The organism is Mesorhizobium robiniae (assembly GCF_040545535.1).
In the GTDB taxonomy this organism is placed as follows: Bacteria; Pseudomonadota; Alphaproteobacteria; order Rhizobiales; family Rhizobiaceae; genus Mesorhizobium; species Mesorhizobium robiniae.
The window spans coordinates 114,160-168,517 of the sequence record NZ_JBEPMC010000007.1; the positions used below are offsets into that span (position 1 = coordinate 114,160).

At 62.0% G+C, this 54,358-nt stretch carries 61 protein-coding genes, 1 other RNA gene and 1 pseudogene (2 of these 63 running past the window's edge); 35 read left to right on the top strand and 28 right to left on the bottom strand.

Annotated features, from left to right (window positions below; translation table 11 throughout):
• The 13 genes from ABID19_RS20080 to ABID19_RS20140 form a co-directional block, all read left to right on the top strand.
• Positions 1–120 carry the 3' end of a dihydrodipicolinate synthase family protein gene (locus tag ABID19_RS20080; RefSeq protein WP_354492695.1) on the top strand. Its footprint begins 774 nt before the window's first position, so only the last 120 of its 894 coding nucleotides appear in the window; its start codon lies off the left edge, out of view; it ends in the stop codon at positions 118–120.
• 106 nt (positions 121–226) lie between these two features.
• A complete protein-coding gene (locus ABID19_RS20085; protein WP_354492696.1) occupies positions 227–577 on the top strand; it encodes a GNAT family N-acetyltransferase in 351 nt (116 codons plus the stop codon).
• Entirely contained in the window at positions 577–1,830 is a 1,254-nt protein-coding gene (locus tag ABID19_RS20090; RefSeq protein ID WP_354492698.1) for an NAD(P)/FAD-dependent oxidoreductase, read from the top strand. The genes ABID19_RS20085 and ABID19_RS20090 overlap by 1 nt, the downstream gene beginning before the upstream one ends.
• Before the next feature lie 13 nt (positions 1,831–1,843).
• On the top strand, positions 1,844–2,845 hold the full coding sequence (locus ABID19_RS20095; protein ID WP_354492699.1) for a 4-hydroxyproline epimerase: 1,002 nt from the start codon (positions 1,844–1,846) through the stop codon (positions 2,843–2,845).
• A gap of 335 nt (positions 2,846–3,180) precedes the next feature.
• Positions 3,181–4,083 (top strand): branched-chain amino acid ABC transporter permease, encoded by a 903-nt coding sequence (locus ABID19_RS20100; RefSeq protein ID WP_354492700.1) that lies wholly within the window; start codon positions 3,181–3,183, stop codon positions 4,081–4,083.
• Between the two features lie 4 nt (positions 4,084–4,087).
• The gene (gene livM, locus ABID19_RS20105; RefSeq protein WP_354492701.1) at positions 4,088–5,683 is read left to right on the top strand and encodes a high-affinity branched-chain amino acid ABC transporter permease LivM; all 1,596 of its coding nucleotides are present in this window, start codon (positions 4,088–4,090) and stop codon (positions 5,681–5,683) included.
• Positions 5,683–7,203, top strand: coding sequence for an ATP-binding cassette domain-containing protein (locus ABID19_RS20110; RefSeq protein ID WP_354492703.1), 1,521 nt, complete (start codon positions 5,683–5,685; stop codon positions 7,201–7,203). The genes livM and ABID19_RS20110 overlap by 1 nt, the downstream gene beginning before the upstream one ends.
• Positions 7,203–7,931 (top strand): ABC transporter ATP-binding protein, encoded by a 729-nt coding sequence (locus tag ABID19_RS20115; RefSeq protein ID WP_354493007.1) that lies wholly within the window; start codon positions 7,203–7,205, stop codon positions 7,929–7,931. Before ABID19_RS20110 ends, ABID19_RS20115 begins: the two co-directional genes overlap by 1 nt.
• An 18-nt stretch (positions 7,932–7,949) precedes the next feature.
• Positions 7,950–8,297: a DUF6867 family protein gene (locus ABID19_RS20120; protein ID WP_352928285.1), complete on the top strand. Its 348-nt coding sequence runs from the start codon at positions 7,950–7,952 to the stop codon at positions 8,295–8,297.
• Between the two features lie 139 nt (positions 8,298–8,436).
• Positions 8,437–9,555, top strand: coding sequence for a branched-chain amino acid ABC transporter substrate-binding protein (locus ABID19_RS20125; protein ID WP_354492705.1), 1,119 nt, complete (start codon positions 8,437–8,439; stop codon positions 9,553–9,555).
• A 188-nt stretch (positions 9,556–9,743) separates the two neighbouring features.
• Entirely contained in the window at positions 9,744–13,202 is a 3,459-nt protein-coding gene (pyc, locus tag ABID19_RS20130) for a pyruvate carboxylase (protein ID WP_354492706.1), read from the top strand.
• A gap of 171 nt (positions 13,203–13,373) precedes the next feature.
• Positions 13,374–13,634: a DUF2312 domain-containing protein gene (locus ABID19_RS20135; RefSeq protein ID WP_023719653.1), complete on the top strand. Its 261-nt coding sequence runs from the start codon at positions 13,374–13,376 to the stop codon at positions 13,632–13,634.
• A gap of 50 nt (positions 13,635–13,684) precedes the next feature.
• The gene (locus ABID19_RS20140; RefSeq protein WP_354492708.1) at positions 13,685–14,140 is read left to right on the top strand and encodes a hypothetical protein; all 456 of its coding nucleotides are present in this window, start codon (positions 13,685–13,687) and stop codon (positions 14,138–14,140) included.
• Between the two features lie 125 nt (positions 14,141–14,265).
• Here the strand turns inward: ABID19_RS20140 and ABID19_RS20145 are convergent, their stop codons facing one another.
• Positions 14,266–14,775, bottom strand: coding sequence for an arsenate reductase ArsC (locus ABID19_RS20145; protein ID WP_354492709.1), 510 nt, complete (start codon positions 14,773–14,775; stop codon positions 14,266–14,268).
• A gap of 215 nt (positions 14,776–14,990) precedes the next feature.
• On the opposite strand from ABID19_RS20145, the gene ABID19_RS20150 reads away from it, so the two are divergent.
• Positions 14,991–15,335 (top strand): hypothetical protein, encoded by a 345-nt coding sequence (locus ABID19_RS20150; protein ID WP_352928275.1) that lies wholly within the window; start codon positions 14,991–14,993, stop codon positions 15,333–15,335.
• Positions 15,336–15,384: 49 nt separating this feature from the next.
• Here ABID19_RS20150 and msrB read toward each other — a convergent pair whose 3' ends face one another.
• The 7 genes from msrB to ABID19_RS20185 all read right to left on the bottom strand — a co-directional run bounded on the left by msrB (position 15,385) and on the right by ABID19_RS20185 (position 19,972).
• Positions 15,385–15,789 (bottom strand): peptide-methionine (R)-S-oxide reductase MsrB, encoded by a 405-nt coding sequence (msrB, locus tag ABID19_RS20155; protein ID WP_027152870.1) that lies wholly within the window; start codon positions 15,787–15,789, stop codon positions 15,385–15,387.
• 107 nt (positions 15,790–15,896) lie between these two features.
• A complete protein-coding gene (locus ABID19_RS20160) occupies positions 15,897–16,694 on the bottom strand; it encodes an MBL fold metallo-hydrolase (RefSeq protein WP_354492710.1) in 798 nt (265 codons plus the stop codon).
• Positions 16,695–16,726: 32 nt separating this feature from the next.
• Positions 16,727–17,917 (bottom strand): vWA domain-containing protein, encoded by a 1,191-nt coding sequence (locus tag ABID19_RS20165; protein ID WP_354492711.1) that lies wholly within the window; start codon positions 17,915–17,917, stop codon positions 16,727–16,729.
• Between the two features lie 9 nt (positions 17,918–17,926).
• Positions 17,927–18,331 carry a type II toxin-antitoxin system HicB family antitoxin gene (locus ABID19_RS20170; protein ID WP_354492713.1) on the bottom strand — a complete coding sequence of 135 codons (405 nt, stop codon included), beginning with the start codon at positions 18,329–18,331 and terminating at the stop codon, positions 17,927–17,929.
• An 8-nt stretch (positions 18,332–18,339) separates the two neighbouring features.
• Positions 18,340–18,534, bottom strand: coding sequence for a type II toxin-antitoxin system HicA family toxin (locus ABID19_RS20175; protein WP_126104508.1), 195 nt, complete (start codon positions 18,532–18,534; stop codon positions 18,340–18,342).
• Positions 18,535–18,595: 61 nt separating this feature from the next.
• Positions 18,596–19,042 (bottom strand): GNAT family N-acetyltransferase, encoded by a 447-nt coding sequence (locus ABID19_RS20180; RefSeq protein WP_354492714.1) that lies wholly within the window; start codon positions 19,040–19,042, stop codon positions 18,596–18,598.
• Between the two features lie 66 nt (positions 19,043–19,108).
• On the bottom strand, positions 19,109–19,972 hold the full coding sequence (locus tag ABID19_RS20185; RefSeq protein WP_354492716.1) for a LysR family transcriptional regulator: 864 nt from the start codon (positions 19,970–19,972) through the stop codon (positions 19,109–19,111).
• 139 nt (positions 19,973–20,111) lie between these two features.
• Here ABID19_RS20185 and ABID19_RS20190 point away from each other — a divergent pair, with 139 nt between their 5' ends.
• Positions 20,112–21,680: an MFS transporter gene (locus ABID19_RS20190; protein ID WP_354492718.1), complete on the top strand. Its 1,569-nt coding sequence runs from the start codon at positions 20,112–20,114 to the stop codon at positions 21,678–21,680.
• A 58-nt stretch (positions 21,681–21,738) separates the two neighbouring features.
• Here the strand turns inward: ABID19_RS20190 and ABID19_RS20195 are convergent, their stop codons facing one another.
• Positions 21,739–22,578: an AAA family ATPase gene (locus ABID19_RS20195; protein WP_354492720.1), complete on the bottom strand. Its 840-nt coding sequence runs from the start codon at positions 22,576–22,578 to the stop codon at positions 21,739–21,741.
• 182 nt (positions 22,579–22,760) lie between these two features.
• Between ABID19_RS20195 and ssrS the strand changes: the two genes are divergently transcribed.
• The 4 genes from ssrS to ABID19_RS20215 all read left to right on the top strand — a co-directional run bounded on the left by ssrS (position 22,761) and on the right by ABID19_RS20215 (position 25,345).
• Positions 22,761–22,916: non-coding RNA, 6S RNA (gene ssrS / locus ABID19_RS20200), on the top strand.
• A 98-nt stretch (positions 22,917–23,014) separates the two neighbouring features.
• Positions 23,015–23,602 carry a 5-formyltetrahydrofolate cyclo-ligase gene (locus ABID19_RS20205; RefSeq protein WP_354492722.1) on the top strand — a complete coding sequence of 196 codons (588 nt, stop codon included), beginning with the start codon at positions 23,015–23,017 and terminating at the stop codon, positions 23,600–23,602.
• An 82-nt stretch (positions 23,603–23,684) separates the two neighbouring features.
• Positions 23,685–24,509, top strand: a complete 825-nt coding sequence (locus ABID19_RS20210; RefSeq protein WP_095495408.1) for a TIGR00282 family metallophosphoesterase — start codon at positions 23,685–23,687, stop codon at positions 24,507–24,509.
• Between the two features lie 71 nt (positions 24,510–24,580).
• Positions 24,581–25,345, top strand: coding sequence for a TerC family protein (locus ABID19_RS20215; RefSeq protein WP_354492723.1), 765 nt, complete (start codon positions 24,581–24,583; stop codon positions 25,343–25,345).
• Positions 25,346–25,357: 12 nt separating this feature from the next.
• Here the strand turns inward: ABID19_RS20215 and ABID19_RS20220 are convergent, their stop codons facing one another.
• The 3 genes from ABID19_RS20220 to ABID19_RS20230 are packed head-to-tail and all read right to left on the bottom strand — an operon-like array spanning position 25,358 to position 26,715.
• Complete coding sequence (locus ABID19_RS20220) at positions 25,358–25,825, bottom strand: SRPBCC family protein (RefSeq protein WP_354492724.1); 468 nt, start codon at positions 25,823–25,825, stop codon at positions 25,358–25,360.
• 28 nt (positions 25,826–25,853) lie between these two features.
• Positions 25,854–26,216 (bottom strand): hypothetical protein, encoded by a 363-nt coding sequence (locus ABID19_RS20225; RefSeq protein ID WP_354492725.1) that lies wholly within the window; start codon positions 26,214–26,216, stop codon positions 25,854–25,856.
• Between the two features lie 16 nt (positions 26,217–26,232).
• A complete protein-coding gene (locus ABID19_RS20230) occupies positions 26,233–26,715 on the bottom strand; it encodes an SRPBCC domain-containing protein (protein ID WP_354492726.1) in 483 nt (160 codons plus the stop codon).
• Positions 26,716–26,766: 51 nt separating this feature from the next.
• On the opposite strand from ABID19_RS20230, the gene ABID19_RS20235 reads away from it, so the two are divergent.
• The 3 genes from ABID19_RS20235 to ABID19_RS20245 all read left to right on the top strand — a co-directional run bounded on the left by ABID19_RS20235 (position 26,767) and on the right by ABID19_RS20245 (position 28,452).
• Positions 26,767–27,090: an ArsR/SmtB family transcription factor gene (locus tag ABID19_RS20235; protein WP_354492727.1), complete on the top strand. Its 324-nt coding sequence runs from the start codon at positions 26,767–26,769 to the stop codon at positions 27,088–27,090.
• Between the two features lie 224 nt (positions 27,091–27,314).
• Entirely contained in the window at positions 27,315–28,064 is a 750-nt protein-coding gene (locus ABID19_RS20240) for a YebC/PmpR family DNA-binding transcriptional regulator (RefSeq protein ID WP_354492729.1), read from the top strand.
• A 61-nt stretch (positions 28,065–28,125) separates the two neighbouring features.
• Complete coding sequence (locus ABID19_RS20245) at positions 28,126–28,452, top strand: Rdx family protein (protein ID WP_354492730.1); 327 nt, start codon at positions 28,126–28,128, stop codon at positions 28,450–28,452.
• Positions 28,453–28,485: 33 nt separating this feature from the next.
• Here the strand turns inward: ABID19_RS20245 and ABID19_RS20250 are convergent, their stop codons facing one another.
• Together ABID19_RS20250 and ABID19_RS20255 are read right to left on the bottom strand one after the other, a co-directional pair.
• Positions 28,486–28,962: an anthrone oxygenase family protein gene (locus ABID19_RS20250; protein WP_354492732.1), complete on the bottom strand. Its 477-nt coding sequence runs from the start codon at positions 28,960–28,962 to the stop codon at positions 28,486–28,488.
• Between the two features lies 1 nt (position 28,963).
• Positions 28,964–29,797, bottom strand: a pseudogene (locus ABID19_RS20255) (Rossmann-fold NAD(P)-binding domain-containing protein).
• A 124-nt stretch (positions 29,798–29,921) separates the two neighbouring features.
• Between ABID19_RS20255 and ABID19_RS20260 the strand changes: the two are divergent.
• Entirely contained in the window at positions 29,922–30,563 is a 642-nt protein-coding gene (locus ABID19_RS20260; protein WP_354492733.1) for a TetR/AcrR family transcriptional regulator, read from the top strand.
• Between the two features lie 9 nt (positions 30,564–30,572).
• On the opposite strand, the gene ABID19_RS20265 is transcribed toward ABID19_RS20260, so the two are convergent.
• Positions 30,573–31,073 (bottom strand): hypothetical protein, encoded by a 501-nt coding sequence (locus ABID19_RS20265; protein WP_354492735.1) that lies wholly within the window; start codon positions 31,071–31,073, stop codon positions 30,573–30,575.
• A 103-nt stretch (positions 31,074–31,176) separates the two neighbouring features.
• A complete protein-coding gene (gene rpmE, locus ABID19_RS20270) occupies positions 31,177–31,398 on the bottom strand; it encodes a 50S ribosomal protein L31 (protein ID WP_354492736.1) in 222 nt (73 codons plus the stop codon).
• A gap of 234 nt (positions 31,399–31,632) precedes the next feature.
• Between rpmE and ABID19_RS20275 the strand changes: the two genes are divergently transcribed.
• Positions 31,633–33,435, top strand: coding sequence for an ABC transporter transmembrane domain-containing protein (locus ABID19_RS20275; protein ID WP_354492738.1), 1,803 nt, complete (start codon positions 31,633–31,635; stop codon positions 33,433–33,435).
• Between the two features lie 13 nt (positions 33,436–33,448).
• On the opposite strand, the gene ABID19_RS20280 is transcribed toward ABID19_RS20275, so the two are convergent.
• From ABID19_RS20280 to ABID19_RS20320, 9 genes are all read right to left on the bottom strand, one after another.
• Entirely contained in the window at positions 33,449–35,437 is a 1,989-nt protein-coding gene (locus ABID19_RS20280) for a DUF3857 domain-containing protein (protein WP_354492739.1), read from the bottom strand.
• A gap of 156 nt (positions 35,438–35,593) precedes the next feature.
• Positions 35,594–37,078 (bottom strand): carboxypeptidase M32, encoded by a 1,485-nt coding sequence (locus tag ABID19_RS20285; RefSeq protein ID WP_354492740.1) that lies wholly within the window; start codon positions 37,076–37,078, stop codon positions 35,594–35,596.
• A 215-nt stretch (positions 37,079–37,293) separates the two neighbouring features.
• Positions 37,294–37,710: a hypothetical protein gene (locus ABID19_RS20290; protein WP_352928227.1), complete on the bottom strand. Its 417-nt coding sequence runs from the start codon at positions 37,708–37,710 to the stop codon at positions 37,294–37,296.
• Positions 37,711–37,947: 237 nt separating this feature from the next.
• Entirely contained in the window at positions 37,948–38,979 is a 1,032-nt protein-coding gene (locus ABID19_RS20295; RefSeq protein WP_352928224.1) for a peptidoglycan -binding protein, read from the bottom strand.
• 1 nt (position 38,980) lies between these two features.
• Complete coding sequence (locus ABID19_RS20300) at positions 38,981–40,006, bottom strand: MotA/TolQ/ExbB proton channel family protein (RefSeq protein WP_354492742.1); 1,026 nt, start codon at positions 40,004–40,006, stop codon at positions 38,981–38,983.
• A gap of 105 nt (positions 40,007–40,111) precedes the next feature.
• Positions 40,112–40,804 (bottom strand): PAQR family membrane homeostasis protein TrhA, encoded by a 693-nt coding sequence (trhA, locus tag ABID19_RS20305; protein ID WP_352928219.1) that lies wholly within the window; start codon positions 40,802–40,804, stop codon positions 40,112–40,114.
• 137 nt (positions 40,805–40,941) lie between these two features.
• Positions 40,942–41,742, bottom strand: coding sequence for an inositol monophosphatase family protein (locus tag ABID19_RS20310; protein WP_354492743.1), 801 nt, complete (start codon positions 41,740–41,742; stop codon positions 40,942–40,944).
• Between the two features lie 82 nt (positions 41,743–41,824).
• Positions 41,825–42,391, bottom strand: a complete 567-nt coding sequence (efp, locus tag ABID19_RS20315) for an elongation factor P (protein WP_352928213.1) — start codon at positions 42,389–42,391, stop codon at positions 41,825–41,827.
• Between the two features lie 137 nt (positions 42,392–42,528).
• Positions 42,529–43,383, bottom strand: a complete 855-nt coding sequence (locus tag ABID19_RS20320; RefSeq protein ID WP_354492744.1) for a LysR family transcriptional regulator — start codon at positions 43,381–43,383, stop codon at positions 42,529–42,531.
• Positions 43,384–43,485: 102 nt separating this feature from the next.
• Between ABID19_RS20320 and ABID19_RS20325 the strand changes: the two genes are divergently transcribed.
• Positions 43,486–44,502, top strand: coding sequence for a zinc-dependent alcohol dehydrogenase family protein (locus ABID19_RS20325; protein WP_354492746.1), 1,017 nt, complete (start codon positions 43,486–43,488; stop codon positions 44,500–44,502).
• Between the two features lie 13 nt (positions 44,503–44,515).
• On the opposite strand, the gene ABID19_RS20330 is transcribed toward ABID19_RS20325, so the two are convergent.
• The 3 genes from ABID19_RS20330 to ABID19_RS20340 form a co-directional block, all read right to left on the bottom strand.
• Positions 44,516–45,547 carry a tetratricopeptide repeat protein gene (locus ABID19_RS20330; protein WP_354492747.1) on the bottom strand — a complete coding sequence of 344 codons (1,032 nt, stop codon included), beginning with the start codon at positions 45,545–45,547 and terminating at the stop codon, positions 44,516–44,518.
• Position 45,548: 1 nt separating this feature from the next.
• Entirely contained in the window at positions 45,549–46,196 is a 648-nt protein-coding gene (locus ABID19_RS20335; RefSeq protein ID WP_354492748.1) for a thiamine phosphate synthase, read from the bottom strand.
• Between the two features lie 137 nt (positions 46,197–46,333).
• On the bottom strand, positions 46,334–47,251 hold the full coding sequence (locus tag ABID19_RS20340; RefSeq protein ID WP_354492749.1) for a DMT family transporter: 918 nt from the start codon (positions 47,249–47,251) through the stop codon (positions 46,334–46,336).
• 134 nt (positions 47,252–47,385) lie between these two features.
• Between ABID19_RS20340 and ABID19_RS20345 the strand changes: the two genes are divergently transcribed.
• The 10 genes from ABID19_RS20345 to ABID19_RS20390 all read left to right on the top strand — a co-directional run.
• Entirely contained in the window at positions 47,386–47,835 is a 450-nt protein-coding gene (locus ABID19_RS20345) for an Lrp/AsnC family transcriptional regulator (RefSeq protein ID WP_354492751.1), read from the top strand.
• Between the two features lie 240 nt (positions 47,836–48,075).
• The gene (locus tag ABID19_RS20350) at positions 48,076–48,846 is read left to right on the top strand and encodes a sulfite exporter TauE/SafE family protein (RefSeq protein WP_354492753.1); all 771 of its coding nucleotides are present in this window, start codon (positions 48,076–48,078) and stop codon (positions 48,844–48,846) included.
• Between the two features lie 273 nt (positions 48,847–49,119).
• Positions 49,120–49,524: a hypothetical protein gene (locus ABID19_RS20355; RefSeq protein ID WP_354492755.1), complete on the top strand. Its 405-nt coding sequence runs from the start codon at positions 49,120–49,122 to the stop codon at positions 49,522–49,524.
• Between the two features lie 386 nt (positions 49,525–49,910).
• The gene (gene rcdA / locus ABID19_RS20360) at positions 49,911–50,441 is read left to right on the top strand and encodes a protease adaptor protein RcdA (protein WP_354492757.1); all 531 of its coding nucleotides are present in this window, start codon (positions 49,911–49,913) and stop codon (positions 50,439–50,441) included.
• Positions 50,442–50,516: 75 nt separating this feature from the next.
• The gene (gene ruvC, locus ABID19_RS20365) at positions 50,517–51,023 is read left to right on the top strand and encodes a crossover junction endodeoxyribonuclease RuvC (RefSeq protein WP_354492758.1); all 507 of its coding nucleotides are present in this window, start codon (positions 50,517–50,519) and stop codon (positions 51,021–51,023) included.
• Positions 51,024–51,147: 124 nt separating this feature from the next.
• Positions 51,148–51,417: an AbrB/MazE/SpoVT family DNA-binding domain-containing protein gene (locus tag ABID19_RS20370; protein ID WP_354492760.1), complete on the top strand. Its 270-nt coding sequence runs from the start codon at positions 51,148–51,150 to the stop codon at positions 51,415–51,417.
• Positions 51,395–51,814 carry a type II toxin-antitoxin system VapC family toxin gene (locus tag ABID19_RS20375; RefSeq protein ID WP_354492761.1) on the top strand — a complete coding sequence of 140 codons (420 nt, stop codon included), beginning with the start codon at positions 51,395–51,397 and terminating at the stop codon, positions 51,812–51,814. The genes ABID19_RS20370 and ABID19_RS20375 overlap by 23 nt, the downstream gene beginning before the upstream one ends.
• 27 nt (positions 51,815–51,841) lie before the next feature.
• On the top strand, positions 51,842–52,462 hold the full coding sequence (ruvA, locus tag ABID19_RS20380; protein WP_354492762.1) for a Holliday junction branch migration protein RuvA: 621 nt from the start codon (positions 51,842–51,844) through the stop codon (positions 52,460–52,462).
• Between the two features lie 43 nt (positions 52,463–52,505).
• Entirely contained in the window at positions 52,506–53,543 is a 1,038-nt protein-coding gene (gene ruvB / locus ABID19_RS20385; RefSeq protein WP_352928180.1) for a Holliday junction branch migration DNA helicase RuvB, read from the top strand.
• A 133-nt stretch (positions 53,544–53,676) separates the two neighbouring features.
• On the top strand, positions 53,677–54,358 hold the 5' portion of the coding sequence (locus tag ABID19_RS20390; protein ID WP_354493008.1) for a metallophosphoesterase. It continues 227 nt past the right edge of the window; only the first 682 of its 909 coding nucleotides appear in the window; it begins with the start codon at positions 53,677–53,679; the stop codon falls past the right edge of the window.

Consider the following 54,358-nt stretch of genomic DNA (forward strand, 5'->3'; position numbering starts at 1 on the left):
ATCAACACCAACGACCGCGTGCGCATGCCGCGCCAGCCGCTGTCGGGCGAGCGCCGCAAGGCGGTCGAGAAGATCGTCAGGGATGCGCTGGCGGTGCGGCCGACGCTGCCGACGTTTTGAGGCAGGTTGTATGCCGTCTCGGGTCTATCTCAAGCGCCTCGAAAGTAGTGGAGATTGGGCGGCATATCACCGTATTCGCAGACGGGTTCTTTGGGAGGACCGGGGCTTGGATGGCTATGACGAACGGCATCCCGACGACCGTCTTGCGAGCAATCACCCGCTTCTCCTCATGCACGAAGGCACACCAGTAGGCACTGCCAGACTGGACGTTACTGGTCCGCGCCTCGGCGTTGTCAGGCTTGTCGCCATTGAAGCGAATCTGCAGCGGCGTGGCCTGGGCCGGCTTCTCATGCAGGAAGTCGAGAGCTATGCCCGCCGCGTTGGTTTGGAGCAGCTTGAGGTCAATGCCGCCAAGGAGGCAGAGGGATTCTATCAAAGCCTCGGCTGGGTGGCCGTTCGGTCCGACCGGGAAAACCCATTGATGACAAAGTCCCTCAGCCCTGGGGAAATCCAATAGTGACGGCTCCAAACCGGACATTGGACATCGCCATTGTCGGTGGCGGTATCATCGGGATCTGTGTCGCCGCCTATCTGGCGGAGGCAGGGCGAAACGTCACGATCTTCGATCGGACGGGGATCTGCGAGGAGACGAGTTCCGGCAATGCCGCCGCCCTGGCCTTTTCCGATGTGCTGCCGCTGGCCCACAAGGGGATGATCAGGCAATTGCCAAAATGGCTTGCTGATCCGCTCGGCCCGCTCAGCATCCCGCCCGCCTATCTGCCGAAGCTGCTGCCCTGGCTTGTCCGCTTCTGGCGCGCCGGACGAAGCGACCGCTACGAGGCCAGCCTCGCGGCGCAGGCAGGCATGATGCGGCTCGCCGAAGCCGAATGGGTCGGGCTGATGGCGCGCTCGGGCACGACAAACATGCTGCGCGAGGACGGCTCGCTCGAACTTTACGAGAGCGAGGCCGAATTCAAGGCGTCGCTGCCGGGCTGGACGGCGAGGCAGCGGTTCGGCATCGGCTTCAGCCATGTCGAGGGCGATGCTCTCGCCGCCTTGCAGCCGGGCCTTTCGCCGCGTTTCGTCAGGGGCACTTTCGTGCCGGGATGGAAGACCGTCGCCGACCCCAAGCTGCTTGGCAAGGCGATCTGGGCCTATGCCGAGGCCAAGGGTGCGCGTTTCGAAAGAGCTGGGGCCGACCATGTCGGAGCGGGGCAGGACGGCGCGACATTGACACTGGCCGACGGCACGGTGCGGCAAGCAAAGCACCTCGTCATCGCCGCCGGCGCGTGGTCGCATCTCCTGGCAAAACATCTCGGCGACCGCATCCCGCTTGAAACCGAGCGCGGTTACAACACAACGCTGCCGAAGAGCGCCTTCGAGGTGAAGCGGCAGCTGATCTTCTCCGGGCATGGCTTCGTCATCACGCCGCTTGAAACCGGTGTGCGCGTCGGCGGCGCAGTCGAGCTCGGCGGCATTAAGCGGCCGCCCAACTATAACAGATCGAAAGCGCTGCTCGACAAGGCACAACAATTCCTGCCGGGGCTTGATCCGGCCGGTGGCCGCGAATGGATGGGGTTCCGGCCATCGCTGCCGGATTCGTTGCCGGTGATCGGCGGCGCCAGGCAGGCCGGCACGATCGTCTATGCCTTCGGCCACGGCCATCTTGGCCTGACCCAGGCGGCTGCCACCGGACGCTTGATCCGCGATCTCATTCTCGGCCAAAATCCGGTGTTTGATCTGTCTCCGTTTTCTCCGAACCGCTTCTGACGGGATCTCTAGAATGGCGCGCCACTCCTTCTTCTGCATAGACGGTCACACCTGCGGCAATCCGGTGCGGCTTGTCGCCGGCGGCGGACCGCTGCTCCAGGGCGCGACGATGATGGAGCGGCGGGCGCATTTCCTGGCTGAGTATGACTGGATCCGCACCGGGCTGATGTTCGAGCCGCGCGGCCATGACGTGATGTCCGGTTCGATCCTCTATCCGCCGACAAGGCCCGATTGCGACATCGCCATCCTGTTCATCGAAACCTCGGGCTGCCTGCCAATGTGCGGTCACGGCACCATCGGCACGGTGACGATGGCCATCGAGCACGGGCTGATCAAGCCGAAGACACCTGGCATGCTCAGGCTGGACACGCCGGCCGGCGTGGTCACCGCCGAGTACAAACAGGTCGGCGACCACGTTGAAGAGGTGCGCATCACCAACGTGCCGTCCTTTCTCCATGCCGAGGGGCTGACCGTCGAATGCCCAGGGCTCGGCGAGATCAGTGTCGATGTCGCCTATGGCGGCAATTTCTACGCCATCGTCGAGCCGCAGAAGAACTATCGCGACATGGCCGAGCATTCCGCCGGCGACCTCATCGCCTGGAGCCCGGTGGTGCGGCAGCGGCTCAACGAGAAATACTCTTTCGTGCATCCGGAGAATCCCGGCATCGACCGGCTGTCGCATATGCTGTGGACGGGTGCGCCGACCGACAGCCAGGCGGATGCGCGCAACGCCGTCTTCTACGGTGACAAGGCGATCGACCGCTCGCCTTGCGGCACCGGCACCTCGGCGCGGATGGCGCAGCTTCACGCCAAGGGCAAGCTTAGGGCCGGCGAGGATTTCGTCCATGAATCGATCATCGGCTCGCTGTTCAAGGGCAGGGTCGAGAAGGAGGTCACGGTGGCAGGCAAGCGAGCGATCATTCCTTCGATCGGCGGCTGGGCGCGCATGACCGGATTGAACACGATCTTCATCGATGATCGCGATCCGTTCGCGCACGGATTCATCGTCAAATAGAGGCAATCCTGACCCAGGGAAAGCAAAGGAACGCGATGATCGACCGCCTCGGCGGCGCAATGATCCCGCTCTTCAACTTATTTTGACGACGATTCCTTCGAAAAGAGATGCATGTCGACGCCGAATCATCAAAGACATTGCGTTATGCCAATGATAGGTTCCGCGATAGTCCAGAGGCCGGAAGGGAAAAGAACGGGCAATCCGATTGCGTGCTTCAAAATCACCCATGACGATTAAAAAATGACGTTGCAATCCGGGCTCGAAACTTTACGACTAGGGGAAATACGAAAAGGAATGCGTCTGCATGGGCGACATTCCAGGGGAGCAACGACAGCATGCAGTATTTTGTCCAGCAGCTTATCAACGGGCTGACGCTGGGATCGATCTATGGGCTGATAGCGATCGGCTATACGATGGTCTACGGCATCATCGGCATGATCAATTTCGCCCATGGCGATATCTTCATGATCGGCGCCTTCACCGCCCTCATCGTTTTCCTCATCCTCGGCGCGCTGTTCTATTCGGTTCCGGTGGTGATCGCGCTGCTGGTCATGATGATCGTCGCGATGCTGTTGACCAGCCTGTATAACTGGACGATCGAGAAGGTGGCCTACCGCCCCTTGCGCGGTTCGTTCCGGCTGGCGCCGCTGATCACCGCGATCGGCATGTCCATCGCACTGTCGAACTTCGTCCAGGTGACGCAGGGTCCGCGCAACAAGCCGATCCCGCCGATGGTCAGCCAAGTCTACAACATCAATGGCATCAGCGTGTCGCTGAAGCAGATCATCATTGTCATCGTGACAGCGCTGCTGCTGGCGCTGTTCTGGTATCTGGTGAACAAGACGTCGCTTGGACGCGCGCAAAGAGCCTGCGAGCAGGACCGCAAGATGGCGGCGCTGCTCGGCATCGACGTCGACCGCACGATCTCGATCACCTTCGTCATGGGAGCGGCCCTTGCGGCGGTCGCCGGCACGCTGTTCCTGATGTATTACGGCGTCATCGCCTTCTCCGACGGTTTCACACCAGGCGTGAAGGCGTTCACGGCGGCCGTGCTCGGCGGCATTGGCTCGCTGCCCGGCGCCGTGCTCGGCGGGCTGATGATCGGCTTCATCGAGAGCATGTGGTCGGCCTATTTCTCGATCGACTACAAGGACGTCGCCGCCTTCTCCATCCTGGCGATCGTGCTGATCTTCCTGCCTTCCGGCATTCTGGGCCGGCCAGAAGTCGAAAAGGTCTGAAATCATGGCCGTCACTGTATCTCCGGAGCGCGACGTCGTCGCCACCCCTGTGCAGCGCGCCACGCGCGAGGCGCTTTATGCCGGCGCCATCGCGCTTGGGCTGTTCGTGCTGTTCATCGGCCTGAGGACCGATCAGAACATCTCGAACGAACTGATCCTTGTGCAGCGCTGGTGGCTTCTCTTTACCGTGGTTGTGCTGACCATGGTCGGACGCTTTGTCTATGTCGCCTATGGCCAGCCCTTCCTGGCCAAACAGAAGATCGCCGACATCGCTACCGGCCTGTTGCCGGACAGCGTGGCGACGCGATTCTTCCGGTTGCCATATTTCATCGCAGCCATCGCCGTAGTCGCGGTGCTGGCTGTTCTGGCCGGCTCCCTCGATGGTTTGCTGGGGCCTGGTCTTGCCGGTTATGCGCGGTTTGCGCGAGCGCTGGCGATCATCTATGCCCTCGCCTCGGTGCTGTTCTATTTCCGCAGCTTCATTCATGCCCACTTCTCGGTATTGGGCATCGCCGCACTGGCGGTTTATCCCGTCGTCGTCGTGCTGGTGCTGGCGCTGTACAGCGGATCGATGATGGGCGGCTTTCAGGGCTCACTGAAATGGGTCGATAATTTCGGCATCCAGATCCTGATCTATGTGATGTTGGCGTGGGGATTGAATATCGTCGTCGGCCTCGCCGGCCTGCTCGATCTCGGCTATGTCGCCTTCTACGCCGTCGGCGCCTATGCCTATGCGCTGCTGGGCACGCATTTTGGCCTGTCGTTCTGGATCCTGCTGCCGGCCGCCGGCGCCATGGCCGCCTTCTGGGGCGTACTACTCGGCTTCCCGGTGCTGCGCCTGCGCGGCGACTATCTGGCCATCGTGACGCTGGCGTTCGGCGAGATCATTCGTCTCGTGCTGATCAACTGGCGCGAGGTCACCAACGGTTCGGCCGGCATTTCCGGCATCCCGAAGGTCACCTTCTTCGGTCTGATGTCGTTCAACGTCTCGGATCCGAACTATATCGCCAAGGTGTTGGACATCGCCACATCGAGCGCCTACTACAAGATATTCCTCTACTATCTGATCCTCGGGCTCTGCCTGCTCACCGCCTTCGTTACCATAAGGCTCAGGCGCATGCCTGTCGGCCGCGCCTGGGAAGCGCTGCGCGAGGACGAGATCGCCTGCCGCTCGCTCGGCATCAACACCACCACCACCAAGCTCACTGCTTTTGCCACCGGCGCTATGTTCGGCGGCTTCGCCGGCTCGTTCTTCGCCGCGCGGCAAGGTTTCGTCAGCCCGGAATCCTTCATCTTCCTGGAATCGGCGATCATTCTCGCCATCGTCGTGCTCGGCGGCATGGGCTCGCTGGTCGGCATTGCCGTCGCCGCCATGGTGATGATCGGCGGCACCGAGGTGCTACGCGAACTCGATTTCCTGAAGCAGGTGTTCGGTCCGGATTTCACGCCGGAACTCTACCGCATGCTGCTATTCGGCATGGCCATGGTCATCGTCATGGTTTGGAAACCGCGCGGGTTCGTAGGCAGCCGTGAGCCGACCGCCTTCCTCAAGGAGCGCAGGGCCGTATCCGGCTCCTTCACCAAGGAGGGCCACGGCTGATGAGTGATGCGAGCTCGATTCAGAAAGCCAACCCGGGTATGAACGACGCGATCCTGCAGGTCGACCATCTGTCGATGAAGTTCGGCGGTCTGGTCGCCATCGGTGACCTGTCCTTTCAGGCCAGGCGCGGCGAGATCACCGCGCTGATCGGGCCGAACGGCGCCGGCAAGACCACCGTGTTCAACTGCATCACCGGTTTCTACAAACCGTCGGAAGGCATGATCACGCTCAATCGGCGCGACGGCTCGAGCTATCTGCTCGAACGCCTGCCTAATCATGAGATTCCGGCGCGCGCCAAGGTGGCGCGCACCTTCCAGAACATCCGCCTGTTCTCGGGCATGACGCTGCTGGAGAATCTGCTGGTGGCGCAGCACAACAAGCTGATGAAGGCGTCAGGCTATACCATCCTCGGCCTGTTCGGCTTCAGCGGCTACCGAGCCGCGTCGGCCGAGTCGATCGAGCTCGCCAAGCATTGGCTGGAAAAGGCCGATCTCCTCGATCGAGCCGACGATCCGGCCGGCGACCTGCCCTATGGCGCGCAGCGACGCCTGGAGATCGCGCGGGCCATGTGCACGGGCCCGGAACTGCTCTGCCTCGACGAGCCGGCCGCCGGTCTCAACCCGAAAGAATCGATGGCGCTCAACGCGCTGCTGATGGACATCAAGGACAATACGGGCACCTCGATCCTGCTCATCGAGCACGACATGGCGGTGGTCATGCAGATTTCCGACCATGTCGTGGTGCTCGAATACGGGCGCAAGATCTCCGATGGCAGTCCGCAGGCGGTACGCACCGATCCGCGTGTCATCGCCGCCTATCTCGGCGTCGAGGACGAGGAAGTCGAGACGGTGCTGACCGAGGTCGGCGACGAAGACGTCATCGAGCAACTGGATACGGGTCCGGATTCGGCGCACGGCCCGGGCACGTCATCGTCCTATTTCGCCGGACCGGTGACCGATACGGTCGGCCATAGCGAGGGTGAACGCGTCACGGTGTCGAAGGGCGCCTCGAAAGCAGGGCAGTTCGATGCGAGGTCGAGTGCGGCAGCAAGCAAGGCGGCCTCCCCGGCGGCAGCCAAGCCCAGCGCGAAATCTTCTGCCGCAAAACCCTCCGCGGCAATGCCAAGCACCAAAGCTCCGGCCAAGTCTAAGGCCGCCGGCGTTTCGAACCGGCTCGCAGCACCGCGTGGCGGAAAGGCCGACAATCTGACCCGCATCAAGGGCATCGGCACGGTCAACGAGAAGAAGCTCAACCAGCACGGCATCTTCCATTTCGACCAGATCGCGGCATGGAAGAAAGCCGACATTGAGGCCGTTGAGGCCTATCTTGCCTTCGACGGACGCATTGCGCGCGAGGAGTGGATTGGCCAGGCCAAGCTTCTTGCCGCCGGCAAGGAGACGGAATTTTCGCGCCGCGTCGATGCCGGGAAGGTGGAGACGAGCCATCCCTCCGGCCGTGCTTCCGGAAAGACTGGCAAAGCAGCTGCGCCTGCGGCGGGCAAGCGCGGAGGGCGTAAATGATGGCCGGCACAACGCTGCTCGATATCAAGGGCGTCCAGACCTATTACGGCAACATCAGGGCGCTGAACGGCGTCGACGTCACCGTCAACCAGGGTGAGATCGTGGCACTGATCGGCGCCAACGGCGCCGGCAAGTCGACGCTGATGATGACTATTTTTGGTGCGCCGCGGGCGCGGGCCGGCACCATCACCTTCGCCGGCACCGACATAACCCAGATGCCGACCCATGAGATCGCGCGCATGCGCATCGCCCAGTCGCCGGAGGGAAGGCGCATCTTCCCGCGCATGACGGTGATGGAAAACCTGCAGATGGGCGCCAGCCTCGACAACCTCAAGCATTACGACGAGGACGTCGAGAAGGTGTTCACGCTGTTTCCGCGCCTGAAGGAGCGCATTGCCCAGCGCGGCGGCACGCTGTCGGGCGGTGAGCAGCAGATGCTGTCGATCGCACGTGCGCTGATGGCGCGGCCGAAGCTGCTCCTGCTCGACGAGCCTTCGCTGGGCCTGGCGCCGCTGATCGTCAAGCAGATCTTCGACGCCATTCGCGAGCTGAACCGCACGCAAGGACTAACCGTGTTCCTGGTCGAGCAGAACGCCTTTGGCGCGCTGAAGCTCGCCACGCGCGGCTATGTCATGGTCAACGGCAATGTGACGATGAGCGGCACCGGCAAGGAGCTGCTCGCCGATCCGGACGTGCGCGCCGCTTATCTCGAAGGCGGCCATCACTGAGTTCAGGAGATATCAATTATGCAGGGCATTCTCTATGAGGAACCCTCGGTCTGGCAGTTCTTCTTCGTCACCTGCCTGCTCGGCGGTTGGGCGGCATGGATGACGGGCAAGGCCTGCGCCCAGACGTGGCGCAGCCTCATCCAATTGTTTGCCTATCTGCTCGGCCTCGGCATCGTCGTAAGATTCATCCATCACGCGCTGTTCGAGGGCACGATGTTCTCGTTGCAGTACTACATAGTCGACACCATCGTCCTGATGATATTAGGCTTCATCGGCTATCAATACACACGCACCAACCAGATGGTGACACAGTATAATTGGCTCTACGAAAGAGCATCGCTTTTGAGCTGGAAACCAAAAGGTTGATGTTCATCATTAACGTCGTTTCGGGGATGAATCGGCGTGACAAGTGCCTGAAAATCGGCAAAGTACCCTTTCTGCGAGTAAAAGTGGGCATCGCATGAAAGCATCATTCACGCCCACTCTGTAAATGGGAGCGTTTTACATGAGAAAATCACTTTTGTCCGCCGTCGCCCTGACCGCGCTCGTCGCGTTCAGCGGCAGCGCGTGGGCTGACATATTGGTTGGCGTCGCCGGTCCGATCACCGGTCCGAATGCCGCCTTCGGCGCGCAGCTGCAGAAGGGCGCCGAACAGGCGGTCGCCGATATCAATGCGGCGGGCGGCATCAATGGCGAGCAGATCAAGCTCTCCGTTGGCGACGACGTCTCCGATCCGAAGCAGGGCATCTCGGTCGCCAACAAGTTCGTCGGCGACGGCGTCAAGTTCGTGGTCGGCCACTTCAACTCGGGCGTTTCGATCCCGGCATCGGAAGTCTACGCGGAAAACGGTATCCTCGAGATCACGCCGGCCGCGACCAATCCGCAGTTCACCGAGCGTGGCCTGTGGAACACGTTCCGTACCTGCGGACGCGACGACCAGCAGGGCAGCATCGCCGGCGCCTATCTCGCGGCAAACTTCAAGGACGCCAAGGTTGCGGTCATCCATGACAAGACGACCTATGGTCAGGGTCTTGCCGACGAAACCAAGAAGGCGATGAATGCCGCCGGCGTGACGGAAGTCATGTATGAAGGCGTCAATGTCGGCGACAAGGACTTCTCGGCGCTGATCGCCAAGATGAAGGAAGCCGGCGTTTCCATCATCTATTGGGGCGGCCTGCACACCGAAGCCGGCCTGATCATCCGCCAGGCGGCTGACCAGGGCCTCAAGGCGACGCTGGTTTCCGGCGACGGCATCGTGTCGAACGAGCTTGCCTCGATCGCCGGCGATGCGGTCGCGGGCACGCTGAACACGTTCGGCCCGGATCCGCGTCTGATCCCGGCGAACAAGGAACTCGTCGAGAAGTTCCGTGCGCAGGGCTTCGAGCCGGAGGCCTACACGCTGTACTCCTATGCCGCCATGCAGGCTATCGCGGCAGCCGCGACGGCTGCCAAGTCGAACGACCCGCAGGAAGTTGCCAAGGCTCTCAAGGCCAACGGCCCGTTCAAGACGGTGCTCGGCGATCTTTCTTATGACGCGAAGGGCGATCCGACGCTGCCTGGCTACGTCATGTACGAATGGAAGAAGGGCGACGACGGCAAGTACACCTACATCCAGAAGATGTAAGCCTGTCGACGACGACAATTCCCGAATGCCCGGCGCTTCGCGCCGGGCATTCTTTCGTTGGACTTCTGTTCAACGGCCAAAAGTGATTTAAATCGGTTTAAACGCCGCCCGATTTTGTTTGCGCTGCAGCATTTTCGCGTTAATCATGGCGCCAGTTCCCTTCCCCGTCAGCGTCTGGAGCCTTGTCCTTGGCAATTACGAAGATCCTTGTCGCCAATCGGTCCGAAATCGCCATCCGGGTTTTCCGCGCGGCCAACGAACTCGGCCTCAAAACCGTGGCGATCTGGGCGGAGGAGGATAAATACTCGCTGCACCGGTTCAAGGCCGACGAAAGCTATCAGGTCGGGCGCGGGCCGCATCTGACCAGGGACATGGGGCCGATCGAAAGCTATCTGTCGATCGAGGAAGTGATCCGCGTCGCCAGGCTTTCGGGCGCCGATGCCATTCATCCGGGCTACGGGCTGTTGTCGGAAAGCCCTGAATTCGCCGAAGCCTGCGCCAAGGCCGGCATCATCTTCATCGGGCCGAAGCCGGATACGATGCGCAGGCTCGGCAACAAGGTCGCGGCGCGCAACCTGGCGATCGAGGTCGGGGTGCCCGTGATCCCCGCCACCGATCCGTTGCCGGATGACATGGAAACGGTCAAGGAACTGGCCAAGGAGGTCGGCTATCCGGTGATGCTGAAGGCATCGTGGGGCGGCGGCGGCCGCGGCATGCGCGCCATCCGCTCCGAGGCCGACCTTGCCCGTGAGGTGACGGAGGGCAAGCGCGAGGCGAAAGCCGCCTTCGGCAAGGACGAGGTCTATCTCGAAAAGCTGATCGAGCGCGCCCGCCATGTCGAGGTTCAGGTGCTGGGCGACACACACGGCAATGCCGTGCACCTGTTCGAGCGCGATTGCTCCATCCAGCGCCGCAACCAGAAGGTGGTCGAGCGCGCGCCGGCGCCGTACCTCGAAATGTCATCGCGCGAAGAGCTTTGCGATTACGCGCTGAAGATCGCCCGCGAGACGGACTATATCGGCGCCGGAACGGTCGAGTTCCTGCAGGACGCCGACACCGGAAAATTCTACTTCATCGAGGTCAATCCGCGTATCCAGGTCGAGCACACCGTCACCGAGCAGGTGACCGGCATCGACATCGTCAAGGCGCAGATTCACATCCTCGATGGTTTCGCCATCGGCACGCCGGAATCGGGCGTGCCGGCGCAGAAGGATATCAGGCTCAACGGCCACGCGCTGCAGTGCCGCATCACCACGGAAGATCCCGAGCATAATTTCATCCCCGACTATGGCCGTATCACCGCCTACCGTGGCGCCACCGGTTTTGGCATCCGCCTCGACGGCGGCACCGCTTATTCGGGCGCGGTCATCACCCGCTTCTACGACCCGCTGCTGGAGAAGGTGACGGCCTGGGCGCCGACGCCGGCCGAAACCATCGCCCGCATGAACCGGGCGCTACGCGAGTTCCGTATCCGCGGCGTGGCGACCAACCTTACCTTCCTCGAGGCGATCATCAATCACCCGAGTTTCGCCGACAATTCCTACACGACCAAGTTCATCGATACGACGCCGGAACTGTTCGCGAGCGTGAAGCGGCAGGACCGCGCGACCAAGCTGCTCAACTACCTGGCCGACGTCAGCGTCAACGGCCATCCCGAGACGCGCGGCCGGCCGCAGCCGAAGGCGGATGCGGCACCGCCCATGGTGCCCTATCTCAACGGCAATGTGCCCGATGGCAGCAAGCAGAAGCTCGACGCGCTGGGGCCGGAGAAATTTGCGGCTTGGATGCGCGCGCAAAAAGAGGTGCTGGTCACCGACACGACGATGCGCGACGGGCACCAATCCCTGCTCGCGACGCGCGTGCGTACCTATGACATCGCCGGCATTGCCGGCACCTATGCGCGCGCGCTGCCGCAGCTTTTGTCTCTGGAATGCTGGGGCGGAGCGACATTCGACGTCGCCATGCGCTTCCTCACCGAAGACCCGTGGGAACGGCTGTCGCTGGTGCGCGAGGCAGCGCCCAATTTGTTGCTGCAAATGCTTTTGCGCGGCGCCAACGGCGTCGGCTACACCAACTATCCCGACAATGTCGTGCAGCATTTCGTCAAACAGGCCGCCGCCGGCGGCATCGACCTGTTCCGCGTCTTCGACTGTTTGAACTGGGTCGACAACATGCGAGTCGCCATGGATGCGGTCGGCGCCGAGGGCAGACTGATCGAAGCGGCGATCTGCTACACCGGCGACATACTCGACCCGGCCCGAGCCAAATACGACCTCAAATACTATGTCGCGTTGGCCAAGGAGTTGCAGGCGGCCGGCGCCCATATCATCGCGGTCAAGGACATGGCCGGGTTGCTCAAGCCGAGTGCTGCCCGCGTCTTGTTCAAGGCGCTGCGCGATGCGACCGATCTGCCGATCCATTTCCATACCCACGACACTTCAGGCCTGTCGGCGGCGACGGTGCTTGCGGCGGTGGACAGCGGCGTCGATGCAATCGATGCCGCGATGGACTCGCTGTCTGGCAACACCTCGCAGCCTTGCCTGGGCTCGATCGTCGAGGCGCTGAAGGGCACCGAGCGGGATCCGGGGCTCGACCCGCAATGGATCAGGAATATCTCGTTCTACTGGGAGGCGGTGCGCAACCAGTATGCCGCCTTCGAAAGCGACCTGAAAGGGCCGGCCTCGGAGGTCTACCTGCACGAAATGCCGGGTGGGCAGTTCACCAACCTCAAGGAACAGGCGCGCTCGCTCGGTCTGGAGACGCGCTGGCACGAAGTGGCGCAGACCTATCACGACGTCAATTTGATGTTCGGCGACATCGTCAAGGTGACGCCGTCGTCCAAGGTTGTCGGCGACATGGCGCTGATGATGGTAAGCCAGGACCTGACGGTTGCCGATGTCGAAAATCCGGCCAAAGATATCGCCTTCCCGGACTCGGTCGTTTCCATGCTGCGCGGCGATCTCGGCCAGTCGCCCGGCGGTTGGCCGGAGGCGCTGCAGAAGAAGGTGCTGAAGGGCGACAAGCCGATCACCGTGCGACCTGGCTCTCTGTTGAAAGCAGCCAATCTCAAGGCCAGCCGCAAGGAGATCGAGGACAAGGTCGAGCGCAAGCTCAGCGAATTCGAATTCGCCTCGTGGCTGATGTATCCGAAGGTCTTCTCCGACTTCGCCGCAGCCCAGGAAACCTACGGGCCGGTCAGCGTGCTGCCGACGCCGACCTATTTCTACGGCATGAAGCCGGAAGACGAGATCTTCGTCGACATCGAGAAGGGCAAGACGCTGGTGGTGCGCTGCCTGGCCATCGGCGATGTCGACGAGAAGGGCATGGTGACCGTGTTCTTCGAACTCAATGGCCAGCCGCGTCGCGTCAAGGTGCCGGACCGTGCCCATGGTGCCTCCGCCGCCAAGGCGCGCCGCAAGGCCGAGCCCGGCAACGAGGCACATGTCGGCGCGCCGATGCCGGGCGTGGTCTCGGCGCTTGCCGTTGCCGCCGGCCAGGCGGTCAAGGCCGGCGACGTGCTTTTGTCGATCGAGGCGATGAAGATGGAGACGGCATTGCATGCCGAGCGTGATGGGGTCATCGCCGAGGTGCTGGTGAGGGCCGGCGACCAGATCGACGCCAAGGATCTGCTGATCGCCTTCGGTTAAGGTGTGTTGATATTCAAGTGACCTGAATCTCAACACACCTTGGGGTGTGCCGAACCGTCCATGCCGCATCGATAACAGCTTGACCGGTCGCCCCCGGTCGGGCATCGAACCGCTGCAAATTCGCCGCGACACATTCCTGAGTCGCGGCATGGAAAACGACGCGGAGAAAAAATGGCCGACGATATCACCGAGACCAGCCAGACTGTTGCCGCCGGCCAGCTGCGAGCTTTCATCGAGCGCATCGAGCGGCTCGAGGAAGAGAAGAAGACCATCGCCGACGACATCAAGGAAGTGTTTGCCGAGGCCAAGGGCACCGGCTTCGACACCAAGGCGATGCGGTCGATCATCCGGCTGCGCAAGAAGGACCAGGCCGAGCGGCAGGAGGAGGAATCGATCCTCGATCTCTACAAAGCCGCACTCGGCATGGTGTAAGGCTGACAACAGCCCTGGCGCCGGTCGCGGCGCCCTCAACGGGTCGAGCCATGAGCGAATTCGACTTTGGCGTCCGCCGCGCCTCTGAATTCCGCCAACGCGGCTTCTGGACGCTGTTTGCGGAACGGCATCCGGAAGAAAGGGCTTTGATGGCGCGGCGCGGACCCTGGTTCTGGCAGCGCGGGCTGCCCGACTTCGCATTGGTCCTTTCCATGTATGTCGCGCCGGCGCAGAACCATGTCGGCGTCTTCTTCGGCCGCAACGAGAAGTTCGGTGCCACGGGAGCCTGGTCGCGATTGAAGCCGTTCCAGCCGGCGATCGAAGACAGGTTGAAGCTCAGGCCGGAACAGAGTTGCGAGGGCCTCGGCATCAATTCGCTGTGGCGGGTGAACTGCTATGCCGAGGACAATTGGCCAGCCATGGCCGACTGGCTGGTGACGGAAGCATCGCGTTTTGAGCGCGCCGTCGCCGAAGTTCTGGGCGACGGTGGCGAAGCCGATCGGTGAATTCGCGTCGCAGTGGCTTGAGCCTAGAGCAATTCCAGGAAAAGTGCGTAGCGGTTTTCCGTCCGGAATTGCGTAAAAACAAATACTTAGAGCGGTTCGGCGTTTCCGTGAAACGATGAACCGCTCTAGATCGGCTTCGGCGTGTCGCGGCCAATCGCATCGAGATGCTGTTGCAGCGCCAGGTGGTCGAGTGCATCCACCCGCAGATTGGTGAAAAGCGAGATGCGGTTGTTCAGCATGCGATAGGCGTCAGCAAAGGCGAGGTGCAGTTCGGCGTCGGTGCCGTCTGCCTTGGCTGGGTCCGGTATCGACCAGAGCGCGGTCATCGGATGACCCGGCCAGATCGGACAGGATTCGTTGGCGGTGCTGTCGCAAAGCGTGAAGATGAAATTCATTTCAGGCGCGCCGGGCTCGGCAAACTCGTCCCAGCCTTTCGAGCGGGCGAAGCTCGTATCGTAGTTGAGGCTTTCGAGCAGCTGCAGCGCGTAGGGATTAACCTCGCCTTTCGGTTGCGAACCGGCGGAAAAGGCCTTGAACCTGCCGGCACCGATCCGATTGAGGATGGCTTCTCCCATAATGGAGCGCGCCGAATTGGCGTTGCAAAGAAACAGCACGTTGTAGACATTATCGCTCATCTCAAGACCTCCTTGGCAGGTGACTGGATGATGGGGCGGCAGGTTGCGGCAAGGTGTCTTTGCCGAGATGCCAACAAGGGCGACGTAGAAAGGTTTCACGACCGTTTGATGACAATCTGCCAAATCATACGCGCGCGTGCCGATGATCGACCTGCGTTGACAGGCTTGCTGCCTTGGACATCTCTGCGGCAGTCGAACGAGAGAAGGCCGCATCGATGAGTGCGCCAGAAACCTTCAAAGGCGAAGACGGCAAGGCAAGCGACGCTTCGGGCTTCTTCCGCTCGCGCTGGCGAGGCACGGCCCCGCTCGACCGGCTGTTCTGGCGCGATCTTGTGCTTGTCGGCACGGCGATCAACATCGCATTCTCGGTGCTGGCGCTGATCCTGCTTGGGCTGAAGCTGCCGCTCGCCCTCGCGTTGGCGGTGCATTTCGCGCCGGTACCGTACAATTTCTTTCTGACGTTTGCGGTGTGGCGGACCGCCGAGCATACCGGCGGCATCAAGGCTTCGCTGATGACGCTGGGCGCTGTGCTGTGGCTGATAATGGTGGTGGTGATCTGACGCCCGCAAAGGGCGGCCGAAGCCGTCCTTTGCCACCGTCGAATTGCAATCAGGCAGCCGGCTCGAATTTCAGCGCGACGCCGTTGATGCAATAGCGCAGGCCGGTTGGCGGCGGGCCGTCCTCGAAGACGTGGCCGAGATGGCTGCCGCAGCGGGCGCAGTGGCATTCGGTACGGACCATGCCGTAGCTGCGGTCGACGGTCGTCTCGACCGAACCTGGCACCGGGTCGTTGAAACTCGGCCAACCGGTGCCGCTCTCGAATTTCAGCTTGGATTCGAACAGTGGCTGGTCGCAGCCGACGCAGGAAAAGGTGCCGGCGCGCTTCTCGTGAAGCAAGGCGCAGCTGCCTGGCCGCTCGGTGCCGTGGTTGCGCATCACCGCATATTGCTCTGGCGTCAGCCGCGCGCGCCATTCGGCATCGGTGCGGGTGACGGGGTAGGTGTGGCTATCCATCTTTTTGCCTCTTAGCTCATGCCGCTACTTGGGTTGCCTTCCCAACTTCGTTTAAAATAGGCATTCGTTACAGCGTTTGCCCGTATTTCGATGCCGCGAAGAATTCCTCAGGCGATCGCGGCGAGATACCGCGCAACGGACGCTGTAAATGCTGTCTTTGCATCTCCGATGACGTTCTGATTCCACCATGCGCCATAGATATGGTCGAACTCGAAAGGCTCCAACGCAGTCTTGATACCGAGCACTTTCGCCGCATTGAGCGGGATGTAGTTCGGATAGCTGTACATGAAACTGACATGGCGGCGGGTCGGCGTCACCTGCAAGATGTCGCCGGCCAGGATGGCGTCGCCGCCGTCGCGCTTCCAGTGCAGCACCTGGCCGCCGGCAAAGTGACCACCACAACGGATAAGTGTCAGCGAGGGATTTAGGGCACGCGTCTCGCCCTCCCAACTGATAACAGCCGGATGTGGTCGCATGATCCACTTGCGATCATCGGTGTGCAGGTAGATCGGCACGCCGCCAAACGCTTCGCTCCACTCGACCATTGCCGAATAATAATGGCAGTGCGAGATGGCGATCGCGGCCAGGCCGCCACGCCGGTTGATTTCGGCCACCGCCTCGTCGCTGACCATCGAGATACAGTCCCACAGCACATTGCCGTGCGGCGTTTGTGCCAGCAATGCCCGCTGACCGATGGCGAAGCGCGGCTCGATGCCGAAGGCGAGCACGCCGGCGTCGTCTTTCATCACGATCCGATGCTCGGCGGCGAGCTCTTCCGGCGTGATCCAGGCTTGGCCCTCCCAGCGCACATATTGCCGCTCGTCTTCGCAGATCGGGCAATGTTGCGGCGGCGCGGCTGCCGCCGCGAACTGGACGCCACATTGCAGACAGAGGAAACAGGTCATCGGTCTTCCTGTCTTGCGTTCCGAAAATCCACTCAGTGCTTCCTTGAAAGCTGTTTCGTCGCGGCTTCGAGCCCTGCGAGCGTCAGCGGAAACATGCGGCCGCCGAAGATGTCGCGGATCATGGCGACCGAATGAGTATAGCCCCAGTGTTTCTCATTTTCCGGGTTGAGCCATACCGCGTTCGGCCATTGCTGCAGCAGACGGCCGAGCCAGACGACGCCGGCCTCCGGATTCCAGTGCTCGACCGAGCCGCCGGGATACGCGATCTCGTAAGGGCTCATGGAGGCATCGCCGACGACGATCACCTTGTAGTCCGGACCGTATTTGTGGAGGAGGTCGAAGGTCGGAATCACCTCGGCATAGCGGCGGCGACTGTCCTTCCACACGCCCTCGTAGAGGCAGTTGTGGAAGTAGAAATATTCGAGCTGGCGGAATTCGGCGCGGGCAGCCGAAAACAGCTCTTCGACGCTTTTGATGTGATCGTCCATCGAGCCGCCGACATCGAAGAACATCAGCAGCTTCACGGCATTGCGCCGCTCAGGCCGTGTCTGCACGTCGAGATAACCATGTTCGGCCGTGGCGTGGATGGTGCCGGGCAGGTCGAACTCCTCCTCGGCGCCTTCGCGCACCCAGCGGCGCAAGCGCTTCAGCGCGATCTTGATGTTGCGGGTGCCGAGTTCGACGGAATCGTCGAAATTCCTGAATTCGCGCTTGTCCCAGACCTTCACCGCGCGGCGGTTGCGGCTCTCATGCTGGCCGATACGAACGCCTTCAGGGTTGTAGCCATAGGCGCCGAAAGGCGAGGTGCCGCCGGTGCCGATCCATTTCGAGCCACCCTGGTGGCGGCCCTTCTGCTCTTCCAGCCGCTGCTTCAGCGTTTCCATCAGCTTTTCGAAACCGCCGAGCGTCTCGACCAGCTTTTTCTCCTCGTCGGTCAGGTGCTTTTCGGCAAGCCGGCGCAGCCATTCCTCCGGAATGTTTTCGACATCGACCGCATTTTCGCCAGCCAGCGCTTCAACGCCCTTGAAGATACGCGAAAAGACCTGGTCGAAACGGTCGATGTGGCGCTCATCCTTCACCAGGGCTGCGCGGGCTAGATAGTAAAAACCTTCGACGTCATAGTCGACCAGCCCTGCCCCCAGCCCTTCCAGCAGCGACAAATATTCCCGGAGCGAGACCGGAACACGCGCAGCCTTCAGTTCGAGGAAGAAGGGGATGAACATCGCCCGACTTTATCTGTGACCTTCGATCTTCTCGCGAGCGGCGCTGGCGATGAAGGCTGAACGCGTGAGCCCGCGTCGGCTTGCTTCGGCATCGATTGCCGCCAAGAGACCTGCGTCGAGTGACAAATTGGCCCGGACAGGCCGTCCGGAATCGATCAGCACGGGGATCATCACGGCAGATTCGCCGGCAGCGCTATCGATTTCGCCCAGTCGGAGCAGATCTGCCACCGTGCGCGAGCCGGGCAAGGGCAAGTGCTTCGCCATCCGTGCCTCGGCCCATTCGCGAACGGCGGAGGTCGCATCGGCTATCGCCTCCTCGGGACTTGCGCCACCGCCGTGACATCCGGGAAGATCGGGCACCCGCACCCCCCAGACATCATCCGCGCCGTCAAGAATTCCGACATAGTGCGTCATGTTTCGTCCTAAATCCATCCGGCAAGCCGGGCGATTGACCGCGCGACGCCCAGAGATTGTTCGCGATGCCGCGGCACGATGATCATGATCTCCGGCCTCTCCGGATGCTCATACTTCTCATGCTTGCCGCCGCCTACGTTCACCCAGCCGTCGCGTAAAAGCCTCGTGACGATCTTGCGTGTGTTGGTCTCGATCAGCGGCACGAGCGGTCCTAATATGCGCAATATATTGCGCAACAGCGGCGATTTCAATCGTCGGCGTTCATCACATCAAATCATATTCGATGAAGCCCGTGCGCCGCGCCACGTGGTCGTAGAGTTTGCGCGCGGTGGTGTTGGTTTCATGAGTCATCCAGTAGACGTTCTTGACGCCGATCTTGCCGGCTTCCTGCTTCACCGCCTCGATCAGGGCGGCGCCGACGCCCTTGCCGCGCACATCCGGGTCGGCGAACAGGTCCTGGAGATAGCAGTTGTTTACCTGGGACCAGCAGGAGCGATGGTAGAGATAGTGCGTCAAGCCGACCGCGTTGCCGTCGAGGGTGGCGATGAAACCTTTCGGCTCGAACTCGCCTGCCGTGAACAGGCGCTCCCAGGTGAGGGCGTAGACGTCCTCCGGCAGCTTGGTTTCGTAAAAGGTGAGGTAGGCGGTCCACAGACGCTGCCAGTCGGCATGGTCAGATTGTGCAAGTGGGCGGACGGTGATCTCGGTCATTTCATTTCCCTCTGAGGTCTGCAACCCGATCCATCCCAATAGAATCGGCATCACGAATATCTTTGCCTATCCCGCCGGCAAATTATACTCGCGAAAAGCGGTCGCGAGCATGCGCAGCGCCTCTCGTGCCCGCGGCGCCAAAGCGTGCGAGTGCAAAACGATCTCCGAAGACGGAATTGGCGGCAGGCCGAGTTTGCGGCCCACGTCGACAAGGCCGGGGGGAACGACACGGTGGGCGAGGGCGGCAATAGCGAAACCGGCCGATACCGCGATGTTGACGGCCGCGCCGCCACCGCCCACGAAAGCCTCACTCCAGGCGATGCCTGCCCTATCCAGCGCCTCAACCGCTCTCAGGCGGTCCGGGCAATTGCATACGGTGCTCAAAAGGGCCAGGCGCAATGGCGTTCCGGGCCGCCATTCGAAGGCAGGGGCCGCGAACCAGCCATAGTGGGTGCGCGACAGGGCTTCGCCGCGTCGGATGTCATCTTCCTGGTGCACGATCACAGCGTCGAGCTCGCCGCGATCGAAAGCTCCTTCCAGCATCGAGTTGGTGTCGATCCTTATGTTGAGCGCGAGCGACGGATCATGGGCATGAAGCTGGGCTATGAGTGTGGAAAGCTTAGGCCCCGCGACATGATCGACAAAACCGAGAGCAAGCCGACACGGCGCTGCGGAAAATTCCGCGACGGCGCGTTCATGGGCGGCAAGAAATTCACGGGCCGCGGGGAGGAAAACCGCCCCCCTTGCCGATAGAGCCACACGGCGCGGGGTTCGTTCGATCAAACGCGCGCCGAGCTTTTCTTCGAGCCGGCGCAGCTTGACGCTGATCGTCGCCTGGGTGCTCCCCATCGCGGCAGCCGCCCGGGTGAAACTCTGCAGGTCGGCCACCATGACGAAGGTGCGGACGGCGTCGACATCAAGGCTGGTCATTACGATCATTCCATTTTGTCATTTCTGAAATAGAAACCCATAGCCTTTTTTCATAGTCAAGCCTCGTCTATGTCATGTCGGCCGCAGTTAAGGGCGCCGCTCGCAGCCCCTCTGAATGCTCCGATGGAAAGTGATCGATATGACGTTTCAAATTGACCGGAACACCGTTGCACTCGCAGGCGCCTGCCTTGCCTCGCTGCTGTTCGGCCTTGAAATCTCCAGTGTCCCGGTGATCCTTCCGAAACTGGAAAGCGTGCTCGCCGCCGACTTCAAGGATCTGCAATGGATCATGAACGCCTACACCATTGCCTGCACCACTGTGTTGATGGCGACGGGAACATTGGCCGACCGTTTCGGCCGCAAACGCGTGATGGTGATCACCACCGTCGCCTTCGGCTTCGCCTCTCTGCTATGCGGCCTCGCACCGAGCGCTCCGCTTTTGATCGTCGCGCGCTTTCTGCAAGGCCTTGCAGGCGGCGCGATGTTCACCTGCAGCGTGGCGGTGCTGTCCCACCAGTTCCAAGACGGCAGTGAACGCGGCAAGGCTTTCGTTGCGTGGAGCGTCGTCTCGGGCATCGGGCTTGGTTTTGGTCCCGCCATTGGCGGATTGATCGTAACGCTGTCGAGCTGGCAGTGGGTGTTCCTCATCCACGTGCCACTCGCCATCCTTGCCCTGGTTTTCATTGGCGCCGGTGTCACCGAATCGCGCGACCGTAACGCCCAGAAGCTTGACCGGACCGGCATCCTGACGCTCTCGCTTGCAGTGTTCGGCTTCTCCTATCTGATCACGCAAGGGGCCGATCTCGGCTCTGGCGCCCGCATCGGTGTGACAAGCGCGGCCGTGCTGGCCTTCATCGCGTTCCTTGTTGCCGAAAAGATCAATCCCTATCCGATGTTCGATTTCTCGGTATTCCGCATTCGCCAGTTTTCGGGAGCGATCATGGGCGGCATCGGCATGAATTTCAGCTACTGGCCGTTCATCATCTATCTGCCGATCTATTTTTCGGGAGTTCTCGGCTACGACAGCACCACAACCGGCCTGTTGCTGCTCGTCTACACGCTTCCCCTGATGCTGATGTCCTCGATCGCCGAGCGCTTGCGCGCCCGTTATCAGGCGCGGGTGGCGATCCCGCTCGGGTTGCTGACACTGGGGATCGGTTTTATCGCCATGTGGATAGGTTCCGGGCTCGACGGAGCCAACTGGCTGACCATGCTGCCCGGCACGTTGATTGCCGGCATCGGCATCGGCCTGACCAATTCGCCGACCACCAACACCACGACCGGCTCAGTGTCGCCGGATCGTGCCGGCATGGCTTCGGGCATCGATATCAGCGCGCGCTTGATCACGCTCGCCATCAATATCGCGGTGCTGGGCTTGCTGTTGACGCAGGGGATTGTTTCTTATCTGCGCGACGCATTGGGCACGGCCTTGGATCCGACTGAACTGCGCGCGCTGGCGGAAAAGATCGCCGCCGGAAATCTCGATGGCCTCTCGCAACACTCGCCCAAGCTCGCGACCCTCGATCCGTCCGGCGCCATCGTGCATGCCGCCCTGGTCAACGGTTTTGGCTGGGTCATGCTCTATAGCGGGATCGGCGTTCTTGCTCTTGCCGTCATCAGCTTCATCATCTTCGGCCCCAAAAATGTCGCGCTGCAGGAGGCAAGAGGCCATCATCCTGCTCAGAGGGCAGGTGAAGCCCGCTCGTAGGAACGCCTTCTAGCTCGGCGTCAGAGGCCGAATCTTCGCAGCTCAGGATGACCGTTCCTCACCCCTGCTTTCGCGCCATGAAAGCCAGTCGCTCGAACAGATGGACGTCCTGTTCGTTCTTCAACAGCGCACCATGCAGCTTGGGCAGCGCGTTCTTCGGGTCGGCGCGCAGATCCTCGGGCGCGATGTCGTCGGCGACGAGCAGGCGGATCCAGTCGAGTGCCTCGGAGGTCGACGGCTTCTTCTTCAGGCCCGGCACGTCGCGGATCTCGTAGAACTGGGTGAGTGCGGCGCGCACCAGGTTCTGCTTGATGCCGGGGTAGTGCACGTCGACGATCCTGTGCAGCGTGTCGACGTCGGGAAAGCGGATATAGTGGAAGAAGCAGCGGCGCAGGAAGGCGTCCGGCAATTCCTTCTCGTTGTTGGAGGTGATGATGACGATCGGGCGCACCGCGGCGCGGATCGTCTCGCCGGTCTCGTAGACGAAGAACTCCATCCGATCGAGTTCCTGCAACAGATCGTTGGGGAATTCGATATCGGCCTTGTCGATCTCGTCGATCAGAAGCACCACCTTCTTGTCGGCGGCGAAGGCGTCCCACAGCTTGCCGCGCTTGATGTAGTTCCTGATGTCGTTGAACCTGATATCGCCGAGCTGGCTGTCGCGCAGCCGCGAGACGGCGTCATACTCGTAGAGGCCCTGCTGCGCCCTGGTGGTCGACTTGACGTGCCATTCGATCAGTTCGAGGCCGAGCGCTGCGGACACTTGCCTGGCCAGTTCAGTCTTGCCGGTGCCAGGCTCGCCCTTGACCAGCAATGGCCGCTCCAGCGCGATCGCTGCGTTGACTGCCACCATCAGATCCTTGTCGGCGACATAGGCCGCCGTGCCTTCGAAACGCATTCTTGCTCCTCAGTTTTCATGGCAACCGTAAGGAGACAGCCCAGCCTGTGCAAGGCGCAGCGGCAAGGGCGCGGCAAAACCTCGTGCCGACGCAGTTCCCAGGCAGGCCATCGTGACGAATTAAGCCGTCGAACATGGTCGTGTCTCTGGCGCTTGGCCGACCGCCGGCCTATATTGGTTGCGACGGTCTGCGCTTCCCGGCAGGAGAACATTTTCCCCGGGGCCTTAATGATCCCTAGGGAGCTGTCCCTGGGAAGACCCGTGGGTTTTCTCATACGGCGCCCACCTACTTTGTAGGTTCCCGGGATCGCTCTCTCCACCGGTTGTGTGGATCGTCACTCGACCCAAAGGATCCACTCGCGTTTCGGTGGATCATGCGGTGGAAAACGTCGCTCCCAAAACTTCAACCAGATCCGACCTTTTCTACCCTGGCTCCATGATTTCTCCCAAAGAACTGAAAAAAAATTTGCGAGGCGAAGCGCTCAGGCGACGCGACGCGCTCGATCCGTTCTGGCGGGTGGAAGCGGCGCTCGAAATGGCCGAGACGGCACGGGATAGTGTCGCCATAGAGCCGGGCCAGATCGTCTCCGGCTTCTGGCCGATGCGCTCGGAGGTCGATGTCCGGCCGCTGATGTTCGCCTTGCGCGAAAATGGGGCAAGGCTTTGTCTGCCGGCCATTCTCGACAAGACTACCATCGTCTTTCGCGAACTGGTGCGTGGCGCGCCGATGGTCGAGATGGGCTTCGGCACGGTCGGACCGCACGAGGAGGCGGAGGTGCTCGATCCCCAGATGATGCTGGTGCCGCTCGCGGCTTTCGACGCGCGCGGCCACCGCATCGGCTACGGCGCGGGCTACTATGACCGCGCGATTGCACGTCTTGCCGACAAGGGGCAACCGCCCCGGCTGATCGGCATTGCTTTCGACTGCCAGGAGGTGGCGCTGGTGCCGGACGAGTCGCACGATGTGATCATTCCGGAAATACTCACCGAGAGCGGGTTGCGCCGGTTCGCGCCGAAATTGTAGATAAGTTCCTGGACGCATGGTCTTTTCCGAAAGTCATGCAGCTTTTTTGCTTTGCTGACCTTTGGTTCTGGATCATGTTTAGATGAGACTTCTCTTCCTCGGCGATATGGTCGGCAAGACGGGACGCACGGCGGTGTGGGAACAACTGCCCGGCTTGATCTCGGATTTCAAACTCGACTTCGTCATCGTCAATGGTGAGAACGCCGCCGGCGGCTTCGGCATCACAGAAGAGATCTTTCGCGAGACGATTTCGGCGGGCGCCGATGTCGTCACCACCGGCAACCATGTCTGGGACCAGCGCGACGCGCTGGCTTTCGCACCGCGCGAAGAGCGATTCCTGCGACCGTCCAATTTCCCCAAGGGCACGCCGGGGCGCGGCTCCGGCGTCTACATCGCCAGGAACGGCGCGCGCGTTCTGGTCGCCAACATCATGGGCCGGGTGTTCATGCATCCCGAACTCGACGATCCATTCCAGGCCGGTGAGCGCGAGCTTGCTGCCTGTCCGCTCGGCGAGCAGGCCGATGCCGTGGTCATCGATTTCCATGCCGAGGCGACCTCGGAGAAAATGTGTTTTGCGCATTTCGTCGATGGCCGCGCCAGCCTTGTCGTCGGCACCCACACGCACCAGCCGACCGGCGACCATCATATCCTCAATGGCGGCACGGGCTATATCTCCGACGCCGGCATGTGCGGCGACTATGATTCATCGCTCGGCATGGATAAGGAGGAGCCGCTCAACCGATTTCTGTCGAAGGTGCCGAAAGGACGCTTCGAAGCCGCGACCGGCCCGGCGACATTATGCGGCGTCGGCGTCGACATTTCGGATCGCAGCGGGCTGACCGAGCGGATTGCGCCGTTTCGCCGCGGGCCGCGGCTCGAGGAAACGGCGCCATCTTTCTGGTCGTGATATTGATATGAACGCCTGCGATACCTAACTGCCGGCGACACTGCTCTAGATCGTAAGAGGGGACGACCTCCATGCAGCTCATCGAATTCCTGGCGCCACATTTCGCCTTTGTCTCCGATCCGACCGCATGGGTCGCGTTGCTGACCCTGATCGTGCTCGAGGTCGTGCTCGGCATCGACAATCTGATCTTCATCTCGATCCTCACCAACAAATTGCCGGAGGCACAAAGAGCCCGGGCGCGGCGGCTCGGTATTGCCGCCGCGCTGATCATGCGGCTGGTGCTGCTTGCCACCATCTCGATCATCGTTCAGTTGACGGCGCCGGTATTCACCGCTTTCGGCCATGGTTTTTCCTGGCGCGACCTGATCCTGATCGCCGGCGGCCTGTTCCTCGTCTGGAAGGCGACCAAGGAGATCCACCACACGGTCGACCTCGAGGATCACCAGGACACGATGATGGGCGAGACGCTGCAGCTTTCGTTGGCCGGCGCGATTTTCCAGATCCTGCTACTCGACCTCGTCTTCTCGATCGATTCGATCATCACCGCGGTCGGCATGACCGACGAGATCGCCATCATGTATATCGCCGTCATCGTGGCGGTCACCGTGATGATGCTGGCGGCCGGGCCGCTCGCCGACTTCATCGCCAAGAACCCCAGCATCGTCATGCTGGCGCTGAGCTTCCTGCTGATGATCGGCATGACGCTGATCGCCGACGGCATGGGCTTCCATGTGCCGAAGGGCTACATCTACGCCGCCATGGGTTTTTCCGCCCTTGTCGAGGGCCTCAACATGCTGGCGCGACGTCGGAGGAAGGCAAAGTCCGGCGGGCACTGAGCCGGACGCCTTCTAACCGGTCGGCACGCCCTTCGGGTGGCGGTCGCCGATCAGGCCAAGCGTCAGGCCTTGCTCCAGCCACGCCTTGGCGCCGGCGAGCACCAGCGCGAAGCCATCGGTCGAGCCGATCGCCTGCTTGACCTGCTCGTCGGCACTGCCGGCAAAGCCGAAATTGCGAACCTCGACAAAGGTCGTGCCGCCGGGCATCTCGGTAAAGGTCCAGACCACGGTGGTCGGCGGATCGCTCCATTGCATGACGATCTTTTCGTTCTTGACGAATTCGCTGACCGTGACTGGCGTCGAGACACCGTACATGCGCCACTCCCAGCGAACCTCCTTGCCGCTGTCCAGCCTGTCGTTGCCATGAGTGAACCAGAATTTCGTGGTGATCGCCGGATCGACGATGGCCTCGAACACGTCGGCGACCCGCCGCCGGATCAGCATGCCGGCTTCGGCGACCGGTGTCTCACGGATTTCCATATTGTCCTCCTTTCCGAACGGGCTTCTGTCACCAGGCGTCGGGTTCGCGCACCATGTGAACGATGTTGGCCGGATTGGTGATCCAGCCACCGCGGAAACCGTCGCCCAGCGCCTCGATGGCGTCGCAGCGCACGACACCGGCCTTGGCGAGATGACTGGCTGCGGCCGGAAAATCATCGGTGAACAGCTCCAGCCAGACCTCGGCCTGGCTCAGCATCGGCGCTTCGTCGATCCATAGGCGATTGGGGCCGAGTTCGAAGCCGGTAGCGGGAGCCTTGGCCGTGAACGGCTTCAGGCCAACGACGTCGCGATAGAAGGCGATCGTCTGCTGGTATTGGTGGGGCGGCACTTTCATGGCGATGTTGATACCGCCGGTGATCTTCGCAGTCATTCTTTCCTCCGTCTTCTCAGATGTTGTCTTCACTGGCAGGCTCCCCCTTCATCTCGCTGCGGTAATAGCCGTCGCGCAAATTGATCCCGTATTCGACATAAGCCTTCATGCAGGCCAGCATCTGCGACCAGCCCTCGCAATTGAGGTAAGACTTCTTCAGACCGACGGCGTCCTCGTGCCAGCCGGTCTCGGCGATGGTGACGAAGGTGCCGCCATCGTCCAGCGGTTCGAAATTCATCTCGATACGCGTCTTGTAGGCCGGCTTGCCGTCGGCGTCGGTTGCATCCCAGCGCAGCACGATGCGGCTGTCTTTCTCCACCTCGTCGACCTCGACCGGAACCTTGCCCCACCAGACGACGCCGGCGCCCGCCACCAGCGGCGCGCTGGCGCCGCCGATCGTGGTGAAATAGCCGCTGAGCTTCTTCGGATTGACGACCGCATCGAAGACTTCGGCGACTGGTTTGCCGATGCGGCCCGAAACTCTGAATCCAAGAGACATATCCACAGCTCCTTCCTTGATTGGGTCGGCATTATGTTATAAAAATATAACATGTCAAGCAAAGCGCAGGACGATAACGTTTTCAAGGCGCTGGCGCATCCGCGCCGGCGTGCACTGCTGGACGAACTGAAGGACGCGCCGCGGACCACCGGCATGTTGTGCGATGCCTTTCCCGACATGGACCGCTGCACCGTCATGCTGCATCTGAAAGTGCTGGAAGATGCCGACCTGATCGTGGCGCGGCGCGAGGGCCGCGAACGCTGGAACCATCTCAATGCGCTGCCGATCAAACAGATCCACGAGCGCTGGATCAGCCAGTACGCCACGCACGCGATCAGCATTCTCGACCGGCTGAAATCCGATCTGGAGGGGTGAATGGCTGCATAAATGCAGCCGGCGGGCGCGTTGCGTACCACCCTTACGGCGCGGCTGGACGAATTGAGCCGATTTATCTATAAGCCGGCCATTCCGAGATAGAGCGCCGTACGTCCATCTGGACGCACCAGGAACGTTCTGAAATTTTGAATTCGAGCATTTTGGCTACGGCGAGGTGATAACCTCGCTGCAGGATGCTCTGCCAAGAAGACGACAGGGGTGCCATGGCTGGCCATTCACAGTTCAAGAACATTATGCACCGCAAGGGCCGCCAGGACGCGGTGCGGTCGAAAATGTTTTCCAAGCTGGCGCGCGAAATAACCGTCGCCGCCAAGAGCGGTACGCCGGATCCGTCGATGAACCCGCGCCTGCGCTTGGCCGTGCAGAACGCCAAGGCGGTGTCGATGCCGAAGGACAATATCCAGCGCGCCATCAACAAGGCATCGATGGGCGACGCCGAGACTTACGAAGCCGTGCGCTACGAAGGCTACGGGCCGGGTGGCGTCGCGCTGATCGTCGAGGCGCTGACCGACAACCGCAACCGCTCGGCGTCGAATGTGCGTGCCGCCTTCACCAAGGCCGGCGGGGCGATGGGCGAAACCGGCTCGGTGTCGTTCATGTGGGACCGTGTCGGCGAGATCTTCTATCCGGCGTCAGTCGGCAGTGCCGAGAAGGTGATGGATGCGGCGATCGAGGCCGGCGCCGACGACGTCCAGTCGGACGACGAAGGCCACACGATCTATTGCGCTTTCGAGAACCTCGGCGAGGTGTCGAAGGCACTGGAAAGCGCGCTCGGCGAGGCAGAGTCGGTGAAGCCGATCTGGAAGCCACAGACCAACATTGCGGTCGACGAGGAGCGGGCACAGTCGCTGATGAAGCTGGTCGCCACGCTCGAGGACGATGACGACGTGCAGAGCGTCTACGCCAATTTCGAGGTGGACGACGAGACCATGGCGAAGCTCAGCGCGGCATGAGCACAGCTCAGCCCGGCATGAGCGGAGCTCAATCCGAGAAATGAGCGGAGCTCAATCTGACATGACTGAACAAGCTCTGCCCACCATCCGCATCACCTATTGCACGCAGTGCCAATGGCTGCTGCGGGCCGGCTGGATGGCGCAGGAGCTGCTGTCGACCTTCGGAACGGATCTGGGCGAGGTGACGCTGGTGCCCGGCACCGGCGGCATTTTCACCATTTCCTGCAACGACACGCTGGTCTGGGACCGCAAGCGCGACGGCGGCTTTCCCGATGCCGCAAAGCTCAAGCAGCTGGTTCGCGACGTGATCGATCCGGACCGCGATCTCGGCCATGCCGATCGCAAGGGCCACAAGTCAAAAGATCCCACGTCAAGCGACCCTGAATGACGCAGGGTCTTTTGCTTTTCTGCGCCGCATTCATCACCACGCCACGATGAAGCAGCCCAGCGCCACGATGGCGGTAATGGTGCGGACGTGGTTCCACATCACCCAATCCCTGAGATAGGTGGTCCACACGACGGCGCCGTTGGTGCTCGCCGGATCGACGGCGGCCAGCGCGTTGTTGAGCGGCACGTTGAAAATCATCGTCACGATCAGGTTGCCGACGAGATAGATCAGGGCGCCGGCGAGAAGCCAGAACGAACCCGGCTGGTTCCAGCCGAGAATGGCGCCGACGACGAGGACGAGGCAGATCAGCCCGGTGCCGAAAAGTGCGGTCATGAACATCGGCGTCACCGCAGTGACGTTGATCGAATTCATGGCGGCGATGCCGCCGGCGGCAGGCATGCGGGCGAGGCCCGGCATGACGAAGCTGGAAAAGGCGAAGAAGACGCCAGCGACGACGCCCGAGCCGAGCGCGGCGACGAAGGTGAGGGTGGTAAGCAGTTTCATGATCATGTCAGTTGCTCCAGATGCCCGTAGCGGCGGTTTCGGTTACATAAGCGGAAAAGTCTTTCGGCGCGCGGCCGAGCACGCGCTGGACGCCGTCGGTCAGCGTTTCATTGCGGCCGTCGAGCACCTCGGTGAACAGCTCGTTGAGCAGCCAGGCGAACTCGGCCGGCAACTCGTACCCGGCTACAGCTGCGGTGAACTCGGCATGCGAAATCCTGATGAACCGGATGTCACGGCCGCTTGCCTTGCCAATCTCGGCGACCGCCTCGGCGAAGCTCAGCAGCCGCGGCCCGGTCAGTTCGTAAAGCTGGCCGATATGGCCTTGCTTGGTAAGCACCGTAACGGCGGCGTCGGCAATGTCGTCGGCGTCGACGAACGGTTCTCCGACATTGCCGACCGGTAGTGCCACTTCACCAGCGAGCAGCGGTTCGAGCAAAAAACTCTCGCTGAAGTTCTGGGCAAACCAGGCACAGCGCAGGATCGTTCAGTCGGCGCCCGAGGCTTTCAGCATCTCTTCGGCTCGTTGCGCTTCGGCTTCGGCACGCCCCGACAGCAACACCAGCCGGCGCACACCGCGCTTCACGGCAAGATTGGCGAAGGAGCCGACCGTTTCGGCCGCACCGGGCACCGCAAGATCAGGATAGTAGCTGATGTAGACGGCGCCGACGTCATCGAGTGCCGGTTCCCAGGTGGTGCTGTTTTCCCAGTCGAAGGGCGGCGTACCCGAGCGCGAGCCGATCCGCACCGGCAGGCCCTGCGCCGTCAGTCTGTCCGCGAGACGGCGGCCGGTCTTGCCGGTGCCGCCGAGGATCAAAATCGGTTTCCTTACGGTGTCGTTCATGGTGGTTCTCCTCGCTTGAAAACATGAGTAATCCTCACATTTGCAAAACGTGATAAACCCTCGTATTTTGTGAGTCAAGCCAATTTGTTGGCCAATTTGTTGGATCATTCGCCAGGAGACAGTGATGGAAGCCTCGACCGTAGCGGGTGCACAGGATGGCCAGATCGCATCGCCGCGCCGGGCGCCGAGCCAGCAGCGCAGCCGCGAGCGGGTCGAGCGGATGCTTGCCGCCGCCTCCGCGCTGATCGCCGAACAAGGCAGCGACGCCATGCGCATGGGGGAGGTGGCGGAACGGGCCGGCGTGTCGATCGGTTCGCTCTACCAGTTCTTTCCCGACAAGCGCGCGATCATCTGGGCGCTGGCCGAACGCTACACCGTTCAAAGCCAGGCCTGCATCTCAGCAGCACTTGCGGATGTCAGCGACGCCGAAGGGCTGCGGCGTGCGTTTTCCGAGCTGGTGGATATCTATTACGGGCTGTTCCTGGCGGAGCCTGTCATGCGCGACATCTGGTCGGGCACACAGGCCGACAAGGCGCTGCGCGAGCTCGAGCTCGCCGATAGCCGGGCCAATGCCGAATTCCTCACGGCGGTGTTGAAGCGGCTGCGGCCCACCGCCGATCCGGCGGCGCTGGAAACGACGGCGTTTCTCATCTGGCAGATGGGCGAGGCCACCGTGCGGCTGGCGATTTCGGTGGGGCGGCAAGAAGGCGACGATCTGGTCGCTGCCTACAAGCGCATGGCGCTGCGTGAACTGGTCGGCGAATAGAGCCGGAGACTACCGGCCGAAATAATCCCGTAGCATTTCCGTGCGCTCATCTTCCGCGCACATCGCCATGCGGCCGAGGCTGAACCGGCCTCTATGAAGGGCGACAACGGCCAATGCGCAGTTTACGGTCGGGTCGTCCGCCGAACCTGCCAGATCCCGCAGGGCCAATTCGAAAAGGGTCTGCCACGCAGTTTTGTAGTGTGGTTCGATCCAATCCGGAATCGGCGGGTTCCGGTCGTAGGCCAATCGCGCTTCTTCGACCGTTGCGGCCAGACCGTAAGCTCCCCAATATACTGGAGTTTGGCCTTCGGAGATGCGACCCAGTTCCACAACCGCGGCGTAAGATGCGTCTCCAACATCGCCCTGATGATGCAGTTCGTTCCAGAGCTCGTCCCAGGCCGACTTGTCACCGTAGTGAACGGCCAGCCTTCGCGAGGCCGGTCGCGGATCATAAACGACCTTGTATCCGCCCGTGAGGCCGGACCATCGTTCATCGTTGAAGACCATCATGTCGCCGCCCTCGCCAACCAGTCGACCCTCCTGTGCCGGGTGGCTCTAGTCAACAAAAAACCCGCCACGAGGGCGGGTTCCTGATCTGCGAAAAAGCTGCGGCTTAAATGCCGAAACCTTCGAAACGCTTCTTGAACTTCGACAGGCGGCCGCCGCGGTCGAGCAGGGTCTGCTGGCCGCCGGTCCAGGCCGGATGGGTGGTCGGGTCGATGTCGAGGTTCATCGTGTCGCCCTCCTTGCCCCAGGTCGAACGGGTCATGTATTCGGTGCCGTCGGTCATGACGACCTTGATGGCGTGGTAGTCGGGATGGATGTCGGTCTTCATTGTGCTATTCCTGGGCTCTGTTTTTGCTGGGCGGCGCTGCCGACGGGCATAAAGCCTGCGTCGATGCGCCCCTTTTTAAAACTCGAAGCCGCAGCTATTGAGGAGCCACGGCTTCTAAAACGGTCGGCGAGCCTATACATCAGCCGGAATTGAATCACAAGCCCGCGGTAAGCGACAGGCCGCGGTAAGCGCATATTGAGGCGCATACCCAGAAGAGAGCCAGAGGAAACGGTCATGGCGCACACCAGCGGCGATACGGACGAGCGTAGGCGCTCGCTCAAGCCGCTGCGGCGCCTGTACCCCTACATCACCCGCTACCGGAAAATGGTCATTGGTGCGGTCGTCTCGCTGACCGTCGCGGCGGCGACGACGCTGGCGCTGCCGCTGGCCGTGCGGCGGATGATCGACCACGGCTTTTCCGCTTCCGATTCCAGTTTCATCGCCGAGTACTTCGCCATGCTGGTGGTGATGGCTGCCTTGCTCGCAGCGGCGTCAGCCAGCCGCTACTATTTCGTCATCACGCTGGGCGAGCGTGTCGTCGCCGACATTCGCAGCGACGTGTTCCGCCATGTCACGACGCTGTCGCCGTCCTTCTTCGACACCGCTCAGTCGGGCGAGATCGTGTCGCGGCTCGCCGCCGACACCACGCAGGTGAAATCGGCCGTCGGTGCCACCGCATCGGTGGCGCTGCGCAACGTCATCCTGGGCCTCGGCGCCGTGGCGATGATGGTCTTCACCAGCCCAAAACTATCGGGCCTCGTCATTGCCGTCATCCCGGTGATCGTGCTGCCGCTGGTCGCCTTCGGCCGCTCGGTGCGGCGCAGATCGCGGCTAGCGCAGGACACGCTGGCCGACGCCACGGCCTATGCCAGCGAGCAGATCGGCGCGGTGCGCACGCTGCAGGCCTTCACCAACGAGAAGCTGGTCACCACGCATTTTTCATCTGCGGTGGAAACCGCGTTCGAAGCGGCGCGATCCTCGATCTTTGCCCGCTCCTTCCTCACCTTCTTCGCCATCTTCATGATCTTTTCCTCGGTGGTGGCGATGCTGTGGTTCGGCTCGCGCGACGTGCTCGACGGCACGCTGTCGCCGGGCACGCTCCTCCAGTTCCTGCTGTATTCGGTATTCGCCGCCGGCGCCCTCGGCGCGCTTTCGGAAGTGTGGGGCGAGCTTTCCCAAGCGGCTGGCGCCGCCGAACGGCTGACCGAGATCCTGGCCGAGAAGCCCGCGATCCAGGCACCAGCGCATCCGAAACGGCTGCCGGCGACGGCCAGAGGCGCGATAAGTTTCGACGACGTGTCCTTCTCCTACCCGGCTGGGCCAGACCGCGCCGCCGTCCATGGTCTGAGTTTCCAGGTCAAGCCCGGTGAGACGGTAGCGATCGTCGGCCCGTCGGGCGCTGGCAAGAGCACCGTCTTCTCGCTGCTTCTGCGCTTCTATGACCCCGAGACGGGCAAGATCATGATCGACGGCGTCAATGTGCGCGAGGCCGACCCTGCCGCCATACGAGAGCGCATCGCCATCGTGCCGCAGGACGTCACCATCTTCGCGGCCAGGGCGCGCGACAATATCGGCTTCGGCCGTCCGGACGCCAGCGACGCCGAGATTGAGGCGGCGGCCAAGGATGCGCTTGCCGACGAGTTCATCCTGAAGCTCGAAAAAGGCTATGACAGCCAGGTTGGCGAGCGCGGCGTGACGCTGTCCGGCGGCCAGCGCCAGCGCGTGGCGATTGCCCGCGCGATTCTGCGCGATGCGCCGATCCTACTGCTCGACGAGGCGACCTCGGCACTCGATGCCGAAAGCGAGACGCTGGTGCAGACGGCGCTGGAACGATTGATGCAGGACCGCACCACCATCGTCATCGCCCACCGGCTGGCGACAGTGCTCAAGGCCGACCGTATCCTGGTCATGGATGGCGGCTGCATCGTCGAGGAAGGTACCCACCAGAGCCTCGTCGCCAAAGGCGGCATCTATGCCCGGCTGGCCAAGCTGCAGTTCGAAACCGGGGCGAGTGCTTTCAAGGGTGCCGCGGAATAGGCCTTCAACTGGGTCAGTTCGCTTCGGCGTCCGAGTAGGCGAAATTGTAGTTCCAAGTCGCGTTGTCGTTTATCTTCTTGAGGGACTTTAAATAGGGGCCGATGCTCTTGGCGGGCACCTGGTCATTGATGGTCTTGAAAAACCAGTCGACCTGAAATTCGGTGGAAGTGCTCGTCCAACGAGCCTTGAATGCGACGTAGGGCGTGATGATGTCGTCATTGTCTTCGGGGCCTACGAAGCGGGCCTTCAGATTTCTGACGGTGCACCGGTGTCGTCGAAAGATCGGGCTGCCCAGCCAGATTGGCGCGCTCCTTTCGAGGCGTTCGGGTTCCGGCAGAGACCTGATGCCGACATCCGATTTCAGAGCGAATTCCTTGGATAGGTCATCGGCGTCGAGATCGTCTGCCGACAAATGGTAGGATTCAATTATCGAAACCAGATTCTTGTCGCGGCTGTCGTTCGTCACCAACGGCCCCAGGCTTTTCATTCCGGGATACTGGCGATTGTAATATTTCAGATAGTCGTCCGCGATCTTTGTGGGTGATTGCGAGGCAAGCTTATAGCGCATGCTATCGGCATCTGCGCCCAAATAGGTGGTGGTAACCGTCAGTTTGAGTGGCTCGCCTTTACGCCTGGGAAAGTCGAATTCCTCGCTCACAAAGGTGGTCGGCTGGTAGAGCTCCTTTCGGTCCATCTTTTCCATCCCCGCGTTGTCCGCGACAATGGGCAGCGCAAAGCCGTAGTCGGGCGACACAAGGTTATCTGCTCTGCCTCCCTGCAGATAGTTGGTGGCGTCGATCCAGTATGTCTCACTGTCGATGACGACCTTTACGATGACATGGTCAAACGCCCTGATCGTCGGTAGAATCGTGGCGAGAGCAAGCCCCTCATCAAGGTCAGTGAGAGCCACGTTCGCGTGAATTCCCAGTCGCCGCAGACTGGAGGCAAGAAGCAGCGCCTTGTCCTTGCAGTCTCCGAAGCCACTTCCCACCACTGTCGTCGGGCTACGCGGGATATAGGAACCACGGCCCATGGACAGGCTGACATAGCGGATGTTGTCTTGGACCAGCCGCATTGCCTCGACCATCCTGTCTTCGGGCGCATCGTATTTGGCGGCAATGGCATCGAGCTTCGACGCGAAATCTGCCGGCAAGTGTTGGTCGAGCCGGTAATAGGGAAGAAGCGTGTTGACGACATCTTGCCATTCCGATGTCGAGGAGATTTCGATGGAGGGATAGGTGAGGAAGTCCGGCGGCAGATAGTCCTGTGATTTCACGGGAATTGGGTTGGCGCTTTGCCAAAGGTAGTTAGTCGTGTCTCCAGCGGACTGGACCTTCGGGCGTATGTCCGTCCTGACCTGTCGGAAACGCAGAGGCTCCGTCGTCGGCCATATCACCCTTTGGCGGATCAGAGCGATGGGTTCGTCCCAAGCCACGGCAAAGGAACGGAAAAGAAGCTCCGTGCCGATGATCGGGGTCCTGACCGCGGTCTTGCCATAGTCGACGATGTCGCCGACGCGGACATCGTTGATATTCACGTAAGCGGTGAGCCAACCATCGAAGAGACCCTTCTCCGCGTCCTTCTCGCGCCGAAATACGTCGAAATCAGCATCGGAAAGATGCTGGATCACCACACCGTCGCGAATGATGTCGATCCAGTTCACGGTGACGTCGGACGTCGCGGGATCGAATTCAAAACTGATGCTGGCGCCGTGTTCCAGGCCTGTGCGGTCGACGATCTTGTAGGCATAGCGGTCGAAGATCTCCGATCCGCCTGGACGCTTCCGGATCTGATAATCCGACAGCAGGTTGGATATGCCGTTCTTGATCTGGCTGTCGAATCGCGGATCGGCTTTGGGGAGTGCGACTCGCTCGATCCAGTTGCCAAGGCTGCCCTTGTGCACGTTCGTACCGGCCATGGCTGGCCAGCAGACCGTGCAAATAACAATCAATGCGGTGAGTCTTGCGACCGCCGTCGTCTGAAAGTGCCTTGCCCGCCCCATGCCCCTGTATGCCCCGCCAGATCACAGTCGAACACTACTAGTGATAGAAAAGTAAACTGCGCCCCGCAAGGCAGGGTGGCCTTGCCGAGATCGAGAATGGTGGATCGCGCGGTATCTTCGAGAATGCCAACGATCGGCAAGGCGGAGGGAACGGCCCTAAGTGCCGTAGCGCTTCTTCAGATGTTCAGTGAAATGCGTGGCGTTGAGTTTTTCACCCGTCGCCCGTTCGAGCAGGTCCGGCGTTGACCAGCGCGAGCCCTGCGACCAGATCTTTTGGCGGCGCCAGTCGTTGATCGCCGCGAAATCGCCCCTGGCTAGATCTTCGTCGGCCGATGGATGGTCTCCGGTGAGCGCCGCCCATTGCTGTGCCGCCATCATCGCGCCCAGCGTGTAGGATGGGAAATAGCCGAAGGCGGCACCCGGCCAGTGCACGTCCTGCATCGGTCCGTCGGCCGGGTTGTCGATGGTCGACAGGCCGAGATAGTCGCGCATCTTGGCGTCCCAGGCCTCGGGCAGGTCGGCGGCCTCCAGCCGCCCCGAGACAAGCTCCTGCTCCAGTTCGTAGCGCAGGATGACGTGCAGTGGGTAGGTCACCTCGTCGGCGTCGACGCGGATCAGGCCGCGCTCGACCCGATGCACATGCGGCAGGATGTCGTCGATCGACCAGGCCTCGCCGAGGTGCCTTTCGACCACAGGCAGCGCCCAGCGCCAGAATTCTGGATTGCGACCGATCTGCTTTTCGACGAACAGGCTCTGGCTTTCATGCACGGCCATGCCGCGGGCCTTGCCGAGCGGCCAGTGCGCCCACGCTTTCGGCAGGTTCTGTTCGTAAAGCGCGTGGCCGGTCTCGTGCAGCACGCCCATCAGCGCCGACAGGAAGTCGGAGGTCTTGTAGCGGGTGGTGATGCGGACGTCGCTCGGCACGCCGCCGCAGAACGGATGATGCGACACCGATAGCGAGCCGTGGGTGAGGTCGAAGCCGACCGCCGTCATCATGGCGAGGCCAAGCTCGCGCTGCTTTTCGATCGCATAGCTGCCTGAAAGCGGCTTCAATGGGCGCTTCGTCAGCCGCGCCTCCTGCGCGGCCAGCGCCTCCGGTACGAAGTCTTTCAGGAAGGTCTTCAGCTCGGTGAAGACCGGTGTGATGTCGGCGGCGCGGTTGCCGGGATCATATTGCTCCATCAGCGCGTCGTAGGGATCGAGGCCGAGCACGTCGGCGCGAAGTGCTGCCTCCTCGCGCACCAGCGCCACGACGCCCTCGAGCGCTGGCAAGAATCCTGCCCAGTCGTTCTTTGCGCGGAGGTCGCGCCAGAGCTGCTCGGAGCGCATGCGCGCGGTCGTTTGGCGCTCGACGAATTCGACCGGCAGGCAGGTCAGGTTGGTGTACTGCCGCCGGAATTCCTTGACCGCTGCCTGCTGTTCTTCGTTCAGCGTTTCCTGTTCGGCCGCTGCGATCCAGTCGGCGATCTCCGGCGCGGTCGCTCTGGCGTGATGCATGCCGGCCAGCGCCGACATCGCCTCTGCGCGTTTCTCGCCGCCGCCGACGGCCATGTGGGTTGCCTCATCGGCGCCGAGAATGGCGAGCGCATGTTCCAGCGCTTCGAGCTTGTGGCCGAGGTCGTCGAGTTTTTGAAAGGACATGGTGGGTTCCGCTGAATTTGAACGGCGGGAAAAGATACCAATGCGCTGGCATTGGCAACCCTGAAGGCAGTTTGCAACAGGCGCTTTGAATGCCCACTACAGCGCCGCGCTTCACAAAAGGACGCGCGGCGCTGTAGTGAAAAAGACGCCCGCGAGGCAAAAGCCCGAAGGCGCCGGGCCGGCCGGCGACATAACGCGGCGCTGTCCGGATGACTTCAGGGGTTTGGATAATTTGGGCCGTAGCCGTTTGGATAATATCCGCCATCGCCGCCGCTGCCGATGAGGAAGGCGCTGCCGGTGGCGGCCCGCAGCTTTTGGCTCACATCGTCGAGTTGCGCCAGCAACTGGTGATATCGCGTGGTCGGCATCGTTCCATCTCGCGCGGCCCTCTGGGCGGCCCGATCAAGTCGAGTGATCTGCGTGCGCAAGTCACGCGCCTCGCCCGGCTCGAGCTGGTTCGCCTGCGTGGCGGCCCGGATACCGGTATCCACGCTCTGGATCTGGTCGATCAAAGCTGTCTCACGCGGGCCGTAGAAGGCGGTCGATGCTGCATAGGCGCCAGCAAACGGAACGGTGACGAAAAGTGCGGCAAGCGTCGCGGCCCTGAGGGTCCTAGGGGTGAAAGAGCGCATGGCTGCGTCTCCTTTTACTGGGGAAGGCGGCAATTTGGGACGCCGACTTTCCGGCCGTGGGCCGTCCGGTTACGTCGCGTCGCGATGGGGGTTCCACCGCCGGCGGTCCTCGGCCCCGTAACACAGGTAGGCGCGGTTCGTGGCAAAGTGTAATCAAAAAAAGGTAATCTTTTCAGGCCTTGCCGGCCTGCATTGACGCCCTAATCCGGCGTTCGCCTTGAGCCAGTCCGATCCGGATCAGCGCTCGGTCAGTTTCAGCTCGATGCGGCGGTTCTTGTTGCGCGCGTCTTCGGTGTCGGCGGGATCGAGCGGCTGGAATTCGCCGAAGCCGGCCGCAACCAGCCGGTTGGCCGGCACGCCGTTCTCGATCAGGAACTTCACCACCGAGGTCGAGCGGGCCGTCGACAATTCCCAATTGTCGCGGTAGCGGCCGGTGCCCGATAGCGGCTTGTCGTCGGTATGGCCGTCGACGCGAAGCACCCAGTTGATCTCCGGCGGGATCTCCTTCTGCAGGTCGATTATGGCATCGGCGAGCTTCTTCATCTCGACTTTGCCGGCATCATTGATCACTTCGGACCCGGTCGGGAAAAGCACTTCGGACTGGAAAACAAAACGGTCGCCGACGATGCGGATGTTCTCGCGGTCGGCGAGGATTTCGCGCAAGCGCCCGAAGAAGTCGGACCGGTAGCGGTTCAGCTCCTGCACACGCTGTGCCAGTGCGACGTTCAGGCGGCGGCCGAGATCGGCGATCTTGGTGTTGGACTCGCGATCGCGGGTTTCAGACACGTTGAGTGCTTGTTCGAGCGCTCCGATCTGCCTGCGCAGCGCCGCGATCTGCTGGTTGAGGATTTCAACCTGGCTCAGTGCCTGCTGGCTGATCTGGCGTTGGCTGTCGAGTTCGCCCGAAAGTGCGGTGGCGCGCTGGTTGGCCGCGTCGCCGGCACCAGCGCCTTGCGCCAGCAATTGCTCGAGCCGGCTCTTTTCCGCCTCCGACGCCGACAGCGAAGCCTGCAAATTGGCGAGCGAATCTTCCTTGTCCTGCGTCGTCGAGCGCTCCAGCGCCAGAAGCTGGGTCAGTTCGTTGATCTGCAGATTGAGGCGGTTGAGCACCGTGTCCTTGCCGGAGATTTCGCGGCCGAGCAGGAACTGCGCCAGCACGAAGACCGTGAGCAGGAACATGATCGCCAGCAGCAACGTCGACAGCGCGTCGACGAAGCCCGGCCAGTAGTCTATGCGGCGATCGGTACGCCGGCTCCTGGCGAGTGCCATGCTAATGGACCCCAGGCTTCTTCAGGGCGTCGGCGATCTTCTCCAGCGTGCTGCGCATCGCCTTCTGCTCGTCCGACTGGGCTTCGACCCAATCGCGCATGATCTGCTGCTCCGAGCGCATGTTCTTGACCAGGCCCGAAATGCCGTCGGCAAGGTTGGCCATGGCGGTGGCGACCCGCGGATTGGTGCCGCCGCCATTCTCCTGCAAGCTGCGCAGTCTTTCCGACAGGACGCGGATCTCGTCGGAGGATTCGGCCTTGGCCGGTTCGGCGACGACGATGTCGGACGACAGGTCGGTGACCGAGGACAGCCAGTTTTCGAGCTCGGTGTAGAAGCGCGTCTGGGCGCGGCCGGCCTGCAGGTCGAGGAACCCGAGCACCAGGGAGCCGGACAGGCCGAACAGCGAGGACGAGAAGGCGGTGCCCATGCCGGCCAGCGGCGCAGAAAGCCCCTGCTTTAGGGATTCGAGCACGGCGGCGGCATCGCCGGTGCCGGGATCGAGCGACTCGATGGTTTCGCGGATCGAGCCGATCGTGTTGAGCAGGCCCCAGAAGGTGCCGAGCAGGCCAAGGAACACCAGCAGCCCGACAAGGTAGCGCGAGGTGTCGCGGGTTTCGTCGAGGCGGGTGGCGATCGAATCGAGCATCGTCCGCATCGAACTGGTCGAGAAGGCGATCGTCGACGAGCGGCCGATCATCGCCTTCATCGGCGCCAGCAGCACCGGTTCGGTGGTTTCGGAGCCGGCCCGAAAGGAGTTGACCCAGCGCACTTCGCGAAACAGCCGGCCGACCTGCACGAAGGCCAGCAGGATGCCGACCACCAGCACGCCGATGATCAGGCCGTTGAGACCGGGATTGGTGACGAAGGCGCTCGAGATCTGACGGGTCAGGATGGCGGCGATGAAGGCGACGATCATCAGGAAGATGACCATGGTCATGAGAAAGACCTGCGGGCTCGACAGCTTGTGAGGGTCGTACATCAGGACGTCGGAGCGTTTGCCCATGCCGAAAGATTTGAGAAAAGTCATCCGTGCCCCGTTTCCGATGCCGCCGATCACGTTGAGCGCGACTCTAAACGGAATTATGACGAAATTGAATGGCGTGTGGCAATATTGCCGACCGGATCATTGGCGTTAGAGTCGGTTGATGACCAGGCAGTCGACCATGGCGGCCAGATGCAGGCCGGCGCCGGTGACGACAAAGCCGTGCCACAACGCATTGTGGAAGCGCAGGCCCTTCCAGGCGAAGAAGACGACGCCGCAGGAATAGACGATACCTCCGGCAATGATCAACGCGATCGATGTCGTCGGCAATGTCTGGACGAGCGGCTCGACCAGAACGATGCCGCTCCAGCCGATGGCGAGATAGAAGACGATCGCCAGCCGGTCGAAACGGCCGGGAAGAAACACCTTGATGGCGATGCCGATTGCTGCTGCACCCCAGACTAGGATGATCATCGAAATGGCCAGCGGCGAGCCGTCGAGCTGGGCGAGGAAGGGCGTGTAGGTTGCGGCGATCAGCAGATAGATCGCGGCGTGGTCGAAGCGCCGCAATATCCACTTGGCCGGCGACGACACGGGCCACAGATTATAGGCCAGCGATACCGTCAGCACGGTGAGCAGCGAAACCACGTAGAAAGCAGCGGCGATGTATTCGCCCGGGCCGGTATGGAAGGCGGCCAGCGCCAACAGCGCCGAGCCGGCGGCAATGGCGAGTACGATGCCCACCGCATGGACGATGCCGTCGGCGATCATTTCGGCGCGCGAATAGTGCCAGCGTCCCACGAATGGGATTTCAATCTGGGATTCGGGCCCGATGTCCGTCATGAACGATCCTGCATCCCCTTATCTGGGCGGATGCCGGGCAGTATTTCAAGCTTTGGTTGCGGTTTTGCGACTGCGGCGGTTCAGCGCGCCGCTACAGCTTGATCCATCCGGATTGAAACCAACGTTCCGAATACTGGTCAGCGCGGCGTGACCGGCTTCTTGACGGTCTTCAACAGAGCGCGCTGGATGATCTCGTTGCCGGCGACGACCGAACCGCCGTCCAGCATGTCCTGTCCGCCGTCGAAGTCGGAGACGAAACCGCCCGCCTCGCGGATCAGCAGGATGCCCGCGGCGATATCCCAGGCCGACAGGCCGATCTCCCAAAACCCGTCCATGCGTCCGGCGGCGACATAGGCGAGATCGAGCGAGGCGGAGCCGAGACGGCGCACGCCCGAGACCTCGGCCATCACGTTGCGCAGCTCGATAAGGAAATTACCGTGCTGGCCGCGCCCGAGATGCGGCACGCCGCAGCCGATCACCGTGTCGATCAGCTTTGTGCGGCCGGCGACCCGCAGCCGGCGATCGTTCATGAAGGCGCCGCCGCCGCGCTCGGCGGTGTAGAGCTCGTCCATCGCCGGGTTGTAGACGACACCGGCAACGATCTGGCCCTGGCGTTCCAGCGCGATCGAGATGGCGAAGAGCGGAATGCCGTGCAGGAAGTTGGTGGTGCCGTCGAGCGGGTCGACGATCCAGCGGTGCTGGCCATCGTCGCCTTCGATCACACCGCGCTCCTCCATCAGGAAGGCGTAGCCCGGCCGCGCCTTCGACAGCTCGGTGAAGAGGATGTCTTCGGCCTTGCGGTCGGCCTGGCTGACATAGTCGCCCGGCCCTTTCATCGAGACCTGCAGGTTCTGCACTTCGCCGAAATCGCGCGCCAGCGAACGGCCGGCCTTCATGGCAGCCTGGACCATGACATTGAGGATCGCGGAACGCGCCATAGTGTTTCTTCCTGCTGCTGCGCCTATTTGCTTCGAGGCATGATCTTATCCAAAAAGTCTGCAACTTTTTGGGATCATGCTTTTAGTCGGCGCGGCGCACGTAAGTGATTTCGTTGGTGTCGACGATGATACGCTCGCCCGAACCGATAAAGGGCGGCACCAGCACGCGGATGCCGTTCTCCAGTATCGCCGGCTTGTAGGAAGAGGCCGCTGTCTGGCCCCTCACCACCGGATCGGCCTCGGTGATGGTCAGCGTCACCTGGTCGGGTAACGAAATACCAATCGGCCTTTCGTCATAGAGCTGGACCGTCACCATCATGCCGTCCTGGAGGAAGGCGGCGCGGTCGCCGACAAAATCCTTCTGCAATTCGAGCTGCTCGTAGCTTTCGGTATCCATGAACACCAGTGCCTCGCCTTGTTCGTAGAGGAAGGAAAAATCCTTCATCTCCAGCCGGATCTGTTCGACGGTTTCGGCGGAGCGGAAACGCTCGTTGAGCTTGGTGCCGTTGATCAGGTTCTTCAGCTCGACCTGGTTATAGGCGCCGCCCTTGCCGGGCTTGACGGTGTTGGTCCTGACCGCCACCCACAGGCCGCCATCGTGCTCGATGACGTTGCCGGGACGGATTTCGTTGCCATTGATCTTGGCCATGCTGATCTTGATCCGGAATGAGATTTTCGCTCAATGGGCGATTTGGCGCCTCCAAGACCACAAATCGCCTGGAGAGGCAAGGGAGCGCCTTCGGATGAAGGGGACGAAGCTTGGCTTGGCAGCGCGGCGCGGCAGGCTTAGTCCGTCCCGACGATGGCGGTTACGGCCTCAATGACCGCGTCGGCCACCTTCGACAAAAGATGCAGGTGCGGCGAGCGCAAGACGACAATTCTCAACGACAGATCGAGACCTGCGTCGACCAGGGCAACGCCCTCCGGCAGCTCTCCCTGGAGCAGCCGTTTGGGGAACAGGCCGAGGCCGTGGCCCCTGCGGACCCACTCGATCTGCAGCGCGCTGTCCTGAATCTCGGCACCGACCGTCAGCCTGCGGCCGCTCTCGGCAAGGGCAGCCACCAGCCGCTGGCGCGCGTCGCAAGGTTCAGGGCTGAGGACCCAAGGCATTGTCTTGATGCCGCCTTGCTGGCCGATGGTTTCGGAAGCGATAATGCCGAGGGGCTCGGTTCCAACAACGCCGCCGCCGCTTTTGGAGGTGCCACCGTCCAGGATGAAGCCCAGGTCGAGCTGTCCGCGCCTATGCTGGTCGGCGAGCTCGACGCTCCAGCCGCTCTTGAGGCGCAACGAAACCTTCGGAAATCGCGCGACGGCGCCGGCAATCGCGCCAGCCACAGCTTTGTCGCAGAGCCCGTGGGCGAGGCCGAGCCGCAGCAAGCCCTCCGGCTCGTTGCCCTTGGTGAAGGATTTCAGCGCGTCGACGGCGGCGAGAATGTCCTTGCCGCGTGCCAGCACCTCGACGCCGGCCGGCGTCAGTCGCGACGGTTTTAGCCGGCGGTCGAGCAATTCTGTGCCGAGCATTTCCTCCAGCCGCTGGATCTGGCGGGTGACAGCTGGCTGCGTCAACGGCAGGCGCTGAGACACCTTCTGAATCGAACCCTCCTCGGCAAAAAGGGCAAATGTTTTCAGTTCTTCGAGCATGAGACAGCGAACATGTCACGGAAGCATAATCATTGTAAACATTATGAATTTGAAATCGGGTGAGTGGGAAGCGATTTTCCTCCCAGCAAGGAAGGAACAGCGATGAAAGCGATCGAATTGCAGAGCCCGGGCGGGATCGACAGCCTCAGAATGGTCGAGCGGCCGATGCCCGAACCGGGGCGCCAGGAGATGATAATCAAGGTCAAGGCCACTGCACTGAACTACCGCGATGCGGAGATCGTTCGCGGCAGCTATCACACGAACTTTCGATTGCCACTGGTGCCGCTTTCGGACGGTGTCGGCGAGGTGATTGCCATCGGTGCCGAGGTCAGCCGGTTCAAGATCGGCGACCGCGTCTGTGGCACATTCTGGCAACGCTGGGTCGGTGGCAGTTTCGCGATGGCCGAGCCCTCCTATCAGCGCGGCGGCCCGATCGACGGGCTGCTGAGCGAAGTTGCCCGGCTCGACGAACAGGCCGCCGTCATGGCGCCGGCCAATCTGAGCGACGTCGAGGCGGCGACGCTGCCATGCGCCGGCGTCACGGCATGGCACGCGCTGTTTACTGAAGGCAGTGTGAAACCTGGCGAAACCGTGCTTTGCCTCGGCACCGGCGGCGTTTCGCTGTTTGCGGTGCAGTTCGCCGCCGCTGCCGGAGCGCGCGTCATTGTGACGTCGAGCAGCGACGAGAAGCTTGCACGGGTGAAGCAACTGGGCGCGCATGATGGCGTGAACTATCGCACCGATCCCGACTGGGCCTCGGCGGTGCTGACGCTGACCGACGGTCGCGGCGCCGACCATGTCATCGAGGTTGGCGGGCCGCAGAGTTTCGCACAATCGCTGAAGGCCGCGGCGCAGGGCGCCCAGATCAACGTCATCGGCTATCTCGGCGGCAGTGATGGCGCCATCAACCCGCTCGACATCTTCCGCCGCCAGGTCAGTGCGCGAGGTATTCCGGTGGGGTCACGCCAATCCTTCGAGGCGATGACACGTGCCATTGCCGTCAACCGGTTGAGACCTGTGATCGACCGCATCTTGCCGTGGAGCCAAGCTGCCGAAGCCTTTCGATACCTTGAACGTGGTTCGCCCTTCGGCAAAGTCGTTCTCGATCACACGCAATGAGTCCGGATCTCGCTTACGGCAGGCGATTGGCCTTTTGTAGCGCCTGCTTCGTCTGGTCGTCGGTCAGGCCCCGCAGAAAATCGTCCATCTCAGGGTCGATGAGCCCGGCGCGACGGGCGACGACGTACCAGGCGCCGGCGAGGATCGGATCCGGATCGGTGCCGATGCCGCCCATGTAAAGCTTGGCGAGGCGGTTCTGGGCGGCGACATTGCCGCCCTCGGCGGCCTGCTTCATCCAGCCGAAGCCGGATTTCAGGTCGCGGGCGCCACCGCGTCCCTCGATCATCCAGGTGGCGAGGTCGATCTGTGCCGTATCGTAGTTCTGCCGTGCTGCCTGCGCCAGCAGCGCTCGGGCCTGGACATCGTCGCGCGGCTTGCCGCCGACGCCATTGGCATAGACCTGCGCCATCGCATATTGCGCGTCGGCAAGGCCGGTCGCGGCGGCGCGCTGATAGTAGGACACCGCCTTTGCGATGCCGGCATCGCCGGGATCCTGCTGGACCAGCAGCTGTGCAAAGTTGAACTGCGCCAGACGGTTTCCGGCCTCGGCGGCGGCCTGCATCAACGCGTAGGCGCCCTTCTCGTCCTTCTTGACGTAGCGGCCATCGAGCAGCATCAGCGCGTACTGGAATTGTGATTCCGGTATCCCCTGCTCGGCGGCAAGGGCGTACCACTTTGCCGCCTCCGCCGCGTTGAGCGGCACGCCGAGACCACGCGACAATATTTCGGCAACCAGGGTTTGCGCCGCCGGATCGCCGTTCTGGGCACGGACCAAAGCGAGGTTGTAGGCCGTCTTGTAAAGGCCGCGCTGGAACGCGCCATAGGCCGAATCCGATGGTTTTGCACCGAAGCGTTCCGGATTGATGGCGTCGGCCGACGGCAACGGGGTCGTGGTGGCGGGCTGCGGCAGCGGCGTGGCGATAGGCCTGTCCGTCTTTGCACCGATGTCGGGCTTGGCTTGCGGCAATGGGACAGTTTCCGCCACGGCGGCCCGAACCGTGAGCGCCGCAAGCAAAGCACTGAAAAGGATTGTCCGCGCCGGCACGTCAGTCCTCGAAACGCGGCGCGGTCTCGTCGAGCAGCGCATTGGCGGCGGCGACTGCCATCTTTGGGTCGACGCCTTCGGCAAAGACGGCGCTGGACAGCGCCACGAATTCGGCGCCGGTGGCAGCCACCGCTTCCACCGATGCGATGTCGGACCCGGCCATGACGATGCAAGGAATCTGGATCACATCCGCCCACCATTGCCCCAGCGACAGGTTGCGCGGGTGCGGCTCCGGTTTGTTGTCGTAGCCGAAGCGGCCGAAGAAGATGTAGTCGGGCCTGAGCTCGCCAAGTTCCAGCGCATCGTCGCGGGTCTTGGCGCCGCCGGCGCCGACCATCATTTTTGCCTGGAAGTGCTCGATCGTCTCGGCGAGTTCGGCTTTGCCGACCTCGAGATGGATGCCATCGGCCTGGACGCGGCCGGCGATGCGGGTGTCGCCAGCAATGACGACGGCAACGCCTGCCGCTTGCGCCGCCGGCACGATCTGTTCGGCGAAGGCCTGGAAAGAGGCCTCGTCCATGCCGTTCTCGGGCAGGATCAGCGAGGCGACGTCGCCGCCCTCGAACGCCGCGCCTATGCGCTCAGCCGGTACGTCGGGCGGCGCGATCAGCACGATGCGGCAGCGATTTGGAGGCGTTGCGTCGTTCATTGGTTTTCGATCCCGGTTTTCGCCTATGCCGGGCGAAGATGGTTGCATTGCGGCATAGAGCAAAGTGCCGGCCTTGAACAGGCGGGCGGGCCAGGATCATTGGCGCATGATGATTGTCGTCGGGCGACGTTCTTCCCTCACTTGATTGCCTGAGTGCTGTCGGCTGGGGCCTTCGATCTCCACAGCGTCCAGCCGAGATTCATGCCGGCGGCTGCGACCAGGATGGCGGCGGCGCCGACGATCTGGGCCGGATGCAGCCGGTGGCCGAAGGCGACGACATCGACCAGGATCGCGACCACAGGGTAGATGAAGGACAGCGACCCCTGCAGATGCGTCGGCAGTTTCTGAATGGCGCCGTACATCAGGATGTACATCAGACCCGTATGGACGACACCGAGCATCGCCAGCATGCTCCAGCTCCACGCATCGGCGGGAAGATGGGAAAAGTTGGCGAAGGGAGCCAGCATGACGACGCCGACGCAGACCTGGATCAGGGCGATCAGGTGCGGCGGCGTGCCTTTGAGCTTCTTGGTGACGATGGCAGCGACAGCCCAGAAGAAAGCCGCACCCAGCGCCATCGCGATGCCGGTGAAATAATCCGTGCCGATGCTACCCGTACCGGGGCCTGCTTCAGGCGAGGCCTGCACGATCAGCAGCATGCCGACGAAGGCGATACCAAGCCAGGCCAGCTTGGTCATGGTCAGCCGCTCTGAGAAGAAGAGCGCGCCAAAGCCAACCAGCATGAAGGGCTGGGTGTTGTAGACAGCCGTGGCGATCGAGATCGAGGCGCGGGAGAACGAGCTGAACAGCAGCAGCCAGTTGACGACGATGGCAGCACCCCCGAGAGCCGCGATCGCCACGACGCGCAACGACAGCGTGCCGCGCAGCAGCCCCAGCGCAGCGCAGATGATCAGCAGCGTTATCGCGCCGAAGGCACAACGCCAGAAGACGACATCCATGATCGGCTGGCCCGACATGACGACGAACCATCCGATTGTACCGAGGATCGCCATCGCGGCCGTCATTTCGATCGTGCCGCGCACCGTGCTGTCCATGAAATACCCCTGAGATTTGTTGAGACTTGACAATCTCACGCGGCTCCGGCGATTTGTATAATCCACAGAAGGGGGATTCCCCTGTTTTGCCTAATTAAGTGAGGAAAATTTCGTTTTTGCTTGAGGATCGTAAAATGCTGGACGAGCCGGACAAAAAGCTCCTCGACATTTTGATCCGGGATTCGCGAACCTCGCTGAAAGAGTTGGCCCAGCAAGTCGGGTTGTCATCGCCAAGCGTTTCGGAGCGGCTTCGGCGTCTCGAGGATCGCGGCGTTATCAGGGCCTTCACCATCGAGATCGACCCGCAAGCGCTCGGCTACACCTTGCAGGCGATCGTTCGCATCCGGCCTTTGCCGGGCAAACTGCATATCGTCCAGAAGCTGATCGAGGAGATTCCTGAGTTTGGCGAATGCGATAAGGTGACGGGCGACGATTGCTTTGTTGCCCGGCTGTTCGTGCGCTCGATCGGCGATCTCGACAAGCTCCTCGACCGTATCGCCGACAAGGCCGAAACCAGCACCGCCATCATCAAGGCGCAGCCGATCCGCAGGCGCCCGCCGCCACTCGACATACCAAACATCTGAGAGACCGTTTGGAAACTCTACTCTGGCGGCCATCTGATGGCGTTTTCTGCGCTTCCGGTGCTCACGGACCCAAACGTCCGCTGCGCTCCGGTTCTCGAAACCACCATCATATGACTCGCCAGAGCGAATTTCGAAACAGTCTCTGATAGGCTCCGCTGACACGTACATATTTTGCGGTCGCGGCGTGACCATTTCTAGTCTATTCCAGAGCCCGACCTTCCCTCCAACTGCTCCCCTCCGATGTCAGGCCTGCTTCTCGATCCGTGGTTCTATGCCGCTGCCATTCCAGCCGTCATCCTGGTCGGCCTGTCCAAGGGCGGCTTTGGCGGTGCGGTCGGCTTCGTCGGCGTGCCGCTGATGGCGCTGGCCATGCCGCCGGTGCAGGCCGCCGCCATCCTGTTGCCCATACTGTGCCTGATGGACATCGTCTCCGTGTGGACATGGTGGGGTGTCTACGACCGCAAGATGCTTATAGACATGATGCCCGGGGCGGTGATCGGCATCGGCCTCGGCTGGCTGACCGCTGCGCTGGTGACAGCGGAAATGGTGCGGCTGATCGTCGGCGCCGTGGCGATTATCTTCGTGCTTCGCTGGGTCTATCTGCAGATGCGGCATGGTGCAAACCACTCCGCCGAGCCCAACCGCGCGGTTGCCGCCTTCTGGGGGACGGTCGCCGGCTTCACCAGCTTCGTCGCCCATGTCGGCGGCCCGCCCTTTCAGGTCTATGCGCTGCCGATCCGGCTCGATCCGAAAGTGCTGTCGGGCACCGCCGCAATCTTCTTTGCCGCCACCAACGCATTGAAGCTCATCCCCTATTTTGCGCTGGGACAGTTCGATACCACCAACCTGACCGCATCGGCGGTCCTGGTGCCGCTGGCGCCGCTCTCGACCATTGCCGGCGCCTGGCTGGTGCGGCGGATGCGGCCGGAATTGTTCTATCCATTCACCTACGCGACCGTGGCGGTCGTCGCGGTCAAGCTTCTGTGGGACGGGATCACCGGCCTTCTCTAGACCGCCGCTCTATAAAAGCTGCCTGTGGCCGAGCGCCAGCAGCTTCACGTCCGATTTCAAGCGGCGCTCGGCACCGGTATCGTTCGGCGATTGCGCAAGCGCGCCGCACTGTTTTCTGCTAATGTGACGGTGCCGAGAAGGGTCGGGGCGCCATGCGGCATCGTTCAGAAACATTGCCGATGTTAATGCGCCCGATGCCGGGGACCCGGTGGCGGGCTGACCGCCTGAATTCAACCCATTCCCATGACGGGAAAAGGCATATCGGGGGATATTATGCATAAGGTAGCACGAAATTTCTTCACGCTGGCCGTCGTCTACGCGCTGTTCGGGATGGCGCTCGGCCTTCAGATGGCGATCAGCAAAGACCATGCGCAGATGCCGACGCACGCCCATATCATGGTGGCCGGATGGCTGATGTCGGCGGTGTTCGCCTTCTTTTATCATCTGTTTCCGGCAGTCGGGCAAAAGACGCTCGCTACTGTCCATTTCTGGTTGACGGCAATCAGTGGCATCGGCCTGTTGATCGGCCTTTACATCATGCTTGGCGGCAACCCGGCGATCGAGCCGTTGGTGGCAACGTCCTCGATGGGCTTTTACGCGGGGTTGTTGCTGTTCGCCTATATCGCGCTGCCGGTGGTGTGGAAAACCGAGCGGCTTGCCGAGGCGCAAAAGGCCTAAGTTCCAACGGTCTGAGAGGCCTGAACATGTGCTGTTACGGCACAGGCGGGCGACGCTCGATCAAAAAATATCCGCGCCGTTAAGGCTTCATTAAGCTTTACAGGCGTTTACTATGTGCATCCAGTGATCTGGATTCTTACCGAGTGGTTGGAGCCACTTTGTTTGACGCCTCCCTGTTAAACTCCTGAGAGCCGCCTTATCCGCGGCTCTTTTTTTGCCTGCGATCCGGATTGCCCGGGCGCGTGCGCCGCCGTTAACCGTTTGTTAAACATGTGCTTGCCTTCGCCCGCCCCAAAGCGCATTTTCAAGCCTCGGTCATATAGGGTGCAGGACGTGACGGCGATGACGCCGATTCGGCCGGCTGTAGGCAAGTGCAGGGCGTATCGATGAACGATCCTTCGAAAGGAAGCGCGAAAACCATCAAGCTGGCGGAGCGCCGGGTTTTCTCCCAATCCTTCAAGCCGCTCTACCAGGAAGGGATGGGCCTGGTCGAGCAGGCGGCCGAATATCTGGACGGCAAGGGCCGGGCCGAGGCGAAGAAACTGTCCAGGCTGGCGGCGACCCTCTATGCGGCCGAATCGATGCGGCTGACCACGAGGCTGATGCAGGTCGCCTCCTGGCTGCTTTTGCAGCGCGCGGCGAATTCCGGAGAGATGACCCGCGACCAGGTTGCTTCCGAAAAATCCAAGGTGCGTCTCGACACGGCTTCCGCCAACAACGATGCCGCAGGCTGGGTCGAATTGCCCAAGGATTTTCTTGACCTCATCAACCGTTCGCTGCGCCTGCAGGCGCTGGTGCGCCGCATGGACGAGGAAATCTATGGCGGCGCCGTGGCCGAGGTGTCGCCATCCGGCCGCCGCGTCAATCCGGTTTCCGACCAGATCACGCTGCTGAACACGGCTTTCGCCCGCGGCTGACAGGCAATCGCTTCTTCGTTTCTGGTTTGTTCACATTTCGCTGGCATCGCCGTCCGCTAGGGGTAGACTTGGCGGATGGGGGAAACGATTCGCATCATCGGTATCGATCCCGGGCTGAGGCGCACCGGCTGGGGCATCGTCGAAAGCCTCGGCAATTCGCTGCGCTTCGTCGCCTCCGGCACCGTGCGTTCCGACGACAAGGCGGCGCTGGCGACGCGCCTTTGCCAGTTGCATGATGGGCTCGTTGATATCCTGCATACCGCCATGCCGCACGAGGCGGCGGTCGAGCAAACTTTCGTCAACAAGGATGCGGCAGCGACGCTGAAGCTCGGCCAGGCGCGTGGCATCGCCATGCTGGTGCCGGCGCGGGCGGGCCTCGTCGTTGCCGAATACGCGCCCAACGCCGTCAAGAAGGCGGTGATCGGCGTTGGCCATGGCGATAAGAAGCAAATCCACATGATGGTGAAGGTGCTGATGCCGAAGGCGACTTTCGATACCGACGATGCCGCCGACGCGCTGGCCATTGCCATCTGCCACGCACACCACCGGCAGAGCGTTGCCTATAGGATGGCGCTGGCCTAGAGCGACGTGCGTCCATTTGGACGCACAAAGTAAGCTCTCTTTGAATCTGCGCATCGGCCGACGCGTAGATTTGTTCTTGACTTGTTCTGGGTGCGGCAGTAAGTAATACCTGTGAGGTATTACCATGCGGGTGACAACCAAAGGACAGGTGACGATCCCGAAAGAGATACGGGATCGCCTAGGTATCGGCCCAGGCTCGGAGGTGGAGTTCTTGCCTACCGACGATGGCGTTCGTGTTGTCGCGGTCAACGAAGACATTTCCGAAGAGGAGGCCTCTCGCAAATTCAGCCGGCTGCTCGATCAAATGGCCGGTACGTTGGATCTGGGAGGCATGACAACGGACGAGTATATCGAGTGGCTGAGGGGTCCACGTGAAGATCTCGACATTGATTGACACGAATGTCCTGATCGACGTTTGGGGTCCTGCTGGACGGGAGACGAAGTGGTCAGCGTCGGCGATTACCGCGTGCAGGCGCGATGGCGCACTCGTTATCAACACAATCGTCTGGTCCGAACTGGCGCCGCTGATAGCGACGGAGCCCGCACTTCGTAAAGCAGTCGAAACGCTCAAGATGGATCGAGAACTCTTGCCATGGGAAGCGGCATTCCTTGCCGGGGTCACGCATTCCCGTTATCGCCGCGCAGGCGGGCTCCGCGAACGAACGCTGCCGGATTTCTTTATTGGAGCCCATGCCGTCGTTGCGGGACATCGTTTGCTGACACGCGAAGCCGCGCGTTATCGCAGCTATTTCCCGGACCTCGACATCATGTCTCCGGAAACCTATCCATGAGGGCCTTGCACAAATGAGAGCCTTGGCATGATCGGCAAGCTCAAAGGCACGCTGGACGAGGTCGACGAGGATTTCTGCATCGTCGACGTGCACGGCGTCGGCTATGTCGCCCACTGCTCGACGCGTACGCTGGCGGCACTGCCGGCGCCTGGAGAGGCGGTGGTGCTGTTCATCGAGACCTATGTGCGCGAGGACATGCTGCGGCTCTACGGTTTCCAGTCGGTGCTGGAGCGCGAGTGGTTCCGGCTGTTGATGAGCAATGTGCAGGGCGTTGGCGCCAAGGTGGCGCTGGCCATCCTGTCGACGCTGGCGCCGGCCGATCTGGCTAATGCCATCGCGCTACGTGATATTGCCATGGTCAGCCGCGCGCCGGGCGTCGGCAAGAAGGTGGCCGAGCGCGTTGTCACCGAACTGAAGAACAAGGCGCCAGCCTATGCTGGCACTGCCTCCGGCACCATCGGCCTGAAGCAGGAACTCGGCGAAGGCGTCGCGCCGGCGCCGATCACCGACGCCGTCTCGGCGCTGGTCAATCTCGGCTACTCCCGCGACACCGCTGCCAATGCGGTGGCGGCGGCGCTGAAGAGCGCCGGCGAAGACGCGGATGCGTCGAAGCTGATCCGCTTCGGGCTGAAGGAGCTGGCGCGGTGAGTCTGCGCTTGTCCCGTTCCCTGCCCTGTGCAAGGAAGGCGGCATGAGCCTTTCGCCACGCCTCATTGCTCCCGACAAGCGCGGCGAGGATGCCGAGCAGACCTTGCGGCCGCAGACGCTCGGCGACTTCGTTGGCCAGGCGGCGGTGCGGGCCAATCTCAAAGTGTTCATCGAGGCCGCCAAGGGCCGCAGCGAGGCGCTCGACCACGTGCTGTTCGTCGGGCCGCCCGGCCTCGGCAAGACGACCTTGGCGCAGATCATGGCGCGCGAGCTCGGCGTCAATTTCCGCTCGACCTCCGGTCCGGTCATCGCCAAGGCCGGCGATCTCGCAGCACTGCTCACCAATCTCGAAGACCGCGACGTCCTGTTCATCGACGAGATCCACCGGCTCAACCCGGCGGTCGAGGAAATCCTCTATCCGGCGATGGAGGATTTCCAACTCGACCTGATCATCGGGGAGGGGCCGGCGGCGCGCTCGGTCAAGATCGATCTCGCCCGCTTCACTCTGGTTGCCGCCACTACGCGGCTCGGCCTCTTGACCAATCCGCTGCGCGACCGCTTCGGCATTCCGGTCCGTCTCAATTTCTATTCGGTCGAGGAACTGGAGCAGATCGTGCGCCGCGGCGCCCGCATCCTTGCCATGCCGCTTGGCGACGATGGCGCGCTGGAGATCGCCCGACGCGCGCGCGGCACGCCGCGCATCGCCGGCCGGCTGTTGCGCCGCGTGCGCGATTTTGCCTCTGTCGCCGGCGACGGTCATGTCGATCGCCAGATCGCCGACGAGGCGCTGACGAGGCTCGAGGTCGACGCGCTCGGCCTCGATGCGCTGGACCGCCGCTATCTCCAGATGATCGCCAGGAATTTCGGCGGCGGGCCGGTCGGCATCGAGACCATCGCGGCGGGACTTTCCGAGCCGCGGGACGCGATCGAGGACATCATCGAGCCCTATCTGATCCAGCAGGGCTTCATCCAGCGCACGCCGCGCGGCCGCGTGCTGACCGCCAATGCCTGGCGGCATCTCGGCCTCGATGCGCCGAAGGATTTGGCGCAACAGCAGATCAGCCTTTTCCAGGAAGAGTAATAGTTCCCGGCTTCCTGCTCGATCCCTGCGCAAAATCTCCTCATCTCGGTCAGCGTGCCGGCGCAATCTCCGGATTTAACGCAAGCCTCGCCTGTGGGGCCGCCGGTCCCTGAACAGCCGGAGCTGACTGATGATGATCACCAGACGTGGCTTCCTGCGCCTCATCGGCGGCTCGCTCTTTTCGATGGTGTCGCTCAGCGCCTATGCGGTCGGCATCGAGCCGATGCTTCTGACCCATGTGAAGCGTTATTCGCTGACGCCGCCAAACTGGCCGGCAGGCTTGCGGCTGCGGGTCGTTGCCCTTGCCGACATCCATGCCTGCCGGCCATGGATGACGCCGGAGCGGATCGCTTCGCTCGCCCAACAGGTAAACGCATTGCAGCCGGATCTGATTGTCCTGCTTGGCGACTATGCCGCCGGCACCCGGCTGGTGACGGAATGGGTGGATTCTTCCGAATGGGCGCCAGCTTTGTCAGGGCTAAGGGCCCCGCTCGGTGTGTGGGCAATCCTTGGCAACCACGATTGGTGGGAAGATCTTTCGGCGCAAAGGGCCGGAGTGGGGCCAACGCTGGCGCGCAAGGCGATCGAAAGCGCCGGCATACCGGTGCTGGAGAACGATGTCGTGCGCCTGGAAAAGGACGGGCATGGCTTTTGGGTTGCCGGGCTGGCGGATCAGCTTGCATTGCGACCAGGCAAAGCCTGGGGCTGCAGTCGATTCAAGGGATTGGACGACCTCGAAGGCACACTGGCAAAGGTGACCGATGAAGCGCCGGTCATCCTGCTCGCGCACGAGCCCGACATATTCCCGAAAGTGC

Excerpts from the sequence above, each read along its gene's own strand:
- ABID19_RS20250 (WP_354492732.1), bottom strand. The coding sequence starts at position 28,962 with ATGATCATGAAACTGCTTACCACCCTCACCTTCGTCGCCGCGCTCGGC.
- ABID19_RS20300 (WP_354492742.1), bottom strand. The coding sequence starts at position 40,006 with ATGACTTTTCTCAAATCTTTCGGCATGGGCAAACGCTCCGACGTCCTG.
- ABID19_RS20110 (WP_354492703.1), top strand. The coding sequence starts at position 5,683 with ATGAGTGATGCGAGCTCGATTCAGAAAGCCAACCCGGGTATGAACGAC.
- ABID19_RS20280 (WP_354492739.1), bottom strand. The coding sequence starts at position 35,437 with ATGGGGCGGGCAAGGCACTTTCAGACGACGGCGGTCGCAAGACTCACC.
- ABID19_RS20165 (WP_354492711.1), bottom strand. The coding sequence starts at position 17,917 with ATGTTCATCCCCTTCTTCCTCGAACTGAAGGCTGCGCGTGTTCCGGTC.
- ABID19_RS20355 (WP_354492755.1), top strand. The coding sequence starts at position 49,120 with ATGCATAAGGTAGCACGAAATTTCTTCACGCTGGCCGTCGTCTACGCG.
- ABID19_RS20145 (WP_354492709.1), bottom strand. The coding sequence starts at position 14,775 with ATGAGCGATAATGTCTACAACGTGCTGTTTCTTTGCAACGCCAATTCG.
- ABID19_RS20135 (WP_023719653.1), top strand. The coding sequence starts at position 13,374 with ATGGCCGACGATATCACCGAGACCAGCCAGACTGTTGCCGCCGGCCAG.
- ABID19_RS20095 (WP_354492699.1), top strand. The coding sequence starts at position 1,844 with ATGGCGCGCCACTCCTTCTTCTGCATAGACGGTCACACCTGCGGCAAT.
- ABID19_RS20245 (WP_354492730.1), top strand. The coding sequence starts at position 28,126 with ATGACTGAACAAGCTCTGCCCACCATCCGCATCACCTATTGCACGCAG.
- ABID19_RS20350 (WP_354492753.1), top strand. The coding sequence starts at position 48,076 with ATGTCAGGCCTGCTTCTCGATCCGTGGTTCTATGCCGCTGCCATTCCA.
- livM (WP_354492701.1), top strand. The coding sequence starts at position 4,088 with ATGGCCGTCACTGTATCTCCGGAGCGCGACGTCGTCGCCACCCCTGTG.
- rpmE (WP_354492736.1), bottom strand. The coding sequence starts at position 31,398 with ATGAAGACCGACATCCATCCCGACTACCACGCCATCAAGGTCGTCATG.
- ABID19_RS20140 (WP_354492708.1), top strand. The coding sequence starts at position 13,685 with ATGAGCGAATTCGACTTTGGCGTCCGCCGCGCCTCTGAATTCCGCCAA.
- rcdA (WP_354492757.1), top strand. The coding sequence starts at position 49,911 with ATGAACGATCCTTCGAAAGGAAGCGCGAAAACCATCAAGCTGGCGGAG.
- ABID19_RS20125 (WP_354492705.1), top strand. The coding sequence starts at position 8,437 with ATGAGAAAATCACTTTTGTCCGCCGTCGCCCTGACCGCGCTCGTCGCG.
- ABID19_RS20120 (WP_352928285.1), top strand. The coding sequence starts at position 7,950 with ATGCAGGGCATTCTCTATGAGGAACCCTCGGTCTGGCAGTTCTTCTTC.
- ABID19_RS20195 (WP_354492720.1), bottom strand. The coding sequence starts at position 22,578 with ATGCGTTTCGAAGGCACGGCGGCCTATGTCGCCGACAAGGATCTGATG.
- ABID19_RS20335 (WP_354492748.1), bottom strand. The coding sequence starts at position 46,196 with ATGAACGACGCAACGCCTCCAAATCGCTGCCGCATCGTGCTGATCGCG.
- ABID19_RS20225 (WP_354492725.1), bottom strand. The coding sequence starts at position 26,216 with ATGACTGCGAAGATCACCGGCGGTATCAACATCGCCATGAAAGTGCCG.
- ABID19_RS20275 (WP_354492738.1), top strand. The coding sequence starts at position 31,633 with ATGGCGCACACCAGCGGCGATACGGACGAGCGTAGGCGCTCGCTCAAG.
- ruvB (WP_352928180.1), top strand. The coding sequence starts at position 52,506 with ATGAGCCTTTCGCCACGCCTCATTGCTCCCGACAAGCGCGGCGAGGAT.
- ABID19_RS20295 (WP_352928224.1), bottom strand. The coding sequence starts at position 38,979 with ATGGCACTCGCCAGGAGCCGGCGTACCGATCGCCGCATAGACTACTGG.
- ABID19_RS20260 (WP_354492733.1), top strand. The coding sequence starts at position 29,922 with ATGGAAGCCTCGACCGTAGCGGGTGCACAGGATGGCCAGATCGCATCG.
- ABID19_RS20340 (WP_354492749.1), bottom strand. The coding sequence starts at position 47,251 with ATGGACAGCACGGTGCGCGGCACGATCGAAATGACGGCCGCGATGGCG.
- ruvA (WP_354492762.1), top strand. The coding sequence starts at position 51,842 with ATGATCGGCAAGCTCAAAGGCACGCTGGACGAGGTCGACGAGGATTTC.
- ABID19_RS20215 (WP_354492723.1), top strand. The coding sequence starts at position 24,581 with ATGCAGCTCATCGAATTCCTGGCGCCACATTTCGCCTTTGTCTCCGAT.
- ABID19_RS20325 (WP_354492746.1), top strand. The coding sequence starts at position 43,486 with ATGAAAGCGATCGAATTGCAGAGCCCGGGCGGGATCGACAGCCTCAGA.
- ABID19_RS20115 (WP_354493007.1), top strand. The coding sequence starts at position 7,203 with ATGGCCGGCACAACGCTGCTCGATATCAAGGGCGTCCAGACCTATTAC.
- ABID19_RS20345 (WP_354492751.1), top strand. The coding sequence starts at position 47,386 with ATGCTGGACGAGCCGGACAAAAAGCTCCTCGACATTTTGATCCGGGAT.
- ABID19_RS20320 (WP_354492744.1), bottom strand. The coding sequence starts at position 43,383 with ATGCTCGAAGAACTGAAAACATTTGCCCTTTTTGCCGAGGAGGGTTCG.
- ABID19_RS20310 (WP_354492743.1), bottom strand. The coding sequence starts at position 41,742 with ATGGCGCGTTCCGCGATCCTCAATGTCATGGTCCAGGCTGCCATGAAG.
- ABID19_RS20370 (WP_354492760.1), top strand. The coding sequence starts at position 51,148 with ATGCGGGTGACAACCAAAGGACAGGTGACGATCCCGAAAGAGATACGG.
- ABID19_RS20290 (WP_352928227.1), bottom strand. The coding sequence starts at position 37,710 with ATGCGCTCTTTCACCCCTAGGACCCTCAGGGCCGCGACGCTTGCCGCA.
- trhA (WP_352928219.1), bottom strand. The coding sequence starts at position 40,804 with ATGACGGACATCGGGCCCGAATCCCAGATTGAAATCCCATTCGTGGGA.
- ABID19_RS20150 (WP_352928275.1), top strand. The coding sequence starts at position 14,991 with ATGAGTGCGCCAGAAACCTTCAAAGGCGAAGACGGCAAGGCAAGCGAC.
- ABID19_RS20220 (WP_354492724.1), bottom strand. The coding sequence starts at position 25,825 with ATGGAAATCCGTGAGACACCGGTCGCCGAAGCCGGCATGCTGATCCGG.
- ABID19_RS20240 (WP_354492729.1), top strand. The coding sequence starts at position 27,315 with ATGGCTGGCCATTCACAGTTCAAGAACATTATGCACCGCAAGGGCCGC.
- ABID19_RS20210 (WP_095495408.1), top strand. The coding sequence starts at position 23,685 with ATGAGACTTCTCTTCCTCGGCGATATGGTCGGCAAGACGGGACGCACG.
- ABID19_RS20230 (WP_354492726.1), bottom strand. The coding sequence starts at position 26,715 with ATGTCTCTTGGATTCAGAGTTTCGGGCCGCATCGGCAAACCAGTCGCC.
- ABID19_RS20160 (WP_354492710.1), bottom strand. The coding sequence starts at position 16,694 with ATGACCTGTTTCCTCTGTCTGCAATGTGGCGTCCAGTTCGCGGCGGCA.
- ABID19_RS20235 (WP_354492727.1), top strand. The coding sequence starts at position 26,767 with ATGTCAAGCAAAGCGCAGGACGATAACGTTTTCAAGGCGCTGGCGCAT.
- efp (WP_352928213.1), bottom strand. The coding sequence starts at position 42,391 with ATGGCCAAGATCAATGGCAACGAAATCCGTCCCGGCAACGTCATCGAG.
- ABID19_RS20170 (WP_354492713.1), bottom strand. The coding sequence starts at position 18,331 with ATGACGCACTATGTCGGAATTCTTGACGGCGCGGATGATGTCTGGGGG.
- msrB (WP_027152870.1), bottom strand. The coding sequence starts at position 15,789 with ATGGATAGCCACACCTACCCCGTCACCCGCACCGATGCCGAATGGCGC.
- ABID19_RS20180 (WP_354492714.1), bottom strand. The coding sequence starts at position 19,042 with ATGACCGAGATCACCGTCCGCCCACTTGCACAATCTGACCATGCCGAC.
- ABID19_RS20205 (WP_354492722.1), top strand. The coding sequence starts at position 23,015 with ATGATTTCTCCCAAAGAACTGAAAAAAAATTTGCGAGGCGAAGCGCTC.
- ABID19_RS20265 (WP_354492735.1), bottom strand. The coding sequence starts at position 31,073 with ATGATGGTCTTCAACGATGAACGATGGTCCGGCCTCACGGGCGGATAC.
- ruvC (WP_354492758.1), top strand. The coding sequence starts at position 50,517 with ATGGGGGAAACGATTCGCATCATCGGTATCGATCCCGGGCTGAGGCGC.
- ABID19_RS20285 (WP_354492740.1), bottom strand. The coding sequence starts at position 37,078 with ATGTCCTTTCAAAAACTCGACGACCTCGGCCACAAGCTCGAAGCGCTG.
- ABID19_RS20190 (WP_354492718.1), top strand. The coding sequence starts at position 20,112 with ATGACGTTTCAAATTGACCGGAACACCGTTGCACTCGCAGGCGCCTGC.
- ABID19_RS20100 (WP_354492700.1), top strand. The coding sequence starts at position 3,181 with ATGCAGTATTTTGTCCAGCAGCTTATCAACGGGCTGACGCTGGGATCG.
- ABID19_RS20185 (WP_354492716.1), bottom strand. The coding sequence starts at position 19,972 with ATGACCAGCCTTGATGTCGACGCCGTCCGCACCTTCGTCATGGTGGCC.